Raw genomic sequence first — 56883 nt, forward strand, 5'->3', positions numbered from 1 at the left:
TGGTCATCATCGGCCGGCTGCGCCGCGACCCCGACACCCAGGCCTACTTCCACCGACGCACCAGCGAACACAAGACCCGCGCCGAAACCATCCGATGCCTCAAACGCCACCTCGCCCGCACCATCTATCGAAACCTCAAAACCGACCTCATGACCCCTTGACGATCTATAGGACCGTCGCAGCCCCGGCTCCGCTTCGCTGCGCCGGGACTGCTACTCGATGAGCGTCACTGGCCGGCGCGGAGCTGATCGATCGCCACGGCGGCGGCCTGGGCGCCGTCCGGGGCGCCGGTCGCGACGGTGACCAGCAGGCCCAGCGATTCCGGCTGCCCGGCATCGACGACGATGATGCTGACCCGCCCGGGCGTACTGCCGGTGAGCTCGTAGTCGCGACGCTGGGCCGCCCGCGCTCCCGCCACCTGGGTCGGATAGGCCTTGCCGGCCGGGGTGAGCATCCCGCTGGTCAGCGGATTCCGGGCCCGCAGGCAGGTCTCCACCGCCGGTACCGCCTCCTCGGGCGATTCGAAGACGTCGTCGAGGCGCAGTGCGGCCACCACGATGGTGGCCTCGGTGGTCTCGCCGACCACGACATCGCTGGCGAACGGCACCCGCGACACCTCGCCGGGGCGCCACGCACCGGGGGTCCGGGTCGTCAGCCCGCCGCCGTGCAGCCAGCCGTTCTCCGGGTAGGTGGCCCGATGGGTGGGTTCGCCATCGGTGCAGTACGCCGGCGCTTCGATCAACCCGACCGGCTGCGCCTTCGGCGCGCCACCCCCGGCAGCCTCGGTGAACGGGGCCTCGCGGCTCAGCACGATGCCGGACACCCCGGCCACCGTGAACACCACGACCGCTGCGGCGCCGACCAGCAACCGCCCGCGACGCGGCCGCGGCGTACCCACCGGGCGGACCTGGGTGGTCCAGCCCTCACCGTCCCAGAGCCGCTGCAGGCCGGAATTGCCCGCCGGGTCCGGGTACCAGCCGGGTGCCGCCATGGCACGCTCCTCTCCGGGGCTTCGACTCGCTCGTTCCTCGCTCGCTCAGCCGCCGTGGGCCTCGCTCGCTCAGCCGCCGTCATCTGAGATCGTAGGCCGCAGACCCGCGCGGGGGCAGCAATTCGGCCCGGTCGGCATCAGGTCGTGACCTGTAACGCGGTTGAAACACATCAGCAGGCAGACTTGGTCCCATGGACAAGCAGACCGAGTATGTGTTGCGGGCCATCGAGGAGCGGGACATCCGCTTCATCCGGCTCTGGTTCACTGACGTCCTCGGTTTTCTGAAATCGGTGGCGATCGCGCCGGCCGAGCTGGAGGGTGCCTTCGAGGAGGGCATCGGCTTCGACGGATCGGCGATCGAGGGGTTCGCCCGGATCTACGAGTCCGACATGGTCGCCCACCCCGATCCGGCCACCTTCCAGGTGCTGCCCTGGCGCAGCCACGATGCGGGCGGCGGCACGGCCCGGATGTTCTGCGACATCACCCTGCCCGACGGCTCGCCCTCCTACGCCGACCCGCGCTATGTGCTCAAGCGGTCGCTGCAGAAGGCCGCCGACCTCGGGTTCACCGTCTACACCCATCCCGAGATCGAGTTCTTCCTGCTGGAGAAGGGAACCACGCCGAACGGCGAGCCGATCCCGGTGGACAGCTCCGGCTACTTCGACCACGTGGTCTCCAGCACCGGCAGCGATTTCCGCCGGCAGGCGATCACCACGCTGGAGCAGATGGGCATCTCGGTGGAGTTCTCCCACCACGAGACCGCGCCCGGGCAGCAGGAGATCGACCTGCGCTACGCCGACGCGCTGTCGATGGCCGACAACATCATGACCTTCCGGGTGGTGGTCAAGGAGGTCGCCGAGCAGGCCGGCATCCGGGCCTCCTTCATGCCCAAGCCGTTCAGCGACTACGCCGGTTCGGGGATGCACACCCACATGTCGCTGTTCACCGGGGACACCAACGCCTTCTACGACGCCGGTGAGGACTACCGGCTCTCCAAGACCGCCGAGCATTTCATCGCCGGCGTGCTGCGGCACTCCGAGGAGATCACCGCGGTCACCAACCAATGGGTGAACTCCTACAAGCGGCTGGCGTTCATGGGCGGTGAGGCGCCCAGCTACGTCTGCTGGGGCCGCAACAACCGTTCTGCGCTGATCCGGGTGCCGCTCTACAAGCCCAACAAGGGTTCCTCGGCACGCTTCGAGCTGCGCTCCATCGACCCGGCCTGCAATCCCTACCTGGCGTACGCGCTGATCATCAACGCCGGGCTGGCCGGGGTCGAGGGTGAGTACGAACTGCCGGAGGAGGCCGAGGACGACGTCTGGTCGCTGACCGAGCGGGAGCGCCAGGCGCTCGGTATCCGGCCGCTGCCGCGGAACCTGGACGAGGCGATCCGGGCGATGGAGAACTCCGAGCTCGCCATCGACACCCTGGGCGAGCACGTGCACGAGTTCTTCCTGCGCAACAAGCGCGCCGAGTTCAACGAGTACCGCGCCCAGGTCACCCCGATGGAGCTGTCGCGGTACCTGCCGCTGCTCTGACCCGAGGGCACCGCTCAGAACAGCGGCAGCCAATCCGACAGATCGGAGCGGCTGCCCGAGGCCCGCACCTTGCCGGCGCGGACCGCCTCGGCGAACTCGATCCGGCCGACGCAGAGCCGGACCAGGGTGAGCGGATCGCACTCGACGACATTGGGCGGGGTGCCGCGGGTGTGCTTCGGATCGTCCTCCCCGGTGCCGCACTGCACGGCGGCGAACGGCGGGATACGCAGCTCCACCGACTGGCCCGGGTGCCGGGTCGCGATCACATCGGCGAGGGTACGCACTGCCTCGGCGCGGCAGGCCCGCGACCAGCGCAGCGGCCCCCGGTCCGGCAGTGATTCGACCAGGTCGTCGCAGTGGGTGACCAGTTGCACGCAGAGCAGCCGCACCAGATCCAGGGTGCGCATCGGATGCTGGTCGGTCTGTACCGCGGCCGGTGCCAGGTCGTCACCCAGTCGAGCCGCCAGCTCGGTGGCGTCCTGCCGGAAGCGGGTGGCCAGGCTCTCCGCCGTACCGTGCTGGGCCAACTCGACCGCCAGATCCTGCTGCCGGCGCAACCACGGGCGCAACCCGGTGAAATAGTCGTTCAACCCCGCCGGTCGGGCCGTGGTGGGCCGGTCCAGGGCGCTCAGCGCCGCCGCCTGCATCACCACCGGATAGGCCACCAGGACACCGACGTCCCAGCCCGGGCGTACCGTCGGCCGGCCCAGGTCGTCGGGCCGGATCAGGGACAGGAAGTCCGCGAGATATCCGGCCTGTTCGACCATGCCGGCGACAGTCCGGCGCTGGTGCTGCGCTCGTGCGATGACTGCCACCCCCTCAACGTAGTCAGGCCATGTTGCCACTCGGTTGCCAACGGGCGAACTTCGAGCGTCACGGACGCCACCCCGCCGCCGCGTCGGCGCCCAGTAGCATGCCGTGGGTGAGAGTCAGTTCGCTGACCGGAGTGTTGGCCCGCCGCGGTTTCCACGATGCCGCCGCGGCCGCTGAGCGGTTGCCGCAGTGGGGATTGGCGACCGCCGATCAGGATCTGCTGGTCGATCTGGCGGCGGTCTCGGCCGATCCGGATCTGGCCGTGGAGGGTCTGGACAAGCTGCAGCGGGCCCGCCCCGGTGTGCTCGCCGAGCTCGCCGCGGAACGCGCCTGGGCCCAGCAGGTGACCGCGGTGCTGGCGGCCAGCGCCGCGCTGCAACAGCATCTGGTCGCCCACCCCGATCAGCTGGAGGTGCTGCGTCCCCAGGCGGTACGCCGCAGCGCCGCCGACCTGCGCGCGGCGCTGCTGCGCGCCGTCGGCGCCGACCCGGAGGCCGCTGCCCCGGTCGCCGCCGACCCGGATCCCGAGTGCGCCGACCCCGGTGACCCGCTGCGGCTGGCGTACCGGGCCGAACTGCTGCGGATCACCGCCCGCGACCTGCTCGCCGCCGACGGTTACGAGGCGATGGAGGACGTCGCCGCCGAACTCGCGGATCTGGCCGATGCCACCATCGAGGCGGCGCTGGCGCTGGCCCGCCAGCAGGTCGGCCCGGACGCGGAGCGGGTCCGGCTCGGCATCGTCGCGCTCGGCAAGACCGGTGCCCAGGAACTCAACTACGTCTCCGATGTGGACGTGCTCTACGTCGCCGAACCGGCCGCCGTCCCCCCGGCCGGGACCGAGGAGGGGACAGGGGAGGAGCTGTCCGGCGACCGGGCGATCGAGGTGGCCACCCGGCTCGCCTCGGCGCTCACCCGGATCTGCTCGGCGCACACCTCGGCCGGCACCATCTGGCAGGTGGACGCGGCGCTGCGCCCCGAGGGCAAGGCCGGGCCGCTGGTGCGTACCCTCGCCAGCCACACCCAGTACTACGCGAAATGGGCGAAGAACTGGGAGTTCCAGGCGATGCTCAAGGCGCGGCCGATGGCCGGGGATCTGGAGCTGGCCGGCGAGTTCGTGGAGATGGTGCAGCCGAAGGTGTGGCGGGTCGCCGAGGCCGACAATTTCGTCGCCGAGACCCAGGCGATGCGTCGCCGGGTGATCGCCAACATCCCCAAGAGCCAGACCGACCGCGAACTCAAACTCGGCCAGGGCGGGCTGCGCGATGTGGAGTTCACCGTGCAGCTGCTGCAACTGGTGCACGGCCGCACCGACGAACGGCTGCGCACCCGCTCCACCCTGGCCGGGCTGCGGGCGCTGGTGGATCACGGCTACGTCGGCCGCTCCGATGGTGCCGAGATGGCCGAGGCGTACCGCTTCATCCGCTATCTGGAGCACCGCAGCCAGCTCTTCCGGTTGCGCCGGACCCATCTGCTGCCGACCGCCGAGGACGACCTGCGCCGCATCGGCCGACCGATCGGGCTCGCCCCCGACCAGGTCACCGAGGGCTGGCGGCGGCGGTCCCGGCGGGTGCTGACCCTGCATCGGCGGCTGTTCTACTCCCCGCTGCTGGAGGCGGTCGCCAAGATCCCCTCCGGCGAGGTGCGGCTCACCACCGACGCGGCCCGGGACCGGCTCGCCGCGCTCGGGTATGCCGATCCGCGCTCCGCGCTGGGGCACATCCAGGCACTCAGCCGCGGGATGAGCCGGCAGGCCGAGATCCAGCGGCAGCTGCTGCCGGCGATGCTCGGTTGGTTCGCCGAGGGCCCCAACCCCGATCACGGGCTGCTCGCCTTCCGGCAGGTGTCCGAGGCCCTCGGCGCCACCCCCTGGTACCTGCGCGGGCTGCGCGACGAGGGTGCGATGGCCGAACGGCTGGCGCGGATCCTGTCCTCCAGCCGCTACCTGGTCGATCTGCTGACCCGCAACCCGGAGATCCTGCAGATGCTGGCCGACGAGGCCGAGCTGACCCCGCGGCCGCTGCCGGTGCTGGAGCGGGAGATGCGGCTGGTCGCCGGCCGGCGCACCGACCCGAAGGAGGCCATCGACGCCGTCCGGGGCGTACGCCGCCGCGAACTGTTCCGGATCGGGGTCGGCGATGTGCTCGGGGTGACCGAGCTGGCCGAGGTCGGGCAGGGGCTCAGCGATCTGGCCTCGGCCACCATCTCCGCGGCGCTGCGGATCGCCGGCCGGAACCGGCCGGAGCTGACCATGTCGGTGATCGCGATGGGCCGCTGGGGTGGCCACGAGCTGTCCTACTCCTCCGATGCGGATGCGATGTTCGTGGTGTCCGACGATTCGGAGGAGGCCCGGAAGACCGCCGCCGAGATCGTCACCGACCTCCGCGCGCTGCTCGCCCGCCCGGGCCCCGAACCCAAGCTGGAACTGGATGTCGACCTGCGCCCCGAGGGCAAGGGCGGGCCGATGGTGCGTTCGTTGAAGTCGTACGCCGGCTACTACGGGCGCTGGTCCTCGACCTGGGAATCGCAGGCCCTGGTGCGGGCCGACCGGGGTGCCGGCAGCGACGACCTGGCCGACGAGTTGCTCACCCTGGTGGACCCGCTGCGCTGGCCCGAGGGCGGGCTGAGCCGGGAGCAGCTGTCCGAGATCCGCCGGCTGAAGGCCCGGATGGAGGGGGAGCGGCTGCCGCGCGGCGCCGATCCGAAGCGGCACCTGAAGCTCGGCCCCGGCGGCCTGTCCGATGTCGAGTGGACCGTGCAGGTGCTGCAGCTCCAGCACGCCGCCGCCCATCCGGAGCTGCGCACCACCCGGACCCTGACCGCGTTGGGTGCGGCCCGCGAGCTCGGGCTGCTGGCGGCCGAGGACGCCGACACCCTGGCCGAGGCCTGGACGATGGCCAGCCGGATCCGGGACCGGATCATGCTGGTCCGCGCCAAGGCCTCCGACTCGCTGCCCAATGACTCCCGGGAGCTGGCCGCGGTGGCCGAGCTGATGGGTTACGAGGCGGGGGAGGCCTCGCACCTGGTGGCCGACTGGATGCGCGTCGCCCGGCATGCCCGCTCGGTGGTCGACCGGGTGTTCTGGGGCGAGTAGGGCTCCCACTAGGCTCGCGAGCCATGAAGAAGACCCCCGGACCCGGCGCCGCCACCGAGGACAGCGGGGTGGTGATCCCCGCCGACGCCGAGGGGCGACGCTCCTCCAGCCGGCTCGGCCGCGAGGTGACGGCGGCGGCCCTGGACCCGGTCGATCCGGTGGGTGCCGCGGCGGCGCTGCGGGAGGTCGACTGGCGCAACGGCTATCCGGTGCACGCCCGCCGGCTGGTGGAGGCCGGGCTGGGGCGTACCCGGGATGAACTGGCGATCGCCGAGGCGGGCCTGACCGCCGTCCGGGACCGGCTGCGGATCACCACCGACTCCGGCGAGGCGCCGCTGGCCGAGGCGCTGGAGCGGCCCGCGGCCCGGCCGCTGCACACCCGCACCGTGCACGGCACCCAGGCGCCGGCCGAGGAGTTCAGCCTGCCGCACGCCGGCCGCCGGCTGACCGGGGACAAGCTGCTGGAGCGGCTGGCCGCCTGGGAGCGGTCCGGGATCCTCGAACCGTCGGCGGCCGACGCGGTCCGCGAGGTCGCCGCCCACCCGGAGTGGCTGGCGCTGCGCGGCCGGCGGGTGGTGGTCCTGGGTGCCTCGGCCGAGATGGGGCCGCTGCGCGCGCTGCTGTCCTGGGGTGCCGAGGTGGTGGCGGTGGACCTGCCGCGCCCGGAGTTGTGGCAGCGGCTGGAGAAGCTGGCGCGCTCCTCGGCCGGGGTGCTGATGCTGCCCGAGCAGCAGGACGGCCCCGGCGCCGACCTGCTGCAGGATCTGCCCGCGGTCGCCGACTGGCTGGGCGAGCTGGACGGGCCGCTGGTGCTCGGCAATTACGTGTACGCCGACGGGGCGGTGAACCTGCGGCTGTCCGCGGCCACCGACCTGCTCGCCACCCAGTTGACCGGGGCCCGCGACGATGTGGCACTGGCCTGGCTGGCGACCCCGACCGACGTCTTCGCGGTGCCGCCCGAGGTGGTCGAGGCGTCCGCCGAGGCGTACGACCATCGCGGCCTGCGCGCGTTCCGCCCGCTGATCAAGGGGGTCAGTGGTGGCCGATTGCTGAAGCGGAACCATCGCCCGGGTACCAGCCCGGGCATCGCGGACGCGATGATCCCGCAGCAGGGCCCCAACTACATCCTGGCGAAACGGCTGCACCGCTGGCGGGCCGCGGTGGCCCGCCGCGACGGGGTGGAGGTGTCGCTGCGGGTCGCGCCGCCGACCAAGACCCGCTCGGTGACCCGCAACCGGGCGCTCGCCGCGGCGTACGCCGGTGCGCACCATTTCGGAATCGAGGTCTTCGACCCGGCCACCTCGAACACGCTGATGGCCGCGCTCCTGGTGCACGATCTGAACACCGGCGGCTCCGCGCTGCCGGCCACCGCGGCGCCCTGGCAGCACGAGGCCGAAAAGGCGGTGCACGGGGGACTGTGGCGCGGGGCCTACGACCCGCGCAGCGCGCTGGGACTGGCGCTGGTGCTGGGCTGGGGCGCGGTACGCGGCTGAACCCGATGCCCCTGTGACTGGTGAGCTTGTTGGGACATAAGGGGTTCTGGAGGTTCAAGTTCCGGTTGAGGTTCAGGTTACTTAGGGGATGGTCGGGGATTCCCCTGATGGCCCGCAGAGCGCCGCCCGGTGCGGAACGACACCGGTGTAACTCCTAGTCAGGGCCGATTTCTTGGACTTCTTTCAGGTGCATCAGGACTCGCCGCGCGCCTAGCCTCGCAGCGTCCGCTTCCCCCAGCAGAGAGTTCGAGATGAAGTTTCTAGCCGGCCTGAGCAAGAGCGCCGTCGTCACGATGAGCGCCGTTGTGATCGGTTCGACCGCTGCCGTCACCGGAGCGGTGCTGTCCGGGCCCGCCGGGGCCGTGGACAACTCCAGCCGATCCGCCTACATCAAATCCGTCGCCCCCCTGGCCCAGGCGAACCAGAGCAAGTACCGCGTGCCCGCCTCGGTGGCGATCGCCCAGTCGATCCTGGAGAGTGACTGGGGCAAGTCCGGTCTGACCACCAAGGGCAATGCCTACTTCGGCATCAAGTGCTCCTCCAACATGGGGCCGTATGCCACCGGGTGCCTCTACATGAAGACCACCGAGTACGACAACGGCAAGTACACGACCACCTCGGGCTTCCGCACCTACAAGAACGCGCAGGACTCGTTCTACGACCACGGCTGGTTCCTGAGCAACAACAGCCGTTACGGCAACGCGTTCCGCTATCCGACCGATGCGAAGCGGTTCATCGCCGAGGTGGCCAGGGCCGGGTACGCGACCGACCCGAAGTACACCTCGCTGGTCGTCGGGCTGATGGACGACTACAACCTCTACCAGTACGACAACAAGGGTTCGAACCCGACGACGAAGCCGACCACCACGAAGCCGGCGCCGACCACGGCGAAGCCGACCACCACGAAGCCGGTGACGACCCGGCCGGTGGCGACACCGACCCGGTCCGCGACCCCGACGAAGACGGCGACCCCGACCAAGTCGGCGACCCCGACCAAGTCGGCCACCCCGACCCGGACCGCGACGCCGACGAAGACGGCCACGCCGACCGCGACCCCGAGCCGGACGGCGACCCCGACCCCGTCGGTGACCGCGACCCCGGTGAAGTCCGCCTCGCCGCGGGTGACGGCCACTCCGTCGAAGACCGCGACCGCGACCCCGTCGCCGTCCCTCGACCCGGCCAAGGTCCGGGCCCAGGAGCCGCAGGATCCGGCCAAGGCCGGTGCGCTGTCCCAGATGCCGAAGGTGAAGCCGGCCGCGGTGGTTGCCGCCAAGGTCTCACCGACCACGCCGGCCGCCCAGCCGTCGAAGGCGAGCGTCGGCGGTCTCGCCAGCACGGGCGTCTGAGTCCGCGAGTCAACCCCTGATGCCGATGCCGGCCCGGATCACCGGGCCGGCATCGCGCTGTCTCCGGTTGGGCGGGAATCCTTGCTCAGGCAGGGAATTCCTGGTGCAGTTCGTCGAGCAACCGCCGGTTCAGTTCGAAGCCGCGCGCCGCGGCGGCCAAGGTTTCGGCGCGCTGCGCGGCGGTCAGCGGCAGGGTGTCCAGGGTGGTGCGATAGCGGTCCTTGTATGCCTTCGGCTTCTCGATGTCGAAGGCATAGAAGGTGAGGACGGCCGGGTCGGTGCCGTAGTGCCGCTGGGTCAACCGCGCGATGATCTGGCCACCGGACAGGTCACCGAGATAGCGCACGTAGTGATGCGCGAGCAGGCCGGCCGGTCCGAGCGTCGCGAGCTCTGCGGCGTACGCCTCGGCCGCCGGCAGCACCGTGTCGAAGCGGCACCCGGCGGCCGCCTGGGCGGCCAGATCGGCGCGCAGGGCCGGCGTACGCTCCAGTCGCGGATCGAGCAGCGGGGCCAGCACCGGATCGTCGGCGTGGACGCGACAGGCATCCTCCAGTGCGGCATAGATCGGCAGTGACTGGGCGAGCAGGGCGACCAGCGCCTCGGTGCCGAGCTGGCCCGCGAGCAGGTCGGCCATGAATGGCGACTCCTCGGCGCGGGCATGGGCGTCGGCGGTGTGCTCGCGCAGGGCGGTGGACAGCGGCACGGTCTCGAGATCGGTCGGGGACTGGGACATCGGGCTCCTTCGGGCTTACTGTCTTCGAGGCTATGCCGACCGGGGTGCGCGCGGATCAACCTTCTGATTGATCTGTGCCGCCGGAGCGGTAGCGTGCATCTGGGATGCGGGTGGTCCCGTCAGTTCTGAGCGATCGCTAAGGAGCGAGGATGATCGAGGAGGAAGGCTGGGCGTCGGTCCCGCTGGCGCTGGCGACCGACCTGGATCACGGCGGCCGCTGGTGGGCGCTCACCGCCGGTCAGCGCGAGTGGTTGTGGACCAATCCGGATGGGGCGATCGCGGCGGAACGACTCGAGGTGCGGCCCGGTGACGCATTCGTCGACGCGGGTGGTGCGGAGGAGTGTTTTCCCTGTATCCGTGGCAATCCCGACCATGGCGACGCCTGGACCCGGGTCTGGGACGGTGCCCGGGTGACGGCCCGTGCCGAGACCGATTTCGGGGTGCTCAGCCGGACCATCTCCGACCGCGACGGCACCGTGCGACTGGACTACCTGATCGAGCCGAACGAGGCCGCCTGGACCCGCGACGACGGCAGCCCGACGGCGCCGGTGACCGGGGCGGTGCACCTGTTGCTGCAGTTGTCCGAGGCCGCCGAACTGGTGCTGCCCGGTGCCGGGTCGATGCTGGTGCTCGATCAGCCCCGCCCGGGCCAGGCGACCGAAGCGGCCTGGCCGATGCTCGGCGAGACCGATCTGTCCCAGTTCGGCCCCGATGACGGCACCGCGCGCTGTGCCATCCTGCGCGGCCTGGCCGGGCCGGGTACGCCGGCCGAGGCGTACGTCCTCGACGGGGAGGCGATGCTGCACCTGCGCTGGCAGGCCGAGGATCCGGCCGCGGTCGGGCTGATGCTGTGGCGCAACCTCGGCGGCTGGCCGGCGGGGCACCCCTATCGCTCGATCGGGGTCGAGCCGCTGGTCGAGGCACCGGGCGCGTGGTGGCTGGAGATCACCGCGTACACCAGGTCCTGAGTCTCAGCCCGCCGGGGACGGCGCCCATTTCGTCCGCAGGCAGGTGAGCAGTTCCTCGACCAGCCGACTGGGTGGCCGGCCGGCCGGCCAGACGGCGACCAGCGGATTGCTCGGCTCCTCGTGGGCGAGGGGCAGCCACAGCAACGGCGCGTCCGCGGGCCGCGGCAGACCCGGTTCGAGCAGCAGGGAATAGGCGATGCCGCGCTCGACCAGCTCATAGATGCTCGCCACATCGGTCAGCTTCCAGCGCACATCGGGGACCTCACCGTTGCGGGCGAACTCGGCCAGGGCCCGTTCCAGGGCGGGTTCCAGATCGAGCAGCGCGCCGGCATGCTGGGCGAGATCGCGATAGCTGACCCGGGGCAGCGCGGCCAGCGGATGCTCGGTGCTGACCACCACCCGGCGGTAGCGATCGACCAGTGGCTCGAAGTCCAGCCCGGGCATCCGCTGCACATGGGAGACCAGGCAGACGTGCACGTGTCCGGCCAGTGCCGACTGCTGGAGCTGGGTGGCGGTTCCTTCGACGATTTCCAACCGCACTTGGGGATGCCGGCGATGGAACCACTCGATCAGGTCCGGTGCGATGTAGGTGATGTTGGCCCGGAAGATGCCCACCACCAGGCGCCCGGTGAGCTCCTCGCTGGTCCGGCCCAGCGTCGGCAGCTCGGCCACGTCGTCGCAGATCCGGCGGGCCTGCTGCCCGATCGCCCGCCCCTCCTCGGTGAGCGCGATGCCGTGGCCGGGGCGGCGGACCACCAGGGCGGTGTCGAGGGCGCGCTCCAACTGCGCGACGGCCAGGCTGACCGCGGCCTGGCTGACCCCGCACTCCCGGGCCGCCGCGCTCACCGACTCGCTGGCGGCGACCGCCGCGAAGTACTCCAGCTGGCGCAGCGTGGGCTCACCCATAAGTTTCTCCTAAGTGCCGCCTCAGAGGATTTAGTTTGTCAAATGAGTGGGTGGGTCACAACCTGTTGGGACACGACTTTCCCGGCTGGCAAAGGAGCCAACCATGACGTCCCAGCAATCGTCTGTCCTGTCCGACTCGGCCTCCTCGGGTGCGGACGAAACCGTCGCGGTGCCCCGGGTGATCACCCTCGGGACCGCCGGCGGCCCCCGCTGGTGGCGGGATCAGATCGGCCGGCCGCGGTTCGGTATCGCCACCGCGATCGTGCTCGGTGAGGACTGGTACCTGGTCGACTGCGGTACCGGAGCCTTCTTCCAGGCGGCCGCCGCCGGGCTCGATCTGGCACGCCTGCGTGGGGTGTTCCTCACCCACCTGCACTCCGATCATGTGGTCGACCTGGCCTCGCTGCTGCTCTTCGCGCCGATCCATTTCCGCGGCCGGGAGGTGCCGCCGGTGCCGATCATCGGACCGGGGGACCGGGGCAAGCTGCCGCCGGTCGCGAGCAGCGCCGCCAGCACGCCCCAGCCGGTCGCTCCGGACAATCCGACACCGGGCACCCGGGGCCTGGTCGACGGTCTGGTGCGGGCGTACGCGACCGACCTGAACGACCGGATCTTCGACTCCCTGGTGCCGACCCCCGATGCGCTGCTCCAGGTGGCGGAGATCGCCATCCCCGCCGAGGTGGGCTTCGACCCCAACGATGCCGTCGCACCGCCGATGGAGCCGTTGGTGGTCTTCTCCGATGAGCAGGTCGTGGTCAGCGCGACCTTGGTCTCGCACCACCCGACCGCCCCGGCGTACGCCTTCCGCTTCGATCTCGCCGGGGTGTCGGTGACGATCTCCGGTGACACCGCGCCGTGTGACAACCTCGTCCGGCTCGCCCGGGGCACCGATCTGCTGCTGCACGAGGCGATCGCGATCGAGCAGATGGAGCGGACCCACGATTCCTCACCGGCGCAGCGGGCCGCGATGGCGCACCACCGGCGGGCGCACACCACCCCCGCGGAAGCGGGCGAGATCGCCGAGCGGGCCGGCGCCCGTCGGCTCGCGCTGCACCACCTGGTACCCGCCTGGGCACCCGAGGAGGCCTGGCAGCAGGCCCGGTCGACCTACTCCGGGGAGCTGCTGGTGCCCGACGACGGCGAGACCGTCGAGCTCGCCGTCCGTGGCGCCGGGGAGGTCCGGCGATGACTCAGAGCGCTGCGACCACGCCCACCTCGGATCGGCAGATGCGCCGGATCCTGTTCTCCAGCTTCATGGGCACCACGATCGAGTACTACGACTTCATCCTGTACGCCACCGCGGCGGGCCTGGTCTTCAACCACGTCTTCTTCGCCGGGCTCGGGCCGACGGTCGCCCTGCTGGTCTCCTTCGGCACCCTGGCGGTCGGCTATCTCGCCCGCCCCCTGGGCGGGGTGATCTTCGGCCACATCGGGGACCGGGTCGGGCGCAAGAAGGTGCTCATCATCACCGTGTTGATGATGGGCATCTCCTCCACCCTGATCGGACTGCTGCCGACGACGGCGATGATCGGAGTGGCGGCACCGCTGCTGCTGGTCACCCTGCGGATACTGCAGGGGATCGCGGTCGGTGGCGAGTGGGGTGGGGCGACCCTGCTGGCCTTCGAGAGCGCGAAGAAGCAGAGCCGCGGTTTCGCGGCCGCGTTCGCCTACATCGGGGCACCGGCCGGCACCCTGGCGGGCACGTTGATCCTCAGCTGGATGTCGATGATGCCGCGCCAGGACTTCCTGGCCTGGGGCTGGCGGGTGCCGTTCGTGTTCTCGCTGGTGCTGATGGGGATCGGCCTGTTCATCCGCGCCAAGGTCAGCGATGCGCCGGTTTTCCAAGCCCTGTTGGAAAAGGCGGAGGAGCAACCACGCGTCCCGGTCGCCGAACTGTTCACCCGGCACCCGCGGGCCCTGCTCACCGGCATCGCCGCCGCGCTGTCCGGCCAGATGACCCAGGGGATCATGGGGATATGGGCGCTCACCTACGCGATCCAGCAGGCCGCGATCTCGCAGAGCGGGGTGCTGAACGCCAAGGCGCTGGGGACGATCGGCACGCTGACGATGGTGCTGATCGGCGCGCGGCTCTCGGACCGGTTCGGCCGGCGCCGGGTGCTGATCCTGGGCAACCTGCTCGCGATCGCGCTGGTCGTCCCGGTCCTGCTGCTGCTCCAGGCGGGCACGATGCTCGCGTTCATGGCCGCGATCCTGCTCGGCCTGAGCACCATCCAGGGATTCGTCTCCGGGCCGTACGGGGCGTACGCGAGCGAGCTTTTCCCGACCCGGGTCCGCTACACCGGCGCCTCGATCAGCTATCAGACCGCCTCAACGCTGGCCGGCTTCGCACCGCTGATCGCGACCGCACTGGTCGCCGGTGCGGGCGGGTCGCTGTGGTCCCTCGGTGTCGTCTGGGGTGGGGTGATCCTGATCAGCCTGATCGCGCTGGTGCTCGCCCCGGATCGCTCCCGGATCGAGCTGACCGAGTTGGACGCCCGGGCGGAGAGTACGGGGTCGGCGGCGGTGGCCGCGGCGGATTCACGTCCGGATACGCAACGGGCCTGAGCCGGCGATCGTCGTCTGCCGCCTTGCACCACTTTGGTCAACAAAGTGGTGCAAGGTTCGTTCATGCACCATGCTGCGCAGGAGTTCGCCATTGGCGTCGAGCCGCGCGAGTGGGACCGTGACCCGGACCGGACCGGGCCGGTCGCGTCGGCAGCGGCTGGCGGCCCGCGGGCGCTACCAGGCCGCGATACCCGCGACGATCACCCGACTGACCCCTGTGCTCGACGGCCCGGTGCAGGCTGAAGCCGAGGATGCCGTCCGGGAGGTGGCCCGTTTCGACGCCGAGGTGACTGTGCGGGCGGCCGAGCGGGCCCACGGCCAGGGGTCACCAGCGCGGTCGAGGTGGCACCACTGGCCTCGGTCCTGCTGCGGACCGAATCGGCGTCCTCCTCCGAGATCGAAGGAATCACCGCGGGCGCCCGCGCCCTCGCACTCGCCGCGGTCCAGGCGAAGGTCGGCCCGAATGCGCGGCTGGTCACGGCCAACGTGGTCGCCACGCAGCGCGCGATCGAACTCGCCGATGACATCAGCATCGGTTCGATCCTGGCCGCCCACGACGCGTTGTTGGCTGGACACGAGTACGCCGCTCCCGGGCAGTTCCGCGAGGTGCAGGTCTGGGGGGGCATGGCAGACCTGATGGCCTTCGTCCAACGGGCCGACCTTCCGGTCCTGATCCAGGCGGCGATCGCGCATGCACAGTTCGAGACGATCCATCCCTTCAACGATGGAAACGGCCGCGTCGGCCGGATGCTCGTGCAGGCGATGTTGCGCCGCGCCGATGTCACGCGCCGGGTGACGCTCCCGGTATCCGCCGGATTGCTCGCCGATACGGGGGCCTATTTCGCCGCGCTGACCGATTACCGTGCCGGCGAGATCGAGCCGATCGTTCGCCAGTTCACCGAGGTCTCGTTCCGTGCGGTGAACAATGGCCGCCTGCTGGTTGACGAGTTGGAGGGGATTCATGATGCCTGGCTGGATCGGCTGCCGTCGCGTCGCGGCTCGGCGGCACGGCGGTTGCTGCCGCACCTGCTCAACCAACCGGCGGTGACCGTCGGTCACGTGGAAGCCGTGACCGGTGTCGCACTGTCCGCCGCACAGCGGGCCGTGCAGCAACTGGAGGATGCCGGAATCATCGCTGGATCGAACGTGTCCCGCGGCCGGTGAGGTCATCGACGCCCTGGACGCCTTCGCGGAGCGAGCCGGGCGTCGAGGCTGAGTGCTCCTGCAACCTCAAGGGCAACACATCATCGCTCCGGTGTGCTGAACGAACGAGCCGGCCCCCACCAGATGGTGGGAGCCGGCTCCATGCTTCAGGTTCTTGCGGACCTGTCTGCGGACCAGGCGAAGTGCAGGTGACTCCGACCAGCCAGGTCACTCACATGTCGTAGTACATCTCGAACTCGTGCGGGTGCGGGCGCAGCCGGATCGCGTCGATGTCGGCGCGCTTCAGGTCGATCCAGCTCTCGATCAGGTCGCTGGTGAAGACGTCGCCGGCGAGCAGGAACTCGTGGTCGGTCTCCAGCTTGTCCAGCACCGCGTCGAGCGAGGCGGGCACGGTGTTGATGTCGGCGTGCTCGTCCGGGGGCAGCTCGTAGAGGTCCTTGTCGACCGGCTCGGCCGGTTCGATCCGGTTCTCGATGCCGTCCAGGCCGGCGAGCAGCATCGCCGAGAACGCCAGGTAGGGGTTGGACGACGGGTCCGGGCAGCGGAACTCGACGCGCTTGGCCTTCGCGTTGGAACCGGTGATCGGGATCCGGATGCAGGCCGAGCGGTTGCGCTGGCTGTAGACCAGGTTGACCGGCGCCTCGAAACCCGGCACCAGGCGGTGGTAGGAGTTCACGGTCGGGTTGGTGAACGCCAGCAGGCTCGGGGCGTGCTTGAGCAGGCCGCCGATGTACCAGCGCGCCAGATCGGACAGCCCGGCGTACCCGCCCTCGTCATAGAACAGCGGCTCGCCACCGTTCCAGATCGAGGAGTGCACGTGCATGCCGGAGCCGTTGTCGCCGAAGATCGGCTTCGGCATGAAGGTGGCGGTCTTGCCGTTGGCCCAGGCGGTGTTCTTGACGATGTACTTGAACTTCATCACATCGTCGGCGGCCTTGAGCAGGGTGTCGAAGCGCCAGTTGATCTCGGCCTGGCCGGCGGTACCCACCTCGTGGTGCGCCCGCTCCACCTCGAGACCCAGGTTTTCCATGTGCAGAACGATTTCGTCGCGCAGGTCACCGAAGTGGTCGGTCGGCGCGACGGGGAAGTAGCCGCCCTTGTACTTGACCTTGTAACCGCGGTTGCCGCCGTCCTCCTCGCGGCCGGTGTTCCAGGCACCCGCCTCGGAGTCGATGTAGTAGAAACCGGCGTTCTGCTTGGTCTCGAAACGCACGTCGTCGAAGACGTAGAACTCGGCCTCCGGGGCGAAGTAGGCGGTGTCACCGATACCGGTCGACTGCAGGTACGCCTGCGCCTTGCGCGCGATGTTGCGCGGGTCGCGGCTGTAGGGCTCCTTGGTCAGCGGATCGTGCACGAAGAAGTTCACGCACAACGTCTTCGCCTGCCGGAACGGATCGACGTACGCCGTCGTGGGGTCGGGGAGCAGCGACATGTCCGACTCGTGGATCTTCTGGAAACCACGCACCGAGGAACCGTCGAAGTTCAGCCCCTCGGAGAACACGGAGTCGTCGAAGGCCTTGGCTGGGACAGTGAAGTGCTGCATGACGCCGGGCAGGTCGCAGAAGCGGATGTCGACCATCTCGACATCTTCGTCCTTCAGATACTTCTGAAGGTCTTCGGCACCTTGGAACATGGTTTCCTCCATCGGAACGATTGCTGACTGCCCTCAACCTAGGGCGGTGGCGTTTCCGGTGCTTTGCGCAAATGTTTCAGCCGTGTAACAACCAACGGGGGCTCCGCCCGCGCGCTGCAGCGGGGGGGGGGGGGCTCCACCACCGGGGGCGTGCGCCAGGACATGCAGTAGTCGCAGGTTTCCATGATCAAACCCAGTGGGACTGGGTTTGTCGGGGCCTCGAGATCGACTACTGCATGTCCCAGCGTTCGCGGTTGCGGTCAGCCCTCGCGGATCGTCATCTTCTTCAGCTTGTCACCGGCGACCTGGAAGGTGAACCGGCTGCGGCCGTTGGCGTAGTTGCTGCGCCAGTCGCCGATCACCACGAGGTCCTCGCCGTCGGTGGAGACCTCCTCGGGGGAGAGGGTGCCCTCGGAGCCGATGAACTCCTTGTCGCTCCAGCCCTTGATCTGCTGGCGGCCGGTGAAGGTCCGGCCCCAGTCGTCGACGGCGCCGTCGTCGGTGAAGGCGTCCAGGAACGCGCTCTCGTCGTGCCGGTTCACCGCCTCGATGAACGAGGCCACGGGCTCGGGAATGGTCGGTTCGGTCATATCTGTCTCCTGTCGTTCGGATCTGGTGATCAGCGGGTGGTGTAACCGCCGTTGGCGAAGACCGTCTGGCCGGTGATCCACCAGCCCGGACCGGCCAGGAAGAGCACCAGCGGGGCGATGTCCTCGATCTTGGTGAGCTGGCCGCCGAGCGCCTGCGACTTGTGGAACTCGACCCGCTCCGGGGTCTCCTGGCCGTAGAAGAACGGGGTGTCCATCGGGCCCGGGGCGACCGAGTTCACCGAGATGCCGCGCTCGGCGAATTCCTTGGAGGCGGCCCGGGTGAAGTGCTCGACCGGGCTCTTCCCGCCGGCATAGGTGGAGTAGCCGTCGGTGAAGGCGGCCAGCAGGGCGGTGACGATCGTGATGACCTTGCCGTTGTCGGCCAGCTGCTTGCCGGCCTCCTTGATGAAGAAGTACGCCGCCTTGGAGTTGATGTCGAACATCGAGTCGTATTCCTCCTCGGTGGTCTCGACGATCGGCTTGCGCAGCACCTTGCCGACGGTGTTCACCGCGACATCGAGCTGCCCCAGTGCCTCGGTCGCATCGGTGAACAGCTTCTCGACGTTCGCCGGCCTGGTCAGATCGCCGGAGAGCACCACGCCGCGGACGCCGGCCTGCTCGATCTCGGCCAGGGTCTTCTCGGCCTCCGGCCTGCTGGAATCGGAGTTGTAGTGGATCGCGACGTTCGCACCGGCCCGGGCGGCCTCCCGGGCGATCAGTCCGCCGAGGTTCTTCGCGCCACCGGCGATCAGCACGTTCTTGCCCTTGAGAGTGTGTTCGGCCATCTTGGTCTCCCTCGTATAGCTGTGTGATGCAACGCTATATCAGCGCTACAGACGCTAATGTAGCACCATGACAGAGGATGTCCGAAGCGATACACGAAGCCGGTTGTTGAATGCCGCGGCCGACCTGATCGCCGCGTCCCCCGGCGAAGAGGTGTCGCTGCGGGCGGTCTGCGACGCGGCCGGGGTCAAGATGCCGACGCTCTACCACTTCTTCGGCAGCAAACAGGGCCTGATCGACGCCGTCATCGAGCGCGGTTTCGACATGTATCTGGGGGCCAAGGCCGCCGCCGAATCCTCCGGTGACCCGATCCAGGATCTCCGCGCTGGCTGGGACTCCCATGTCGCCTTCGGGCTCGCGAACCCCGGCTTCTACACCCTGATGTACGGCAAGGTGCGGCCCGGATACTCTCCCGCGGCCCAGGCCCGGGCCAGCGACATGCTGCGGGCGATCACCCGGCAGGCGGCGGACCAGGGCCGGCTGGTTGTCTCCGCCGAGCAGGCGGCCGCCCACGTGCTGGTCACCAACATCGGGGTGACGCTGCGCCAGATCGTGCTGGCCCGCGCCGATCGGAAGCTGTCGGTCGGCGTACGCGAGGGAGCGATCGCCGCCATCACCGGCAGCGCCCGGTCCGAGGATCCGCAGGTCGCCACCCGCTCGCTGATCGAACGGGCGGCCGCGAACCCCGAGGTGCTGGGCCCGGTGGAGACCCGCCTGTTCATCGAATGGGCGCAGCGCCTGGACCGCGCCTGATCCGCGCACCGGGGGCGAGTGCGGGCGCCCCGGTAGACTCGCCCCGTGAGCGCACCGACCGAATCCGTGGAAGCCTGGCCCGGAGAAGAACTCGGGCTGCCCGAGGCCGGTCGCGGCTCGTTGGCCAGCTGGCGCGCCCGGATCACCGCGATCGTCCTCGACTGGGCGATCTGCTCGGTGGCCGCCTGGGCGATCTTCGGGCCCTTGGCGATGCGGGGCGGCAGCTGGCGCTCCTTCACCACTCTCGGCCTGTTCTTCGTGATGTCGACCCTGCTCACCACCTTCATCGGTGGCACCGTCGGCCAGCTGATCACCCGGATCGCGGTCGTCCGGCTGGACCACCAGCCGCTGGGCTTCCTGCGGGCGCTCGCGCGGGCGGTGCTGGTCTGCCTGGCGCTGCCGGCGATGGTGATCGGTGCGCACCGCCGCGGGCTGCACGATCTCGCCGTCGGCACCGTCGTGGTCAACCGCCGCTGAGCGAACTCTCACCCACCGATCCGGCGGAACCGCGCCACACCGGGCGTACCGACCCCTCCTTTGACAGACTGGTCAGGTGACCGGACTCCGACTGCCGCTGGCCCTGGCTGGGGTGGCGTTGCTGCTCACCGGCTGCGCCGGTCAACCCGGTCAGGTCTCCCGCTCGGCCTCCGATGCCGGCGGCCGCAGCGTCGTCGGGATGGCCCGGCGCAGCGACGGTTCGCTGGTGATGGTCACCGCCTGGTGCCTGGGGGAGCGCACCGAGGAACCGCGGATCGCCACCTGGGACGGGCGCGTCGGCGAGGAGTTGTACGCCGCCAGCGGACCCAGCAGCGATCCGGTGACCGTGCACGAGGTGGGGCGGCCGGCGCCGGGTTTCACGCTGCGCAGCAACCGGCCGCTGCCGACCGGGCGGACCCTGGTCGCGCACAACGCGGGGGAGCGGCAGGAGCTGTTCCGGCAACGCGCCTATCCCTCGACGGTGGCGGTGTTCGATCTCGGTGACCTGCCCACCAGCGACGACCCGGTACCCGAACGGCTGATCACCGGGGAGCGGCAGCGGACCACCGCGGAGTTGCTGATCGCCGGCAAGTGCGCGAACGGCTGAGCGCCCCGGTCAGTCCCGGCTGGCCAGCTGCAGATGCTGGGCCATCACATAGTGGTGGTGCAGCACCGCGATCCGGCCGGCCTCCTCGTCGCGATTGCGGACCGCGTCCAGGATCGGGGTGTGCAGCGCCACGATGCCGTTGATCGCGGCGGGTTGCAGCCACTTCGGCACCGTCCCGTCGCTGATCCAGGACCGGTATTCGTAGTTGATCAGCGTCTCGTGGATGCTCTCGTAGATCGAGGACAGATAGGGATTGTGCCCGGCTCGCACCAGGGTGGCGTGGAAATGGGTGTCCGCGCTCATCCAGGCGGCGGTGTCCCCGGCATTCGCGATCATCTCCTGCAGCGCGCGCTCACCGGCCGCCACCTCGTCCTCGCTGCCGACCTCGATGGCCCGGGTGATGCCGACCGTCTCCAGCCAGAGCCGCAGATCGGCCAACTGCCCGACCGACTGTTGGTTGAGATTGAGCATCAGGTCCACCGAGGCGGCCAGGCTGAACTCGGGCTTGCGGCGCACGTACGCCCCGGAGCCGCGGCGGGACTCCACCAGCCCCTTGACCACCAGGATCCGGATCGCCTGACTCACCGTGGGTCGGCTGGTCCCGGTCAACTGCACCAGGTCCCGCTCCGAGGGGAGCCTGGTGCCCTCGGTCAGGCAGGCGGTGACGATCAACTGCTCGATGTGAGCGGCGATCTCGTCGGCGGAGACCGGTTCGCCCTCGGGTCGCTCGGTGAGGCGACGCAACGGCTCCCAGATCTCCGCCCCGTCGACGTTCTTCACCCGGACCATCGGCTCAGCCTATCGCCACCAGGGCAACGATTGCGGGCATCGTCACCCGACCAGCTCGATGAACGCGGGGGCGGCATGGGTGATCCGGCCGCCGACCATGGTCAGCTCGCTGCGCAGCTCCCGCAGCTCCTCGATCGAACAGCTGAACGGGTCCATGGTCGGTACGCAGAGGTCGGCGTCGAAACCCGGTGCGAGCCGGCCCCGGGTGTCCTCCTCGCCGCTGAACCAGGCGCTGTCGCGGGTGTACGCCGCGATCGCGTCGAAGCGGGAGAGCCGGTCGTGCTCCGCGCGCCGGGTCCGCCCGTCGATCGACTCACCGGACACCAGCCAGGCGATCGAGGTCCACGGATACCAGGAGTTGGCGCGGGTGCCGTCGGTGCCCGCGCCGATCTGGATCCCGAGCCGCTTCATCGCCCCGATCGGCGGGGCGGCGTCGGCCCCGTCCTGACCCCACAGATCCACATAGTCGGCGCCCTGCAGCACCATCCGGTTCTGCACCTGGATCCCGGCCCCGAGCGCGGCGATCCGGCGCAGGTTCGCCTCCGAGGCCTCGTCGGCGTGCACGATCGACCAGCGCAGGTCGCTGACCCGGCCGCCGCTCTCCCGGTCGACGAGCTCCCAGGCATCGAGAATCCGGCTCAGGGAGTTGTTCAGCACCGCATGCACCGACAACCGCCAACCGTGCTCGACCGCCATCCGGCAGATCTCGACCAGTTCGGAGTGGGCGTCGTCGGCGATCGTGAAGTCGGGGTCGAAACCCTCGAAGTCGTGGCAGGCCATGTGAGGCATCTCGCCGAGCCCGGCGAGCTTGAGCATGCCGTCGCCGAAGTCCGGTTGGGAGAGCAGGGTGAGCTGCTCATAGTCGTGCACCTCGTCCCCGCGGCTCCAGGCGCAGATGTAGAGCCGGAAGCGGACCCCCAGCCCGCCGCGGCGCCACAGTTCATAGAGCGCGTCATAGTCGTGCGGGGTGACCTGGAAGCCGCCGGCGTCGACGACCCCGGTCAGGCCGTGCGCGGCGAACTCGCTGATCATCGCCGCCGTCGCCTGCACCGCCGTCTCCAGCGGGAGGTCCAGGGTGAGCGCATTCGGCCGGGCGTACGCCGCCGGGCCGCGTACCTCACCGGTGAGCCGGCCGTCGTCGTCGCGCAGGAACTCGGCCCCCGGTGGGGGCTGGGTTTCATCGTCCCAGCCGACCGCGGCGAGTGCGGCCGAGTTCAGCACCGCCCGGCCATAGAGCTCCTGCAGATAGACCGGATGCACCGGTGCGATCTCGTCAAGTTGTTCCCTGGTTGGCATTCCGGCGTCGCTGAACTGCCGTTCGTGCCAACCGCCGATCACGCTGATCCACTCCCCGGGGGCGCGCGCGGCGACCGCATCCCGCACACTGGCCAGGGCTTCCGCCTGGCTGCGGATGCCCTCCCACTGCAGGCAGGTGCCCCACCCGACCCCGCCGCGCACGGCGTGGATGTGGGAATCGTTCAGCCCCGGCAGGACCGAGCGGCCGCCGAGATCGATCGTCCGGGCCGCGGTCTCGGCGAGCGCCGCGAGCTCCTCGTCGGAACCGATCGCCAGGACCCTGCCGTCCCGGATCGCGATCGACTCGGCTGTGGGCACCTCGCTGTCGAAGGTGGTGATCCGGGCGTTGCGGAGAACCAGGTCCGCGCTGACTTCTTGGTTCATGGTTGGCCCCTTGAACTGCCTTGCCGGGTGTGCCGACTAGTTGTCGAAGTTGTTCTTCCGGCCTTCGCGCACGTAGTCGTTGGAGTTGCTGATGTGGTCGCGGCCGTGGTGGCTGCCGGCGCCGGCGACGTGGCCGAACATCTGGATGCCGAAACCGCCGTCCAGGTCGTTGACGATGCGCTGCTTCCAGGGCCGGCGGACGATCTGGGTGGTCAGCCGGCGCAGGGTGCGCGGCTGGGTCATGATGTGGTCCGCGATCGTGTACCCGCGGGCGATCAGGTCCTCCCGCGGCACCACCTCGTTGACCATCCCGTAGTCGAGTGCCCTGTCGGCGTCGATCGCCTCACCGGTGAGCAGGGCGTACGCCCCGCGCTTGGTGCCGAGCACCTCCAGGAAGGCGCTGTGGATGCCGTCACCGGGAACCGAACCGATGTTGTAGTGCAGGTCGAAGAAGACCGCACCCTCGGCGGCCAGGGTGATGTCGCACATCAGCACGATCTCGCTGTGGAAGCCGGATCCGTTGAACAGGCCGATGGTCGGGATCTCCAGATCGTTGACCAGCGAGCTGACGTTGATCCGACCGTCCTTGTAGGCGTATTCGTAGGCCCAGTAGGGCAGGTCGTCCTGCTCCAGCTGGAAACCCTCCGGATCGGAGTCCATCATGAACTCCTCGCCCGAGCCGGTGAGGATCAGCACCTCGTTCTTCGGATCGGCGCCGACGACCTTGAGCATCTGGCCGAGTGCCCGGTGGTTCTGCACGCTGAGCTGGACCGGGCCGCCCTGGGTGTGCATCTCCACCAGCAGGACGCCGTCGTCCCGGCGGGTCATCTTGAAGAAGTCCTTGAAGAACTCGCTGTACTCCTCGAACTCCGGGGTCGGGAGAAACTCCTGCAGAGACATGAGATTTTCCTTTCAGGACTGGGATTCGTCGGACTCGGCGGTCTGCGGTTCGAGCGTCAGTCCCGAGGAGGCGGCCTCGACCGCGAAGAGGGACAGGAAGTCGTCATCGCGGTAGCCGCGGCCGATCGCGGCCTGCAGCAGCTGGAAGACGCTGCCGGCCAGCGGCATCGTCACCTCGTGCTCGCGCGCGGCGGCCAGGCCGAGATCGAAGTCCTTGCGCAACAGCTCGGTGGTGAAGGTCGGGGTGAGATCCAGCGACAGCATGTCGGGGGTGCGCCGGCGCACCCATTCGGTGCCCAGCACGGTGTTGTTCAGGAACTCCAGGAACGCCGCGCGCGGCACCCCGGCCTTCTCCGCCAGCGTGGTGACCTCGGAGACCGACTGCACGATCAGGCCGAGGTAGAGGTTGTGGCAGAGCTTGACCAACCGGGACTGCTCGTCCTCACCGGCGTGCACCGACGCCTTGCCGATCGCCTCGAGGTAGGGGCGTACCTTCTCGTAGGTCTCCTCGGGTCCGGAGGCGACCATCACCGAGGTGCCCTCGTCGACCATGTGCGGGTTGCCGCTGATCGGGGCGGCGAGGAACTCCGAACCGGCCGCGACCACGGCGTCGCGGATCTTCTTGGAGGTCTCGGTGTTCACCGTGGAGCAGTCCACGATCACCTGGGGCTTGTTGGATCCGCTCAGCAGGCCGTTCTCACCGAGCACGACCTCCTCCAGGTCCTTCGGGGTGGACACCATCACGAAGACGACATCCTGATCGGCCAGTTCGCCGATCGTGTCGGCCACGGTGGCGCCGTCGGCCTGCAGGGCCTCGGCCTTGGACCTGGTGCGGTTCCAGACGGCCACCTTGTGCTCGGCGGCGAGCAACCGCCGCGCCATCGCCGATCCCATCCGGCCGGTGCCGAGCCAGCCAAGCGTGTGTGCAGTCACGGTGTGCCTCTTCCTCAAACATCGTTGTAGTGGACTAGCCACAATGGTAGAGGCCGCACACGGCTAGTCAAGAGCAGCGTAGAACTGACCGTCTGGGAATTGGCTTGTCCCGCAGGATTTTGTGCCCGCGATACCAATGCGGGCGCGGGGTATGTGCTCGGTCTCGGCGTCGAGGGACGTCTAAAATGGATAAGCCACTCAGGACTCGACCAGCTCGGCCACGGCCAGCCAGTCCTCCTCGAGCTGGTCATGCTCGGCCTGCAACCGGTCCGCCTCGGCCTGCAGTTCGGCGAGCCGCTGGTAGTCGCTCGCCGCCTCCGCCATCTGGCCGTGCAGGGCGTCGATCCGCCCCGACAGCCTGGCCAGCTGCTGTTCCAACCGGGCCAGGTCCTTCTTCGCCTGGCGCAGTGCGGCCGCCGACGGCCCGGCCGGCGCCGACGGTTGCGCGGCCGCCGACCGCTCGGTGCGCTGGGGACCCGATTGCGGACGACTGCGGCGATGATCCAGATACTGCTCGACCCCACCGGGCAGCAGCACGCAGCTGCCGTCACCCATCAGCGCATAGGTCACATCGGTGACCCGCTCCAGGAAGTAGCGGTCGTGGGAGACCACGATCAGCGTGCCCGGCCAGGAATCGAGATAGTCCTCGACGACGGTCAGGGTGTCGATGTCCAGGTCGTTGGTCGGCTCGTCGAGCAGCAGCACATTGGGTTCGCTCATCAGCAGCCGGAGCAGCTGCAACCGACGCCGCTCACCGCCGGAGAGGTCACCGATCCTGGTGGTCAGCCGGTTCCCGGTGAAGCCGAACTCCTCCAGCAGTTGGGAGGCGCTGGCCTCCCGCCCGGTGGCCAGCCTGGTCTCGGCCTTCAACCGGTTGACGTTGTCCAGCACCCGGTCGCCGTCGTCCAGTTCGCGGACCGCCTGGGTGAGGTGGCCCAGCCGCAGCGTCTTGCCCTGTTTGACCCGGCCGGAGCCGGGGGAGAGCTCACCGGACAGCAGTTTGAGCAGGGTGGTCTTGCCGGCGCCGTTCACCCCGACCAGCCCGATCCGATCCCCGGGGCCGATCGACCAGTTCAGGTGGTCGAAAAGCACCCGGCCGTCGGACCCGGGCGCATCGGGCAGGGCATAGCTCATCTCGGTCAGGTCGAAGACATCCTTGCCGAGCCGGGTGACCGCGAACCGTTCCAGGGCGAGCTTGTCCCGCGGCGGCGGGACGTCTTCGATCAGCCGGTTCGCCTCCTCGATCCGGAACTTCGGCTTGGAGGTGCGCGCGGGGGCACCGCGCCGCAGCCAGGCCAGTTCCTTGCGGACCAGATTCTGTCGGCGGGCCTCGTTGGCGGCGGCCTGCCGGGAGCGTTCCGCGCGGGCCAGGGTGTACGCCGCATAGCCGCCCTCGTAGGCGTCCACGACGCCGTCGTGCACCTCCCAGATCCGGGTGCAGATCGCGTCCAGGAACCAGCGGTCGTGGCTGACCACCAGCATCGCCACATCGCGCTGCTGCAGGGTACGCAGGTGTTCGGCCAGCCAGGCGACGGCTTCCACGTCCAGGTGGTTGGTCGGCTCGTCGAGGACCAGCAGGTCGTGCTGGCCGAGCATCACCGCGACCAGCGCGGTACGCCGGCGTTCACCGCCGGAGAGCCGGCCGAGCTCGGCGTCCAGGTCGATGTCGGCGAGCAGGTGCTGGACCACACCGCGGCGGTAGCTGTCGGCGGCCCAGACGTGGTCGGGCTGACCGTCCACGATCACCTCGCGGACGGTGGCGCTGGGGGCGTACGAATCGACCTGGTCGAGGCTGCCGATCGACACGCTGCCGGTGCGGGTGACCCGCCCGGAGTCCGGCTCGATCCGGCCGGTCAGCGCACCCAGCAGGGTGGACTTGCCGTCGCCGTTGCGGCCGACGACACCGATCACATCACCGCGGCCCAGCCCGACCGAGACCTCATCGAGGATGGTCCGGGTGCCATAGACCTTGCTGATCTTCTCGGCGTTGACGAGGTTGGCTGCTGGCACGAGGAACCAGTCTAGCCGGGGTCAGCGGCCCCGCATGCCCTTGCGGGCGCCCTTCATGTTGGTCGGCATCGGGCCGCGGGGGACCGGCACCTTCGGGCGGACCGCGTCGATCGCGCGGAGCCGGTTGCGGACGTCGGTGACCTGATGCGCCTGCAGCGTCTTGGGCAGCTTCTTCACCGCGTTGGCCAGCTTGTCGTTCGACACCTGGCCGGGCTTGTCACCCATCTGGAAGGTGGAGATGACCACCCCGGAGATGAACTTCTCGTGCTTGCGCTCCTCGCTGGCCAGCAGCTGCTTGGCCCGGTTCGGGTCGCCCTCGGAGACCAGAACGATCCCGCCCGGGCCGATCGCCCGGTGCACCACATCCTGGTGCTTGGTGGCCGCGATCACCGGATCGTGCACCCACTTGTTGCCGAGCATCTGCAGCGCCACCTCGGCCGAGCCGACCTGGCCGGCGTACCGCTTGAAGGTCGCCTTCTTGGTGCGGTTGGTGAGCAGCAGCAGCGCCAGCAGGATGCCGAGCATGATGCCGGTGAGCACGAACATGATCCAGGAGAAGACCGAGCCTCCGGCGAACAGCAGCGCGATCACCACGGCCAGCACGATCGGCACAGCGAAGGCCCCGAGCAGCAGCCAGGGCAGCGGTTTGTCGTACTCGTGGGTCAGCTGGTACGCCCGGTAGATCTGCCGGAACCGGCCCATCTCGTTGGGGTCGGTGGTCGTGCGGCGGCGTTCCTTCGCCGCCCGGCGCGCGGCCCTGGCGTCGGCCTTCGCCTGTGCCTGGGCCTGCTTCGCGCTCTGCTTGTCGGCCATGGTCTCTCTCTGGTCGTGGTTCCTAGGCGGTACGCCGGGTGTCCCGAGCGGCGTACTCGTCGTCGGATCGGCTCCGCCGATCCAGGGCCTCACGATAGAGCCGACCGGCCCGGTAGGACGAACGCACCAGCGGCCCGCTCATCACGCCCGCATAGCCGATCGCCCGCGCCTCGTCGGCCAGCTCGGTGAACTCGTCGGGGGTGACCCAGCGCTCGATCGGGTGGTGCAGCTGGCTCGGGCGCAGGTACTGGGTGATGGTGATGATCTCGCAGCCGGCGTCGTAGAGGTCCTGCAGCGCCTGGCTGACCTCCTCGCGGGTCTCACCCATGCCGAGGATCAGGTTGGACTTGGTGACCAGCCCGGCGTCGCGGGACTGGGTGAGCACGTCGAGGGAGCGTTCGTAGCGGAAACCGGGACGGATCCGCTTGAAGATGCGCGGCACGGTCTCCACATTGTGCGCGAACACCTCCGGCTGCTGCTCGAACAGCTGCTGCAGCAGCTCGGGGCGGCCGTTGAAGTCCGGCGCCAGCATCTCCACACCGACGCCCGGGTTGAGCTCGTGCACCCGACGGATCGTCTCGGCGTACAACCAGGCCCCCAGATCGGGCTGGTCGTCGCGGCAGACGCCGGTGATGGTGGCGTACTTCAGGCCCATCGTCTGCACGTTCTCGGCCACCCGCAGCGGCTCACCGGTGTCGTAGGCCTCGGGCTTCTTCGACTCGATCTGGCAGAAGTCGCAACGCCGGGTGCAGGAGTCGCCACCGATCAGGAAGGTGGCCTCGCGGTCCTCCCAGCACTCGAAGATGTTCGGGCAACCGGCCTCCTGGCAGACCGTGTGCAGGCTCTCGTCCTTGACGAGTTTCTGCAGTTCGCGGTACTGCGGCCCCATCTTCGCGGTGGTCTTGATCCACTTCGGCTTCTTCTCGATCGGGGTCTGCGCATTGCGCACCTCGAGCCGGAGCAGCTTGCGTCCTTCGGGCGTTACAGTCACCCCGCCATGGTACGCCGAGAGTTCCGGTGGTACGCCGGGCGTTCAGTTGACATCGCGACGGGCGAACACGAGGCCGCCGACCGCGACGACGGCGGCCATGATCAGCAGCCAGCCGAAACCGGCCAGTGCGATCGGGGAATAGTCGAAGTAGAGATCGGCTCGCGGTGCGCTGCCCGGCATGTGCGGCAGACCGTTGACCGGGGCACGGGTGAGAAGGAACTGCCCGAGCACCCGCTCCGGGCCGAACCAGTCATCATGATCGGTGTTCATGGAGTTGATCAACCAGGCCTGCGTCATCATCAGCACGAGGTAACCCAGCAGGATGCCGAGCGCGCTGAGGGTGCTCCGCCCGATGATGGCGGCCACCAGGCCGAGGATCGCGAAGCTCGCCGCCGTGACCGCGATCCGCACCGCGAGTCCGACCAGTTCCTGCAGCGTGCTGCCGGATCCTGGTGTCCGCAGGTGCTGCAGGCCGAGCAGAACCAGGGCGAACAGCAGTGCGAAGCCGAAGGACGGCAGGGCCACCGTCACCACCTTCGCCAGATAGACCGGGACCCGCCGTGGCGTGAACGTCAGCCAGGTGCCGAGCACCCCGCTGGAGAGTTCGGAACCGGCGTAGGAGGCCGCGGTCCAGTAGGCCAGCGCCGAGGCGAACAGGGCGACCACCATGAGCGTGTTCACCCCATCATTCATGTTCATCGCCGGGCGCGGGACCTGGTCGTAGAACCGATTCGGGGTGCCGGTGGCCCACCCGATCAGGACGATCAGGACCGACGCGGTGAGCGCACCGATCCAGGTGACCGGGCGGGTCAGGAAGCGTTCCAACTCCGGGCGCAACAGGGTGCTCATACAGACCTCCAGGGACCGGTGACGAAGGGTTCGGGGGTGCTGGTCAGCTCGAGGAAGCGTTCCTCCAGCGAGGTGCGGATCGGGTGCAGCTCCTCCACCCACAGGTCGTGTTCGGCCAGTTGCCGGCTGATCGCCGCCGGCGGCTGGTCCCCGGTCGCCTCGACGCCCCTGGGGCGTACCGCGACCGCCCAGCCGTGCGTACGCAGCACCGCCGCGGCCCGCTCCGGCTCGGCGACCCGCACCCAGATGCCGCTCAGCCGGTCCCCGAGCACGTCGGCCAGGGTGCCCTCTGCCAGCGCCCGGCCGGCGCGGATCACGGTGACCGAGTCGACGACCTGCTCCAGTTCGCCGATCAGGTGGCTGGAGACCAGGACCGCCCGGCCCTGATCGGCGAGCGCGCGCATCGTCTGCCGCATCTCTCGGATGCCGGAGGGGTCGAGGCCGTTGGTCGGCTCGTCGAAGATCAGCACCTGCGGATCCTTGAGCAGGGTGGCCGCGACCGCGAGTCGCTGCTTCATGCCGAGCGAGTAGTGGGCGTACCGGTCCCGGGCGCGTTCGGTGAGCCCGACGTGCTCGAGCACCGCATCGACGCGATGAGCGGGCTGACCGATCGAGGCGGCCAGCAGTCGCAGGTTCTTGCGGCCGTCGAACTCGTTGAAGAACCGGGGCCGCTCGACGATCGCGCCGACCTGACCGATGATCTGCGGCAGCTGCTGCGGCACCGGGCGACCCAGGATCCGCATCGTGCCGGCGTTCGCGCGGACCAGACCGACCAGGGCGCGGATGGTGGTCGATTTGCCGGCCCCGTTCGGCCCGAGGAACCCGTGCACGCCACGGCGCGGGACGCGCATGGTCAGCCCGTCGAGGGCCAGCCGGTCGCCCTGCCGCCCACCGAAGCTCTTGACCAGCCCATCCACCTCGATGGCCCACTGGCCGGTGCCGCTCTCGCTCATGGTCACACCACGCATTGTGCGCGCCGAAAGGTTCTGTCCGTCGGTCGATTGGTTCCACCCACCGGGTGGCCCGCTAGGCTGGTGCCCCATGTGCGGCCTGGCTGGAGAGATCGCGTTCCACCGAGCAGCCGACGTGTCCGCGGTTGCCGCGATGACACGACGGTTGGCCCCTCGCGGCCCCGATGGACAAGGGGTCTGGTCGCAGAACCAGGTGGCCCTCGGTCATCGCCGGCTGTCGATCATCGACCTCAGTCCCTCCGGCACCCAGCCGATCCACGACGCCCAGCTCGGGTTGACGATCGCGTTCAACGGCTGCATCTACAACTACCGGGAACTGCGTGCCGACCTGGCCGGGCGCGGCCATCGGTTCGCCTCGCACTCCGACACCGAGGTGGTGCTCAAGGGGTACGCCGAGTGGGGCCCGGCGGTGGTCGACCGGTTGCAGGGGATGTTCGCGTTCGCGATCGCCGAACGCGATTCCGGGCGGGTGCTGCTGGTCCGTGACCGGCTCGGCATCAAGCCGCTCTACTGGGCCGAGGTCGATGGCGCGATCCGCTTCGCCTCCACCCTGCCCGCGCTGCTCGAGGGCGGCGGGATCGATGACACGGTGGACCCGGTGGCGCTGCAGCACTATCTGAGTTTCCACTCGGTGGTGCCCTCGCCGCGGACGATCCTGGCCGGGGTGCACCGGTTGCCGCCGGCGACCATCATGACCATCGAACCCGACGGTCGGCGGCAGGAACAGACCTACTGGGAGGCCGATTTCAGCCGCGACGATGCCCGCAGCGACTGGAGCGAACGCGACTGGGAGGACGCGGTGCTCGCATCGCTGCGCACCGCGGTCGAGCGCCGGCTGGTCGCCGATGTCCCGGTCGGCTGCCTGCTCTCCGGCGGGCTGGACTCCTCGCTGATCGTCGGGCTGCTGGCCGAGGCCGGTCAGCACGGCCTGAAGACCTTCTCGATCGGCTTCGAATCCGCGGGTGGCCAGGAGGGCGACGAGTTCCGCTACAGCGACATCATCGCCCGCGAGTACGACACCGATCACCACCAGATAAGGATTTCCGCCGATCGGATGCTGCCGGCGCTGGACGGTGCGATCGAGTCGATGAGCGAGCCGATGGTGAGCCATGACGTGGTCGCCTTCTATCTGCTCAGCCAGGAGGTCAGCAAGCACGTCAAGGTGGTGCAGTCCGGGCAGGGCGCCGATGAGATCTTCGCCGGTTACCACTGGTATCCGCCGATGGCGGCGGCCGCTGACGGGGATGTCGACGACGCCCTGCGCCGCTACCAGAAAGCCTTCTTCGACAGGGATCGCGCCGGTCTGGATGCACTGATCGCACCGGACTGGCAGATCGGGGCGTACGCCGCCGAGGATTTCGTCCGGGACCACTTCGCCGCACCGGGGGCCGCGACCGCGACCGACCGGGCGCTGCGGCTGGACACCCGGGTGATGCTCGTCGACGATCCGGTGAAGCGGGTCGACAACATGACGATGGCCTGGGGCTTGGAGGGCCGGGTGCCGTTCCTGGACCACGAGCTGGTCGAGCTCGCCGCCACCTGCCCGCCGGAGCTGAAGACCGCCCACGACGGCAAGGGGGTGCTCAAGCAGGCGGCCCGCCGGGTGATCCCGGCCGGGGTGATCGACCGGCCGAAGGGCTATTTCCCGGTACCGGCGCTGACCCATCTGTCGGGGCGGCCGCTGGAGCTGGTCCGCGATGCGCTGCACGCGCCGGCGGCCAAGGAGCGTGGGTTGTTCCGACCGGAGGCGATCGACGCGCTGCTCGCCGCACCCAACGAGCGGCTGACACCGCTGCGCGGGAATCCGCTGTGGCAGATCGGTCTGCTGGAGCTGTGGCTGCAGCGGCACGTGGACCGCGCCGGTGAGGGTGCGGCCAATCCGGACGGAATCGGCGCGTGAGCAGCGCTCCCGTGGAGACCGGACGCGATGTGGTGCTGGATCTCGGCTGGGGGCGGCTGGTCTTCGGCAACACCTTCGCCAGTCACGACCAGCTCGGCGATCTGCTCCGCGACGAGGCCACCGGACGCCGCGACTGCTGTGTCTATCTGCCCGATGCGCACGTGTTCATCGCGCAGCATCCGCAGGAGTTCTTCATCGACCCGAGCCTGACCTATCGGCTCAGCTTCGGTGCCGAACAGCAGGACCCGGGGTACGCGGAATTGCCTGCCCTGCTGGAGATCCGGCCGGCCCGGGACCGCGACGACCTGGCCGCGATGAACGCCATCTACGGCCGTTGCCAGATGGTGACCGCCGATATCGACGGGATGGCGCGACAGCTGGACACCGAGCAGGTGCTCTATCTGAACGCGGTGGACAGCACCAGCGGCCAGATCATCGGCACGGTCACCGGGGTCGACCACGCGGCGCTGTGGGGGGACCCGGAGCGCGGTTCCAGCCTGTGGTGCCTGGCGGTCGATCCGCAGGCCACCGTCCCCGGGGTCGGGGCGGCGTTGACCCGGGCCCTGGTCGCGGCCTTCGCCGAGCGGGGGCTGCGGCGGATGGACCTGTCGGTGCTGCACGACAACACCGCCGCGATCGGCCTCTACGAGCGGATGGGCTTCGCCAAGGTGCCCGAGCTGGTGGTGAAACGCAAGAACGCGATCAACGAGCGGCTGTTCGCCGGCGGGCCACCGGAGGATCTGGACGCACTCAACCCCTATGCCCGGATCATCGCCGACGAGGCGCTGCGGCGCGGCATCCGGGTGATCGTGCTGGACGCCGGGACCGGCTATCTGCAACTCGAATACGGCGGGCGGACGGTGATCACCCGCGAGTCGCTGTCGCAGTACACCACCGCAGTGGCGATGAGCCGCTGCGACGACAAACGGGTCTCCCGCCGGGTCGTCGAGGAGGCCGGAATCCGCGTACCGCAAGGAAAAGTGGCGACCTTCGACGAGGCGGACCACGAGTTCCTCGCCGAGGTCGGCACGGTCGTGATCAAGCCGGTACGCGGTGAGCAGGGGGTCGGGATCACCGTCCGGGTGACCACCGACGAGCAGTTGGACACCGCGCTCGGTCGCGCCGGTGGTCCCGGCACCGAGGTGCTGATCGAGGAGCACGTCGAGGGTGAGGATCTGCGTCTGGTGGTCATCGACGGGCAGGTCGCGGCGGCCGCGGTCCGCCGGCCCGCCGAGGTCGTCGGGACGGGGGAGCGGACCGTCCGCGAGCTGATCGAGGTGCACTCGCGCCGCCGCTCCCGTGCCTCCGGTGGAGAATCCCGGATTCCCCTTGATGAGTTGACGATCGCCACCGTCCGCGAGGAGGGCTGGGAACTCGACGACGTGCCCCCGGCCGGGGAGCGGATCCTGGTCCGCCGGACCGCGAACCTGCACACCGGCGGCACCATCCACGATGTCACCGACCAGGTGGCGCCGGAGCTCAAGGAGGCCGCGGTGACCGCGGCCCGGGCCATCGGCATCCCGGTGTCGGGGGTCGATCTGCTGGTCCCCGATGTGCGCGGCGGTGACTACGTCTTCATCGAGGCCAACGAACGCCCCGGCCTGGCGAACCACGAGCCGCAGCCGGTGGTGCAGCGCTTCCTGGACTATCTGTTCCCGGCCAGCGTGGCCCGCTGACATCGTCGTTCGCCCTGCCGGAGTGCCCCGTGAACCCTTGACAGCGTGAACCGGGTGCGCCGAGGATGGGCCCGCAGGGACCAGACGCCAAGACATCCTGCGCGGTCTTGGTGTGCCTGTCAGCAGGTGGCGCTCGGCCGCTCAGCCCGCTGACAGAGAGGTCAGAGCATGTCCTTGGCAGCCACACCGGCGCCCCCGACGACGATCCGGGGCGTGCACGACGTCATCCAGTTCACCAACTCCCGGCCACGGATCAGCGGTCGGGCCGGAGTCATCTGGTGGCTGGCGCTCGCAGGTCTGTTCCTCGACGCCTTCTCCAATTCTGCACTGAGCGCCGGTCTGGCGCCGATGACCAGGGACCTCCAGCTCTCCGCCGCGCAGGTCGCGCTGCTCACCTCGATGGCCTCCTGGATCTCGATCTTCTTCAATCCGATCGGTGGCTGGCTGGCCGACAGGTTCGGCCGGGTGATCCCGATCGTGGCCGCCAAGGTGCTCTACGTGATCGGTGCGGCGCTGGCCACCTTCGCACCCAGCTTCGAACTGGTCGTCGCCGGACGGTTCTTCGTCGGTGCCGCCTACGGCATGGACTTCGCGATCGCGATGGCGCTGCTCGGTGAACTGACACCGAAGAAGTTCAGCTCCCGGATCAACACCTGGCAGGGAATCTGGTACACCGCGGTGACCAGCAACCTGCTGCTCGCGTTGGCCTTCTACAACCTGGACGTCGGTGACGCGATCTGGCGCTATGCGATCGGTGCCACCGGGGTCGTCGCGATCCTCCTCTTCGTGCTGCAGTTGACCTTCCTGGTGGAGAGCCCGGCCTGGCTGGCCCGGCACGGGAACCTGGAGCGAGCCGCCGAGTCGATGACCAAGATGTATGGTCAGCCGTTCGTCGCCGCACCCGAGGGCGAACGACTGCCGATCATCAATCTGGCCAACAAGGGCATCCGCAACGTGCTGCTGATCTTCCGCGGCATCTATCTGCCCCGGACCGTGTTGGCCACCACGGTGCAGCTCGGCCAGTCCATCCAGTACTTCGCGGTCGGCTGGTACCTGCCGGTGATCAGCCTGGCGATGTTCGGCAACGACTTCGTCTCCGCCACCACCGGCACGATCGTGTTCAACCTCTTCGGCATCATCGGCGGTTTCGCATCCCCATGGATCGGGAAGAAGCTCGGGCTGCGGCGGGCCTCGGCGATCGGTTTCACCGTGGTGTTCGTGCTGCTGGTGATCCTCGGCCTCGGATTCCAGAAGATGCCGCTGTGGTTGGCCTTCCTGGTCCCGTCGCTGTTCATCCTGTTCCACTCCGGCGGCCCCGGTGCCAACGGCAAGTCGATCTCGACCCTGTCCTTCCGCAGCGAACTCCGCGCCGGTGCCAACGGGCTGATCGGAGCGATGGGCGGCCTCGGCGCAGCCCTCGGTCTCACCGTCTTCCCGATCTTCCGGGAGAACTACGGACTCGGCAACACATTCCTGATCCTCGCCGTCGTGCCACTGATCGCCGCCATCATCTGCTGGGTGGTGCGCTGGGAACCGACCCGCGCCGAGGTCGACGTCGATGAAGAGGCGGACGCGCCCGGCTTCAGCGACGAGCCGACCAGGACGAAGGTGATGTGAATGCCGGAGGTGATGCTCTCCATCGACGAAGGAACCAGCGGCACCCGAGCGGCGATCGTGGACGCCGACGGCCGGACCCACAACGAGCACTACCAGCGGCTGACCACCGACAGCCCGGCACCCGGTCTCGTCGAACAGGACGCGGCCCGGATCCTGAGCGCCACCCGCGACGTGCTCACCGCCACCTGGTCAGAGCACGACCCGACCCGGCACCAGGTGGTCGGGGTGGCGGTCAGCACGCAGCGGGCCACCGCCGTGCTCTGGGACACCGTCACCGGTGAACCGCTCACCCCCGCGGTGGTCTGGCAGGACACCCGTTACGCCACCGAGCTGGCCGAGGCGTACGCCGACAGCTGGGACGAACGGCTGCGCGCCCGCACCGGTCGACCCACCGGGGTGCGCTCGCCCTACCTGTGGGCCGCGCACCAGCTGCGGGAGAACCCGCGCGTCTGTCAGGCGTACGCCGACGGCCGGCTCGGATTCGGGACCATCGACACCTGGCTGATCTGGAACCTCTCGGCCGAACGGGCGCTGGTCACCTCGGCCACCAACGCGACCGCCGGGGGAGCGCTCGACCTGCGCGAGTTCTGCTATCTCGAGGATTGGCTCACCACACTGGGATTTCCGCCCGAACTCGCCCCCCGCCTGATCGACGACGCCGCGCCCGTCGGCACACTCGATGCCGAGCTCGTCGGCCGGCCGCTGCCGATCCTGGCGGCCGTCGGCGACCAGCACGCGGCGCTGGTCGGGCTGGGTTGCACCCACAGCGGCGATGCGATGGTGGTGCACGGCACCGGCAGCTTCGTCGACCTGTGCACCGGTGATGACTGGCCGGCAGCGGAGTCGGCGCCCGACGGCACGCTGGTGCTGACCGGGTGGCGGGCGGCCGGCCGATCCAGCTACACCCTGGAGACATTCGCGGCCGCCACCGGGTCGGCCCTCAGCTGGGCCTGCGACCGGCTCGGCTGGTTCGACTCGCCCGAACAGATGACCGAGATCGCTGCCAGCGTTGCCGATTCCGGCGGGGTCACCTTCCTGCCCAGCATCACCGGGATGCGCAGCCCGGTGATGGCGCCGCACGCCCGTGGCGCGTTGCGCGGGCTGAGCACCGCCACCACCGCGGCGCACGTCGCCCGGGCGATGGTGGAGGGGGTGGCGCACTTCGTCACCCAGGCCAATGAGGACAACGTCTCCACCGCCGCGGTGCGCCCGACGCGGATCAACGTCGGCGGCGGGCTCGCGGCCAGCGACCTGCTGCTGCAGGTGCAGGCCGACCTGATGGGGATCCCGGTGCATCGAGTGCGCGGCGCGGCCAGCGCCAGCCTCCGCGGGGCGGCGTACCTGGCGGGCAGCCAGCTGCCCGGTTGGCCGGCCCTGGGCGATCTGCCCGACAACACGCTGCGGGTCTTCGAACCCAGCATCTCGACGGCCGCCCGGCAGCGGGCCCGGTCCGCCTGGCGGGCCGTCGTCGACCAGGAAGTCCAACTCGGACGAGAGGAATCATGAAAAGGATCAGTCTTCCCGGGCGCCGGGAGAGCCGGCAGGCGAGAGAACTCGTGCTGGATCGCCCGGTGCCGTTCGACCGCAGCACCAACCTGGACCGGTTGGCCGCCGAGAGCTTCGACGTGGTCGTCGTCGGCGGTGGGATCACCGGTGCCTACACCGCACTGGACTGTGCACTGCGTGGCCTGCGGGTGGCGCTGGTGGAGAAGGACGACTTCGCCAGCGGCACCTCCTCCAAGTCCTCCAAGATGGTGCACGGCGGGCTGCGCTACATCGAACAGGGCAACCTTCCGCTGGTCCGGCATTCGCTGCTGGAGCGGCAGCGGTTGCGCGACAACGCCCCGCATCTGGTGCAGCGGCTGCCGTTCATGTTCCCGGTGCTGGCCCGCGGTGGTGCCCTGGATCCCCGGCTGGCCAGCGGGTTCGAGGCGTTGCTGTGGTCCTATGACGCGGCCGGTGGCTGGCGCGAGGGCCGCCTGCACCAGCGGTTGTCCCGCAATGAGGTGCTGGTCCGCTGCCCGACGCTGCGGGCCGAGGAACTGCGCTACGGATTGCTCTATTTCGACGCCCGCACCGACGACGCCCGGCTCACGCTCACCGTCGCCCGGACCGCCGCCCTGCACGGTGCCTGTGTGGTCAACCATGCCCGCCTCAGCGAGGTCTGCCGCAGCGGGGGACGGATCAGCGGGGTCGAGGTGCAGGCCGAGGATCGCACGATCACCGTGCCCACCCGGTGCGTGGTGATGGCGACCGGGGTGTGGTTGCGGGACTTCTCCGCGGCCGGGCCCGAGGCCGAGGTGCCACCGATCCGGCCCGCCAAGGGCGTCCATGTGGTGCTCCCGTGGCGGTTGATCCGCAATGACTGCACGGTCACCGTGCCGGTACCGGGACGGACCCGGCGGGCCACGATCACCCGCTGGGGGGACTACAGCGTGCTCGGCACCACCGATGAGGACTACCGGGGCGACCTGGACTCGGTGCACTGCACCAGCGAGGAGCGGGATTTCCTTCTGGAGGGGGCGAATTCTGCCCTCCGGGTCGATCTGAAACCCGAGGACATCACCGGTTCGATCGCCGGCTGCCGGCCACTGATCGCCCCACCCGGCGGCAAGACCCTGGAGGTCAGCCGGAACCACGAGATCCGGACCGATCCCGATGGTCTGGTCACCGTCGTCGGTGGCAAGCTGACCACCTCTCGGCACATGGCCGAACAGACCGTCGACGCGGTCAGCGCGGTCCTGGATCGCCGGACCCGCTGCCGCACGCAGAAGGCGCCGCTGGTCGGCGGCGTCGGTTTCGACCCGCAGGCGTCCCAGGCCACCGGTGGGCTCGCCGCCCATCTGGGGGAACGCTATGGCACCGAGAGCCACTTCGTCAGCGAGCTGCTCACCGAACCGGGCGCCGATGACCCGCTGGTGGCCGGATTGCCCTACATCCGGGCCGAGGCGGTCCATGCGGTGCGCCACGAGATGGCTCGCACGATCGATGACGTGCTGTCGCGCCGGACCCGGGCGCGGCTCTACCGCCGGGACGCCTCGGCCGAAGCCGCCGGTGCGGTGGCCGCGATCCTGGGTAGCGAACTCGGGTTGGACCAGGCCGCGCTGGAAGCGCAACTCGCGGCGTACCGGAACTCGACCGAACTCGAACGCAACATCCTGATGGGAGTCCACGAATGATCAGCGCAGAAGCGATTCGCCGCGGATACAACCACGGTCGATACACCGTCGGCGGACCGACCACGCCCGGTTGGGCGGTGCCGGACAGCACGGCGGGAGAGCACTCGCTGCAGACCGATCCGGTGGTCGTCCCCGACGAGGTGCTGGACGAGCTGCGGGCCACCGGGGCCACCGTCGCGACCACCGAGCGTGAACTGATCGACGGCACCCGGGACTGGTGGGCCCGTTCGATGATCGCCGAGACCTCGGGGAATCCAGCGACACCGGTCGGTGCGATCGTGCGGGTCGAGACCGAGCAGCAGGTGGTCGAGGTGCTCCGGATCGCCAGCAGCACGGGGATTCCGGTCACCGCCTCGGCCGGCCGATCCAATGTCACCGGTGCCGCGCTGCCGCTGCGGGGCGGGATCGTGCTGGACCTCTGCGCGCTCAACGAGATCACCGACCTGGACCGCACCAGCCAGATCGTCGAAGTCCAGGCCGGGATGTTCGGGGACGTCTTCGAGGAGCAATTGCAGCACCAGGGATTCACCACCGGCCACTGGCCGTCGTCGTTCGGGTTGAGCACCGTCGGCGGGTGGGTCGCCTGCCGCGGGGCCGGACAGTTGTCGACCCGCTACGGCAAGATCGAGGACATGGTGGTCGGGCTCGACGTCGTGCTGCCCGACGGCACCGAGCTGTCCCTGGGGCACAGCGCCCGCGCGGCCGTGGGGCCGGATCTGCGGGCCCTGTTCATCGGGTCCGAGGGCACCCTGGGGGTGATCACCCGGGTACGCCTCCAGGTGCACCGGCTGCCCAGCTATGCGCGGGCCTTCGCGTACGGCTTCGCCAGCTTCGCCGACGGGCTGGAGGCCTGCCGGGAGATCATGCAGCGCGGTGCGACCCCGGCGGCGCTGCGGCTCTATGACGAGTTGGAGAGTGGCCTGCAGTTCGATCTGCCGGACACCAACGTGCTGCTGGTCGCCGACGAGGGGCCACAACCCCTGGTGGATGCCGGCCTGCAGATCGCCGAGGAGGTCTGTGCCGAGACCGGCACCCGGCTGGACGGGGACGCGATCTTCGAACGCTGGTTGGAAACCCGGATGGTGACCGGCAAGAGTGCCGAGGGGTTCAAGGCCGACCCGGGCTTCGTGTCGGACACCCTGGAGATGACCGGCCGCTGGCGGGATCTGCCGGCGATCTATGACGAGGTGATCGAGGCGCTGACGTCGGTGCCGGGTACGCTCGCCGGCTCGGCGCACCAGTCCCACGCCTACGTCACCGACGGCTGTCTCTATTTCTCGCTGCGCGGCAAGGTCGAACCCGAGCGGCGGGCCGACTGGTACCGGGCGGCGTGGGATGCGGCCAATGAGGTGGTGCTGCGGCACGGGGCCACGCTGAGCCACCACCACGGGGTGGGCCTGCTGCGCGCGCCCTACATGCGGGAGTCGCTGGGTGAATCCTTCGCGCTGCTGGAGACCATCAAGCGGGTCGTCGACCTGGACAACCTGCTCAACCCGGGCAAACTGGGTCTGTGAGCGGACTCGCGCAACTGCAGCAAGCGGTCCGGCAGCATCCGGTGATCGGTGTGCTCTACGGGGTGGACAGCCTGCCCGCACTGCTCGGCTCGGACTGCCGGGCGGCCGTGGTGGCGAACATCGATCTGCTGCTGTTGCCCAAGGCGCTGGAAGTGCTGACCCAGCAGGGAATCCTCAGCATCGTCAACATCGACTCGATCCCGGGGCTGGCCCAGGATCGTGGCGGGGTGGACTATCTGCAGGCGCTCGGTGCCGTCGGTGTGGTGTCGACGCGGGGCTCGCTGATGCAGCGCATCCAGCACGCCAAGCTGTTGGCGATGCAGAAGGTGTTCGTGACCGACCGTTCGAACCTGCCGCGTGCCCTGGACTCGGTCCGCACCTCCCACCCCGATCTGGTCCAGGTGATGCCGGGGCCGGTGGTGCCGCGGATCGATCCGGAGGACCTGCGGGTGTTCGAACCGTTCATCGTCTCCGGTTTCGTCACCGACGAGAACGACGTGCGGGCCGCCCTGACCGCCGGTGCGATCGGAGTGACCAGTCACAGCACGGAATTGTGGGCGGCTACCCGATCGCCGTAGCGGTCTGTGGTGTCCGTTCAGAACGATCCCTTCTGCCTACCGTGTGTATGCAGAAAGGCATCGTTCTGCAGGCCTAACTGGAAGCGGTGGCGAGCCGATCGACGGACAACACCTGCCCGGGATGGACAACACCGAATGCTGGCGCGGGCCGGGCCGGAGGGCGGCACGGGCGGCGTGGTACGCGCAGCGACGAGTCGAAGGGTCAGACGGTGAGACCGTACTGCACCTGGTCGGTGGGGGTGGCGCGGGCGATGTCGGGGGTGCGCTCGAAATCCTGCCAGGACAGCAGTTCGGCGAGGAACGGGGTGATCCCGTCGGCGGCGCGGCGGACGCCTTCGATACCGGACCAGCCGTCGCCGAGTTCGCGGGCCATCGAGGTGACACCGGCATCGGTGATCCCGCAGGGCACGATCCGGTCGAACCAGGTCATGTCCGGGTCCACGTTCAGCGCGAAACCGTGCATCGAGGTCTTGTGCGCCACGCGTACCCCGATCTGACCGATCTTGCGTTCCTCACCGCGCTCGTCGGCGGCCAACCAGACACCGGCCCGCCCGGCGACCCGGCCGGTCTCGATGCCGACCGAGGCCAGGTAGCGGATCAGCGCCTCCTCGACCCGGCGGATGTAGTCGACCACACCGATGTCCTCCGGCAGTTTCACGATCGGGTACCCCACCAGCTGACCGGGCCCGTGCCAGGTGATCAACCCACCGCGGTCCACGTCGACGACCGGGGTGCCGTCGACCGGCCGGTGCTCGGGTTGGGTGCGCCGCCCGGCGGTGTAGACCGGCGGATGTTCCAGCAGCAGCGCCACATCGCCGCGCTCACCCGCGGAGACCTGGGCGTGCAGCGTGCGCTGCAGGTCCCACGCCTCGGTGTAGTCGATGTGTCCCAACCACTGGAAATCGAGCATGTCTGCGAGTGTACGCCCGCAGCGGATGGGGGTTGTGCTGTGCCGGATGGACCGGAATAGTTGCACGTGCATCGACTTGTCGAGAGGAGCCCAGCGATGGCCAAGACCGAGATGGAGCCGGTACGCGATCAGGCCAGCGATCACCTGCTGACGCCCGAGAACTGCGTGCTCACGCTGATCGACTACCAGCCCGAGCAGTACCACACGATCACCTCGACCTCCCGGGAGCGGATCGATCTCAATGTGGTGGCCCTCTGCCGACTGGCGACCTCCTACGGCGTACCGGTGGTGCTCTCCACCGTCGGCGTCGACCTCGGAGTCAACGAGGGCACCGCGCAACTGATCCGCGACGAGCTGCCCGGCGTACCCGAGATCGACCGCACCGGGGTGAACTCCTGGGAGGACGCCGACTTCCGCGCCGCCATCGAGCAGACCGGCCGCAAGAAGGTGGTGATCGCCGGCTTGTGGACCGAGGTCTGCATGACCTTCCCGACCCTCGACATGCTCGCCGAGGGTTACGAGGTCTACCCGGTCATCGACGCGATCGGCGGGATCAGCACCGTCTCCCACAACCGGGCCATCGAGCGCGTGGTCGCCGCCGGCGCCCAGCCGGTGACCGCGATCTCCTTCGGCTCGGAGCTGATGCGCAACTGGGCCCGCGAGGAGTCGGACAACCTGCGCAAGGTGATGAACTGGTACTTCCCGCGCAAACAGCAGCTCGACAAGGCCGAGGGCGTCCAGTTCGACAACAGCTGATGCAGGCCGAACTGACCCGCCGCAGCGCCGCCGTCCCGGTCTGGCGGGCGCTGCTCGAGGTGTACGCCGACCTGCTCGGTGAGCTGGGTCGCCGATTGCAGGCCCGGCACGGGCTCTCGGTCACCGAGTTCGATGTGCTGATCAACCTGGGCCCGAACGAGACCTGCCGGCATCGCGAACTGGCCGGCCGGGTGCTGCTCAGCGGCAGTGCGCTGACCCGGCTCGTGGATCGGCTGAGCGCGCGTGGGTATCTGACCCGCACCCGTGCCCACGACGACGATCGCGGGGTGCTGATCGCGCTCACCGATACCGGCCGGGTGCTGCGTCGCGAGGCGGCCCGCACCAACAATGCAACCATCCGCCGGGCCTTCGCCGGGCTGACCGACGACGACCTGGTCACGCTGACCGCCCTGCTCGGACGGATCGGCGTACCCACCGAGGAGGAGGAACTCCGATGACCGAATCGACGAGCCAGACCACCGTCCAGGTGCTCCGCGGGCGCGAAGTGCCGCTCGGCGGCGTCCGGGCACTGGAGGTCCGGCGTACCCTGCCGCACCGGGACCGCTCGTTCATCGGCGCCTGGTGCTTCGTCGACCACTACGGCCCGACCCGGGTGGTCGATGCCAGCCGCGACGGGATGGACGTGCCACCGCATCCGCACACCGGGCTGCAGACGGTGTCCTGGCTGTTCGCCGGGGAGATCGAGCACCGCGACTCCAACGGAGTGCATGCGATGGTTCGCCCCGGCGAGGTCAACCTGATGACCAGCGGCCGCGGGATCGCGCACTCGGAGGTGTCCACCCCGGCGACCAGCACCCTGCACGGGCTGCAGCTGTGGGTCGCGCTGCCGGAGGTGGACCGCGAGATGGCCCGGGACTTCCAGCACCACGTGCCGACCGAGACCGAACTGGCCGACGGGGCCGGGACCGCGCTGGTGTTCATCGGCGAGCTGCCCGGGGTGGCGGCCTCCCCGGTCCGCACCCAGACCCCGCTGCTCGGCGCGGAACTGCGGCTGGCGCCGGGTGCGGAGTTCGAGCTGACCCTGGACCCGGGTTTCGAGCACGCCTTCCTGGTCGACAGCGGCACGCTCACCGTCGCCGGGCAGCAGCTCGGTCCGGCCGATCTGGGCTGCATCGACCCCGGGCCGGATTCGGTACGCCTGCAGGTCGGCTCCGAGCCGGCGCGGGTCGCGCTGTTGGGCGGTACCCCCTTCACCGAGGAGATCGTGATGTGGTGGAACCTGATCGGCCGCACCCACGAGGAGGTCGTCGCGGCCCGCGAGGAATACGAACTGCACTCGGAACGCTTCGGCGAGGTGCCCGGATACGAGGGCCCGGAATCACGGATCCCCGCACCCCCGCTGCCCACCGTCCGGCTCCGCCCCCGCAACCGCCGCGGCCGCGTCGGTGGCTAGTCCACGTTGGTTGAGCGAGCGAGGCACGAGCGAGACGAAGCCACCCCAGTTCCCCCATATTTTCAACCCACACAGCAGAAGGAGCCCCAGATGGCCGATGTCGAAGTCCGCAACAACCCCGAGAAGAAGCGCTACGAAGCAACCCTGGACGGTGAGCTCGCCGGCTTCGCCGAATACCAGCTGACCGACGAACTGGTGGTGTTCACCCACACCGAGGTGGAGCCGAAGTTCGAGGGCCGGGGTATCGGTTCGGCGCTGGCCCGGTTCGCCCTCGACGACGTGCGCGCCGAGGGCACCCGCAAGGTGCTGCCGATCTGCCCGTTCATCAAGGGCTGGATCGCCCGGCACGAGGCCTACGTCGACCTGATCTACGGCATCAAGAAGAGCACCGCCACCGACTGAGTCCACGGACGCCGGTTGAGCGAGCGCCAGCGAGTCGAAGCCAAGTCCTCAGCGGGTCAGCTCGGCCAGCGACTCCCGCGCCAGGATCGCGAAGATCTCGTTGACCCGCTCGGTGTCGGGGCGCGGTGAGCTGGTCAGCACCGCGAGCTGGTAGGCGTTGCCGGCCGGGTCGAACGCGATGCCGACGTCGTTGGCGGTGGCATCGATCCCGGAACCGGTCTTGTCGGCGAGTGTCCAGCCCGCCGGCAGGCCGGCCCGGAACCGCTGGTCGCTGGTCTGGTTCCCGAGCATCCAGTCGGTGAGGCGACGCCGGGCCGAGGTGCGCAGCGCACGGCCGACGATCATCGCGGCGAACAGCGCACCGATCGCGCGCGGGCTGGTGGTGTTGCGGTCGCCATTGGGTGTGTTCAGTTCCGGTTCCCATTCGGTGAGCTGGGTGATGGTGTCGCCGTTGTCGCGGGCGAACCGGGTGATCGAGGCGGGCCCGCCGGTGAGCGACATCAGCGCGTTCGCGGCGGTCGAATCGCTGAGCTGGATCGCCGCCCGGCAGACCTCGGCCACCGAGGGTGCGCGGCGGGCCGCGATCTGCTCGGCGAACCAGGTCGGGCCCTCGCAGATGGCCTCCGGCGGCAGGAACACCGGCCGGTCGAGGACCTTCGGATCGGGGGTGATCAACCGGCCGTCCAGCACCGCTGCGGCGGCGATCGCCTTGAACACCGACAGCATCAGGAAGCGCTCGTCGGCGCGGTGGTCCAGGCGACGGCCGCGGTACGGGCCGGTCAACGCGGCCGCGGACAGGCCGATCCGGACGTCATGGCGTCGTTCCAGGTCAGCGATCAGCGCGCCGATCCGGCCGGCGTCCCTTGCGGTGCCCGGCGCAGCTGCTGCGGGCCGGATGCCGGCGATACCGGAGGTGGCCGCAGCAGCGCCGAGACCGATGCCGGCGAGGACCCGGCGACGGGTCACCGCAGTCGTGCTGGGGTGCGAATCAGAGCCTGTGTTCTCAACTGAGGAATCCATGGCGCCAGCGTGCGACATCCGCAACGGGCAGCACCAAGACCTTGCCCGGCCCGACCGATAACCGCTGCGCTATCGGAACGGACGAAGGGCCGGTACGCCTCGGCGTACCGGCCCTTCTCTGTCTGGGTTTTTCTTGTCCGGGTTGAAACTCAGAGACCGAACTCGGCCCCGAAGTCACCCTCCTCCAGCCGCTCCTTGACCGTCGACAGGTAACGGGCGGCGTCCGCGCCGTCGACCAGTCGGTGGTCGTAGGTGAGCGAGAGGTACATCATGTCGCGCACCGCGATCGTCTCACCCAGGTTCTTGTCGGTCATCACCATCGGCCGCTTCACCAGCGCACCGGTGCCCAGGATCGCGACCTGCGGCTGGTTGATGATCGGGGTGTCGAACAGGGTGCCCGCCGACCCGTAGTTGGTGATCGTGAAGGTGCCACCGGTCAGGTCGTCGGGGGTCACCTTGCCGGTCCGGGTGCGGTTGGCCAGATCGGCGATCTTCTTGGCCAGCCCGCCGATGTTGAGATCACCCGCATCGGCGATCACCGGCACCATCAGCCCGCGCTCGGTGTCCACCGCGATGCCGATGTTCTCGACATCGGAGTAGGTGACCGTGCCGGCCTCGGTGTCGATGGTCGCGTTCACCTTCGGGTGCTGGCGGAGCGCCTCCACCGCGGCCTTGGTGATGAACGGCAGGTAGGACAGCGAGGCGCCGTTGCGCTTCTTGAAGTCGTCCTTGACCTGGGCCCGGATCCGGGAGATCAGGGTCAGGTCGACCTCCACGGTCGCGGTCAGCTGGGCCGAGACCTGCAGCGACTCCACCATCCGCTTGGCGATGGTCTGCCGCATCCGGGACAGCTTCTCGGTGGTACCGCGCTTGGCGTCGGCCTCGGCGGAGGTCTGCCCGCTCGGTGCGGCGGCGGCCGCGGGAGCCTCGGCCTCGGCCGGAGCGGCGGCGGCCTTCTTGGCCTCCTCGGCGGCGGCCAGCACGTCCTGCTTGCGGATCCGGCCACCGACCCCGGTGCCCTTCAGGCTGGACAGGTCCACATCGTGCTCGGCGGCCAGCTTGCGGACCAGCGGCGTCACGTACGCCGAGTCGTCCCCCTGGCTGCGCGGGGCGGCCTTCGGTGCGGCGGTCTCCTGCTGCTTCGGCTCCGGCTTGGATTCCTGCTTCGGCTCGGGCTTGGACTCCTGCTTGGGCTCGGGCTTCTGCTCCTGCTTGGGCTCGGGCTTGGACTCCTGCTTCGGCTCGTCGTCGGTCTCCGGTGCCGGGATCGGCTCCTGACCACCCTCGTCACCGGCCTCGGTCTGGTCCTCGATGCCGGAGACGCTCTGCGCGTCGTGATCGTCCGCCTGGGTGTCGGTGGCGTCCTCGGCGGCACCCTCGCCGGCCGGCGCGCTGGCCGACGAGGCGGGCTTGCCCGCATCCGACTCGCCCGCATCGGACCCGCCGTCGGCGCCTTCGTCGCCGATGATCGCGAGCACGGCACCGACCTCGACGGTCTCGTCCTCACCGGCCTTGATCGACAGCAGGGTGCCGGCGACCGGGGAGGGGATCTCGGTGTCGACCTTGTCGGTGGAGATCTCCACCAGTGCCTCGTCGACCTCGACCTGGTCACCCTCCTGCTTGAGCCAGCGGGAGATGGTGCCCTCGGTGACCGACTCGCCCAGCGCGGGCAGCGTCACCTCGGTGCCGGAGTCGGACTTGTTGGTACCACCGGTCGGCTTCGGCTGCTCGGCCGCGGTCGCCTGGTCGTCGGACTCGGCCTCCTTGCGGGCCTGCTCTCCGGTCTCCGCGGCCTCGTCGGCGGTCGGGTCATTGTCCTCATCGGCGGCGCGCTGCGGCTCGGACTCCGGCTCCTCATCGGCGGAGTCGTCGTCGGCGGACTGGTCGTCGGAACCGGAATCGGAGCCGGCCGACTCGCCCTCCTCACCGATCACCGCGAGCACGGCACCGACCTCGACGGTCTCGTCCTCGTCCACCTTGATCTCGAGCAGCACACCGCTGGTCGGGCTGGGGATCTCGGTGTCCACCTTGTCGGTGGAGATCTCGAGCAGGGCCTCGTCGGTCTCCACCTGATCGCCGACCTGCTTGAGCCAGCGGGAGACGGTGCCTTCGGTGACGCTTTCGCCCAGTGCGGGAAGGGTTACATCGGTCGACATGATGAGTACGAGGCTCCTTGGTCAAAGTTCAGTTGCAGTGGTCAGCCTAGCCCCGACCCCACGCCGGCGTCAGGCGAGCCCACCCGCCAGAAGTCAGGCGTGGGCATGGAGGGGTTTGCCGGCGAGCGCCAGGTGCGCCTCGCCGATGGCTTCGTTCTGGGTCGGGTGGGCGTGGATCAGTTCGGCGACCTCCTCGGGGTACGCCCCCCAGGCGGTGATCAGCTGGGCCTCGCCGACGAGCTCGCCGACCCGGGCGCCGATCATGGTGATTCCCACCACTTCCGCACCGGGACGCCGGATCACCTTCACGAAACCGGCCGTCTTGAGGATCTGCGAGCGGCCGTTGCCGCCCAGGTTGTAGCTGTAGCTCTGCACCTCGCCGAAGGCCTCCCGAGCCGATTCCTCGGTGTGCCCGACCGAGGCGATCTCCGGATCGCAGTAGGTGACCTTCGGGATCTGCAGATCCTGCACCGGGACCGGGGCACGATCCAGCTTGCCCTCGGCGTACCCGATGTCCTCGGCGACGAAGATGCCGTGTGCGAACCCACGGTGCGCCAGCTGGAGACCCGCGACCAGATCACCGACGGCATAGGTGTTCTCCCGGCTGGTCCGCAGCCGCTCGTCGGTGGTCACGAAGTCCCGCTCCAGGCGTACCCCGGACTCCGCATAGCCCAGTCCGGCCGAGTTCGGCCCGCGGCCGACGGCGACCAGCAGCACCTCGGCCTGGTGGGTCTCCCCGTTCTCCAGGGTCAGTCGTACGCCACCGTCGACGACCTCGGCGGAGGCCATCGGGGTTCCGGTGACAGCGGTGATGCCGCGTTTGCGGAACGCCCGGGCCAGGGTCTTGGAGACCTCCGGGTCCTCGGCCGGTACCAGCCGGTCCAGCGCCTCGACGACGGTCACCTCGACCCCGAGGGAGCGCCAGGCGGAGGCGAACTCGACACCGATCACGCCGCCGCCGAGCACGATCGCCGACTTCGGCAGCTCGTCGAGGCGCAGCGCGTGCTCGCTGGTCAGGATCCGTTCCCCGTCCACCGGCAGGCCCAGGGTGCGGGAATAGGAGCCGCTGGCGAGGACGGTGTAGCGGCCGCTCAGCAGCTGCTCACCGACCTGCACGCCGTCCGGGGTGAGCACCCCGTCGCCGACGACGACATCGATCGCGGGCTGGTCGAGCAGGCCGGTGAGGCCCTTGAACAAGCGGTCGACCACACCGTCGGAGTAACGTCGGACACCGGCGGCATCGACCCCGTCCAGGCTGGCCCGGATCCCGAACTGTTCGCTCTCCCGGGTCTGGTCGGCGAGTTCGGCGGCGTGCAGCCAGGCTTTCGTCGGGATGCAACCCCGGTGCAGGCAGGTGCCACCCAGTTTGTCCTTCTCGACCAGGGCGACCGAGAGGCCGAGTTGGGCGGCGCGCAGCGCGGTGGCGTACCCGCCGCTGCCGGCACCCAGCACCACGACGTCATAGTTGGAAGTCATGGGCCGCATCATCGCAGGCCCCGCCGAATGACCGCCGGGTGGTCGCGAACTGAAGCTCGGTAGGACTTCCGGCACAATGGCCCCGGGGTGAATGGAGGTTCAGGTGTCACCAGGCTCGCATGCGCGCGCCGTTCTGCGGTTCCAGAGGGTCTCCCGGCGTTGGCCGGCGGCCCTGAAGACAGCACTCGCGGTGGCCGGCCCGGTTTTCGTGGCCGCCCTGCTGGGGCGTACCGAAATCGGACTGGTGATGAGCCTGGGGGCCTTCGCGGTGCTCTACGGGCCGCAGACACCCGGCCGGTTCCGGTTCCGGCTGATGTCCTTCGCGGCGATCGGGCTGATGCTCTCCGCGCTGCTGGGGGGTGTGACCGCCGGCCATCCGGTGGCCCTGCTGGTGGTGATGGTGCCGTTGGCCGCGTTGGCCGCGGTGGCCTGTGCGCTGCTCAAGGTGCCGCCGCCGGGCTCGTACTTCTTCGTGCTGGTGTGCGGGGTGTCGGGTTATCTGGCCTCCAGTGGGGTTCCGCTCGGTCAGCTCGTCGGGCTGACCGCGGCCGGCGGTGCGGCCGCGGTGCTGATCGGGATGATCGACCTGATCTGGTATCCGCATCGCCCCGAGCGGCAGGCGGTGGCGGCCGCCGAGGAGGCGGTGGCCCGGTTCGAGCAGGCTGAGCCCGAGGAGATCCGCCAGGTCCGCCCGGCCGCCTCCCGGGCGCTGCACCACGCCTGGACCACCTTCCGGGACAGCGTGGGGGAGCGGCCGCTGTCGCCGGCCGCCGAGGAGGTGTTCGAACGGATCGGCATCCTGCAGACCCGCTACACCCGGCGCAGCGCGGCATTGGTCGACCCTGCCCTGGGCGGGAGCGAGGCCCAGCCCTGGGGCAGCGTGGAGGGCGAGGAGTCCTCGGCCGAGGCCGCGGTCTTCGAGCCCGACTTCGAATCCGAGCAGCTGCGCGATTCCTCGCTGGGGCGCCCGGACCCGACCTACCTGGTGCGGACCGGTGGCCGTGGACCCTCCGAGGTCTGGCTGATGGGCGCGCGGGTCGGGTTGGCGACCCTGCTCGCCGGGGTGTTGGCGATGCTCGTCGGTGCTTCCCATCCCTATTGGGCCGTGGCGTTCGCGACCCTGGTGCTGCACCAGGGCGGTACCCGGCATGCCCAGACGGTCCGCGGGCTGCAGCGGCTGCTCGGCACCGTGCTCGGACTGGGCCTGTTCGGGCTGGTGCTGTGGTGGCAGCCGGGCGGGGTGTGGCTGGCACTGCTGCTGTTCTGCCTGCAGGTCGTGGTGGAGCTGCTGATCCTGCGCAACTATGCGGCGGCGGTGGTGTTCATCACCCCGTTGGCGCTGACCATCGCGGCCGCCGGTGGTGGCTGGGCCGGTGGGGTCTCGGCGATGAGCGAACGGGGGCTGGACACCGTGCTCGCGGTGGCGGTCGCGCTGCTGGTGCTCTGGCTGGTCGGCCGCGGGACGGCGCTGCTGTTCGCCCGGGCGCATGCCCGGCGCTGCATCCTGGCCACCGAGTCGGTGATGCGGGATCTGGCGGAGAGCCGGTACGCGAGCGCAGCGGCCCGGATGAACCGGCGGCACCTCTACTACGAGCTGCTCGAGCTGGAGCAGCAGGTGAACCAGTCGCTCGCCGACGAACCGAAGCGGGTGCGGCCCTATCTGGAGATGTTCCAGGCCGTCGCCACCCTCGGTTATCTGGTGCTCGGCGCCTGCTGGCATCCGCAGGTACGCCGGGCGCGCGAGGCCTTCGGCCGGGCCACCGAACCGTTGCAGGCGATCAAGGCCCACCCGGTCACCCAGCCCCGCTCACCCGAGGACATCCACGCCGACGTGCTCGCCGTGCAGAACGTCATCACCGACTGGCGCTAGTCACATCACGTACCTCGAGTAGGCCGCCTGCGGCCGTGTCGAGAGGTGGAGTCGGGTTAGTGGCAGTGACCCCAAGAATCGGTCAGAGCAGCACGATGAGCCCGGCCGCGACGTTGGCCACGGTGTGCACGATCGCACCGGGAACGAAGCTGCCGGTCCTGTTGCGCAGCCAGCCGAGCAGCCAGCCGGTGGCGAACTGGACCGGCAGGATCGGCCAGGTCCGTACGTCGATCAGCAGCAACGGCAGGTGCGGTAGGAGGAAGACGATCGCCTGCACCGTGTTGCCCAGTGTGAAACCGAGCCGCCGGATGAGTACGCCGCCGAGCAGTCCGCGGAAGAAGACCTCCTCGCCGACGGCGCGGAGAATGACCCCGATCACCGCGGTGACCGAGGTCAGTCGGGCGATCGTCACCCCCGGTGTCTGCAGCACCTCGGCGGGGATCAGCACGATCGCCAGCCAGGCGGTGAGCAGGAGCGGCGGCAGTATCGCCAACGCCCATCCGTAACCCGATGCCGGGCCCCAGGTCCCACCGGCACGGTCGAATGCCGAGCGGGCCGTCTCATCCGGTTTCCGCGACACCACCAGCACGTAGATCAGGGCCGGGATGCAGAACAGGACGAACTCGAGCACGGTTCAACCTATCGAGGACTGGTTCAGCTCGACGGTTCTCGGTCGTCGCCACCGGACGGTCTGGTGCGGAGGCGGTGCCGCAGATGGCGGCGGGGCCGGCGGTTTCGGTCCAATGCCCGTGGTGGCAGGAACTCCGGGAGCCGATCACCCGGATCGAGGCGGACCTCCCACCGGTTCTCGTTGTGCAGTCGTTGCCGCGATGGTTCGACCAGAGCGTGATGGTGTGGGCAGAGCAGCACGCCGTTGTCCAGACTCGTCGGCCCGTGCAGCCACCAGGGTCGAATGTGGTGCGCCTCGCAGCGGCGGGCAGGCTGGTCGCAGCCCGGGAAGATGCAGCCACCGTCGCGGGCGATCAGCGCGGCGCGGAGTTCGCCTTCGAAGAACCGGTGCAGTTGGCCGACATCCAAGGGGATGCCGAAGCCGTTGAGGACGATGGGGATGATCTCGGCGTCGCAGGCCAGCAGACGGAGCTGCTGTGCGGACATCGGACCTGCCGTGGTGTCGGTGCAGCCGATGCCCCGGACCAGAGCGTCGAGGTCGACGGTCACATTCACCCGCGCGCGGTCGTTGCCGCGCGACGGTGCGTGCCGAGAATCGGCATACGCCTGCGCGAGTTCGATCAGTGCGTCGGCGCGCCGCATCGCACGCGAGGGTCGACCGCCGCAGAGCCCGCAGGAGGGGCCGGTGCACGATGAGCCACACAATGGTGGCTCGTCATCGCGATGTCGGTCGGCCAGCGAATCCAGCAGGGCGGTGAGGTTCTCGCCGTCAGCGCACGGCAACTGGCCCTTGATCCGGGTGGTGCCGTGGCCGTCGTGATGCAGGTGGAGGCCCCGGTTGCGACGGGCGGCCTGTTCTTCTTGCTCGAGGCGGCGTTCCAGCAGGGCGTCGGCGTGATCGGGGTCGACGACCTCAACGGGACGATTGCCCAGTTCCCGCAGTTCGGTCGGATCCCACCGTTGGGCCTGGTCGATCATCGTCTGCTGCGCTGCGATCTCCTGCTGCGGTGCGAGGTCCGGTGGCAGGTGTTGCAGCGACTCCAGGATCGCCGTGGCCTGCCGGGACGAGATGGTCGCCCTGGCCAGTGCCTGCCACACGATCGGTGCGTTGCTGGTGCGGATGGCTTCTCGCAGCGCCCCGGCGGCCTGATTTGCCGCGTATCCATGGCGTTCCCGCATCCAGGTGGTGGTCCGGACCCCATGCACGTGCCGGGTCGCCTCATGGGCGTCGATGCTGGCCAGGGTACGGGTGGAGTGCGCATGGAGGCGGGCGGCGATCCGCTCGTTGACCTCGGCGACGTGCAGTCGTTGTTCGTCCGTGAGCAGCCGGTCATCACTTTCGTCGAGGAGTCGGCGCAGCAGTTCGTCGACCGTCTCCACGGTCTCGACGAAGGTAGCCGCACTGCCATCCATACCCGCCATTCAACAGATCGGGTCTGACAGTTCTGGGTCGGATTCGCGGTTCAGGAAGGGAATTCCGAAATCTGTGGATAACTTCTTTGCCGGGTGGCTTCGTTCGCTCGCTCAGCCGACGTTCCCGAGCGACGCGAGCTCGGCGCTGAGGTTCCAGCGGGCCGCCGCGCTCCAGAGCTGGGCGCCGGCCTCGGTGCGGTAGAGCGGGTCGAGGGCGAGCAGATGCTCCAGCACCTGTGCCCGGCCCTTCCGGAAGTCGGGGAGCGGGAGGTCGGCGTACTCCCGGCGGACGTCGCGGCGATAGGTCTCGTACCGCCCGGGGTCGGCTCCCAGGATCGCCAGATCCGCATCACACAACAGTTCCCCGCGCTGATCACCGGCCGCGGGGGAGTGGCCGGCGGTGAGGCGTACCAACCGCGCCACCTCCGCCACCTCGGCATCGGGCAGCAGGCCGGCCAGCCGGGTCTCGGCGAGCCGGGCCGAGTCCTCCTCGTCGGCACCGGCGCGGCCGGCGTACACCGCGTCATGGAACCAGATCGCCGACTCGACCACCGGCCCGGCGCCACCCGGACTGGCGACCAGGGCCAGCGAATCCAAGCAGTGTTCGAGATGCCCCAGATCGTGGTAGTACCGTCCACGCGCCGACCAGCGATCCAGCAGCTCGGCCGCCACCTCCGAAGAACCCGCCAGCGGCCACCGGGCCAGCAACTTTTCCTTGCGGGCCTGGGTTTCCGCCTTCACCACCGCCTTGGTACGCCGCAGCCCGCTCGCCCGCAGCGCGGTCACCAGCTCCCGCGCAGACACCGCCACCGCACCCGCCGCGACACAGTCGGCGTACTTCGGTTCGGGCACGTCGTAGTGATCCCGATCGAAGGCCCGCGGCGGCAACCCCGCGGCCTCGGCCACCTCGTGCAACTCCGCCAGCGAGGTGTCCGAGACCAGATGCGAGAACACCGTCTGGTGCGCCGGCCACAGCGGCGGGTCGATCAGGACGGTCATCGACGTTGGGTCAGGACTGCATCGAGCGGGCCAGCTCGACCAGGGTGCGCACGCCCACCCCGGTACCGCCGGCGGGCACCTCGCCGCTCGGCGCGCCCTCGTTGAAGCCGACGCCGGCGATGTCCAGGTGGCCCCAGTCGGTGCCCTCGTCGACGAAGCGGCGCAGGAAGGAGGCCGCCACCGAGGCGCCGCCCATGCGCTGCCCACCCGAGCGCAGATCGGCGACCTTGGACTCCAGCGGTTCGGCCGACCATTCGCCCATCGGCAGCCGCCAGGCGTCCTCACCGGCGGTCTCGGCGGCGCCGAGCAAGCGGTCGGCGACCTCGTCGGAGTCGGAGAAGACGCCGTAGATCTTGCCGCCCAGGGCGACCATCGCGGCCCCGGTCAGGGTGGCCACGTCGACCACCAGATCCGGGTCGTCCTCGTTGCTGCGGGCCAGCCCGTCGGCCATCACCAGCCGGCCTTCGGCGTCGGTGTTGTAGTTCTCGACCGTGGTACCGCCGTAGATGGTGAGCACGTCCGAGGGCCGGTAGGCGGTGTCCGAGGGCAGGTTCTCGGCCAGGCAACCGTACGCGGTGACCTTCACCTTCAGCCCGAGATCGGCGATCGCGCGGACCGCGGCGAACACCGCGGCGGCGCCGCCCATGTCGCACTTCATCGTGTACATCGAGTCGCCGGGCTTCAGGTTCAGGCCGCCGGAGTCGAATGTGATGCCCTTGCCGACCAGCACCAGATGCGCCTTCGCGCCGCGCGGGGCATAGCTCAGCCGGACCAGCCGCGGGGTGTGCGAGGACCCGCCGCCGACCGCGGTCAGCCCGCCGTAACCCTTGGCGGCCAACTGCTGGTCATCGAGCACCTCGACCGAGACCTTGCTGCCGGCGAACAGCTCCTTGGCCTCGGCGGCGAAGGTCTCCGGGTAGAGCAGATTCGCCGGCAGGTTCACCCAGTCCCGGGCGACGAGCTGCGCCCAGGTGATCGCGCCGACCGCGGTCAGCGCGTCCTTGGTGGCCTTGTCGGCGCGCGGGGTGAGCAGGGTGATCCGCGGCGCGGTGCGCTCCTCGGCCTTCGCCGAGATCGGCGCCCAGGCGTACTGGCCGAGCACACTGCCCTCGGCGACCGCCTTCAGCTGCTCCGGCTCCTCGGTGGGCAGCGCCACCGCCAGGCGTACGCCCTCGCCCAGGCCGACCGCCGCGCGGGCCGCCGCACCGGCGGCGCGGCGCAACACGCCCGGGGTGGCCTCGCCGTCCTTGCCCAGGCCGACCGCGACCACGCGCAGCCCGGCGCCCAGCGGTACCACGGTGGTGCTGCCCACCTTCGTGCTTGCCTTCAGCTCGACCAGGGTGGTCGCCAGCTCCGCACCGAACCGCTTCGCATACGCCTTGCCGACCTCGACCGGCAGCCCGACCAGCCGCGGGGCGTCCCCGTCACCGGTCAGCCCGATCACCAGCACCTGGGTGTCGGCGGGCATCGCCTTCGCGGCATTGAGCTGGGGCAGGACAGGGTTGACCACGGTTACTCCTCGAACGAACTCGATCATCGGTTGCCGGGTCACGGTATCGCGGGCACTAGGGTCAGGGTCATGAACGACGCCCTGAAGCACTCCCCGCTGCACCAGCAGCACGTCGACGCCGGTGCCAAGTTCGCCGAGTTCGGCGGCTGGTCGATGCCGTTGCAGTACGCCGGTGGTGGCGTGGTCGCCGAGCACAACGCGGTCCGGCAGGCGGTCGGCGTCTTCGATGTGTCCCACCTGGGCAAGGCGACCGTTCGCGGACCGGGCGCGGCGGCGTACCTGAACACCCAGCTGAGCAACGACCTGGACCGGATCGGCGCCGGCAAGGCCCAGTACACCCTGCTCTGCACCCCCACCGGTGGGGTCGTCGACGACCTGATCGCCTACCGCTTCGGCGACGATCATGTCTTCCTGATCCCGAACGCCGCGAACACCGCCGAGGTGGTCCGGGTGCTCGCCGAGGGCGCGCCCGACGGTGTCGAGATCACCGATCAGCACGACGACCACGCCGTGCTCGCGGTCCAGGGCCCGAAGTCCGACGAGCTGCTCGAACTGCTCGGCCTGCCCACCGGGCACGACTACATGTCCTTCGCCACCGCCGAACTGGATGGTGCGGCACTGACCGTCTGCCGCACCGGTTACACCGGCGAACGCGGTTACGAACTGGTCTGTGCGGCCGCCGACGCGCCCGCGCTCTGGCAGCGGCTGATGCAGGCCGGTGCCGATCTCGGGGTACGCCCCTGCGGGCTCGGCGCGCGGGACACGCTGCGTACCGAGATGGGTTACCCGCTGCACGGTCAGGACATCTCGCCCGAGATCTCGCCGGTGCAGGCCCGGTTGGGTTGGGCGATCGGTTGGCAGAAGCCGTCCTTCCGCGGGCACGAGGTGCTGCGGGCGGAGAAGGAGGCCGGGCCGACACGCCGGCTGTGGGGGATCAGGGCCGTGGGCCGGGCGATCCCGCGGCCGCACATGTCGGTGCTGGACGCCGAGGGCGCCGAGGTCGGTGAGGTCACCTCCGGCACCCACTCGCCGACCCTGGGTACCGGTATCGGACTGGCCCTGATCGATGCGAAACTTTCCGCGGGCGATCCGGTCCGGGTGCAGGTGCGCAATCGCACCGAGGACTTCGAGATCGTGAAGCCGCCGTTCGTCACCCCCGGCGTACGCGGCGACTGACCGAGAGGGCGGATGGGTGGGGGACGCGGTGCAGGAGCCGGGCGATGAGGCCGTCGGATGGGTGCTGGCGGCGCTGCAGCGGCACGGCCGCCGCTATCGGATCGAGCGGGACCAGTATCTGGTGCTCGATTCGGGACTGGCGCAGCGACTGGCCGATCTGGCCTACGCCGCCCGGCAGGCGCTGAGCATCTCCGGTCCGCCGGAGGCCGCGGCCGATCGGGTGCTGGCGGATCTGTTCGCCCGCGAGCAGCGGCTGCTCGCCGGGGAGGTGCCGCCGATCGGGCAGGTGCGGTTGCGGAT

The 56883-nt window shown here is 69.6% G+C and carries 49 protein-coding genes (1 of these 49 only partly in view); 25 read left to right on the top strand and 24 right to left on the bottom strand.

Annotated features, from left to right (window positions below):
• Nucleotides 1-226: 226 nt before the first annotated feature.
• The gene (locus BI335_RS08020; RefSeq protein WP_094405794.1) at nt 227-991 is read right to left on the bottom strand and encodes a DUF2510 domain-containing protein; all 765 of its coding nucleotides are present in this window, start codon (nt 989-991) and stop codon (nt 227-229) included.
• A 191-nt stretch (nt 992-1182) separates the two neighbouring features.
• Between BI335_RS08020 and glnA (BI335_RS08025) the strand changes: the two genes are divergently transcribed.
• A complete protein-coding gene (glnA, locus tag BI335_RS08025; protein ID WP_094356425.1) occupies nt 1183-2529 on the top strand; it encodes a type I glutamate--ammonia ligase in 1347 nt (448 codons plus the stop codon).
• A 14-nt stretch (nt 2530-2543) separates the two neighbouring features.
• On the opposite strand, the gene BI335_RS08030 is transcribed toward glnA (BI335_RS08025), so the two are convergent.
• A complete protein-coding gene (locus tag BI335_RS08030) occupies nt 2544-3344 on the bottom strand; it encodes a sterol carrier family protein (RefSeq protein WP_144009088.1) in 801 nt (266 codons plus the stop codon).
• 98 nt (nt 3345-3442) lie between these two features.
• Here BI335_RS08030 and BI335_RS08035 point away from each other — a divergent pair, with 98 nt between their 5' ends.
• From BI335_RS08035 to BI335_RS08045, 3 genes are all read left to right on the top strand, one after another.
• The gene (locus BI335_RS08035; RefSeq protein ID WP_094430154.1) at nt 3443-6433 is read left to right on the top strand and encodes a bifunctional [glutamine synthetase] adenylyltransferase/[glutamine synthetase]-adenylyl-L-tyrosine phosphorylase; all 2991 of its coding nucleotides are present in this window, start codon (nt 3443-3445) and stop codon (nt 6431-6433) included.
• A 23-nt stretch (nt 6434-6456) separates the two neighbouring features.
• Nucleotides 6457-7926, top strand: a complete 1470-nt coding sequence (locus tag BI335_RS08040; RefSeq protein WP_094430156.1) for a hypothetical protein — start codon at nt 6457-6459, stop codon at nt 7924-7926.
• Nucleotides 7927-8177: 251 nt separating this feature from the next.
• Nucleotides 8178-9272, top strand: coding sequence for a glucosaminidase domain-containing protein (locus BI335_RS08045; protein WP_094356429.1), 1095 nt, complete (start codon nt 8178-8180; stop codon nt 9270-9272).
• Nucleotides 9273-9357: 85 nt separating this feature from the next.
• On the opposite strand, the gene BI335_RS08050 is transcribed toward BI335_RS08045, so the two are convergent.
• Nucleotides 9358-10005, bottom strand: coding sequence for a biliverdin-producing heme oxygenase (locus tag BI335_RS08050; RefSeq protein ID WP_094430158.1), 648 nt, complete (start codon nt 10003-10005; stop codon nt 9358-9360).
• 149 nt (nt 10006-10154) lie between these two features.
• Between BI335_RS08050 and BI335_RS08055 the strand changes: the two genes are divergently transcribed.
• Nucleotides 10155-10973 carry a hypothetical protein gene (locus BI335_RS08055; RefSeq protein WP_094356432.1) on the top strand — a complete coding sequence of 273 codons (819 nt, stop codon included), beginning with the start codon at nt 10155-10157 and terminating at the stop codon, nt 10971-10973.
• A gap of 3 nt (nt 10974-10976) precedes the next feature.
• On the opposite strand, the gene BI335_RS08060 is transcribed toward BI335_RS08055, so the two are convergent.
• Nucleotides 10977-11879: a LysR family transcriptional regulator gene (locus tag BI335_RS08060; RefSeq protein ID WP_094403376.1), complete on the bottom strand. Its 903-nt coding sequence runs from the start codon at nt 11877-11879 to the stop codon at nt 10977-10979.
• 103 nt (nt 11880-11982) lie between these two features.
• Between BI335_RS08060 and BI335_RS08065 the strand changes: the two genes are divergently transcribed.
• From BI335_RS08065 to BI335_RS21855, 3 genes are all read left to right on the top strand, one after another.
• On the top strand, nt 11983-13068 hold the full coding sequence (locus BI335_RS08065) for an MBL fold metallo-hydrolase (protein ID WP_094430160.1): 1086 nt from the start codon (nt 11983-11985) through the stop codon (nt 13066-13068).
• A complete protein-coding gene (locus BI335_RS08070) occupies nt 13065-14444 on the top strand; it encodes an MFS transporter (protein ID WP_094430162.1) in 1380 nt (459 codons plus the stop codon). The genes BI335_RS08065 and BI335_RS08070 overlap by 4 nt, the downstream gene beginning before the upstream one ends.
• Nucleotides 14445-14930: 486 nt before the next feature.
• Nucleotides 14931-15608, top strand: a complete 678-nt coding sequence (locus BI335_RS21855) for a Fic family protein (protein WP_229119497.1) — start codon at nt 14931-14933, stop codon at nt 15606-15608.
• A gap of 211 nt (nt 15609-15819) precedes the next feature.
• Here BI335_RS21855 and glnA (BI335_RS08080) read toward each other — a convergent pair whose 3' ends face one another.
• The 3 genes from glnA (BI335_RS08080) to BI335_RS08090 all read right to left on the bottom strand — a co-directional run bounded on the left by glnA (BI335_RS08080) (nt 15820) and on the right by BI335_RS08090 (nt 18616).
• Complete coding sequence (glnA, locus tag BI335_RS08080) at nt 15820-17241, bottom strand: type I glutamate--ammonia ligase (RefSeq protein WP_094430164.1); 1422 nt, start codon at nt 17239-17241, stop codon at nt 15820-15822.
• 260 nt (nt 17242-17501) lie between these two features.
• Complete coding sequence (locus tag BI335_RS08085) at nt 17502-17831, bottom strand: nuclear transport factor 2 family protein (protein ID WP_094356438.1); 330 nt, start codon at nt 17829-17831, stop codon at nt 17502-17504.
• Between the two features lie 29 nt (nt 17832-17860).
• Nucleotides 17861-18616, bottom strand: a complete 756-nt coding sequence (locus BI335_RS08090) for an SDR family oxidoreductase (protein WP_094430166.1) — start codon at nt 18614-18616, stop codon at nt 17861-17863.
• A gap of 67 nt (nt 18617-18683) precedes the next feature.
• On the opposite strand from BI335_RS08090, the gene BI335_RS08095 reads away from it, so the two are divergent.
• From BI335_RS08095 to BI335_RS08105, 3 genes are all read left to right on the top strand, one after another.
• Nucleotides 18684-19367 (top strand): TetR/AcrR family transcriptional regulator, encoded by a 684-nt coding sequence (locus BI335_RS08095; protein WP_094430168.1) that lies wholly within the window; start codon nt 18684-18686, stop codon nt 19365-19367.
• Nucleotides 19368-19412: 45 nt separating this feature from the next.
• Entirely contained in the window at nt 19413-19844 is a 432-nt protein-coding gene (locus BI335_RS08100) for an RDD family protein (RefSeq protein WP_229117924.1), read from the top strand.
• A 76-nt stretch (nt 19845-19920) separates the two neighbouring features.
• Nucleotides 19921-20451, top strand: coding sequence for a hypothetical protein (locus BI335_RS08105; RefSeq protein WP_094430170.1), 531 nt, complete (start codon nt 19921-19923; stop codon nt 20449-20451).
• A 9-nt stretch (nt 20452-20460) separates the two neighbouring features.
• Here BI335_RS08105 and BI335_RS08110 read toward each other — a convergent pair whose 3' ends face one another.
• From BI335_RS08110 to BI335_RS08150, 9 genes are all read right to left on the bottom strand, one after another.
• Nucleotides 20461-21240: a FadR/GntR family transcriptional regulator gene (locus BI335_RS08110; RefSeq protein ID WP_094430172.1), complete on the bottom strand. Its 780-nt coding sequence runs from the start codon at nt 21238-21240 to the stop codon at nt 20461-20463.
• A gap of 42 nt (nt 21241-21282) precedes the next feature.
• Nucleotides 21283-22920, bottom strand: coding sequence for an amidohydrolase (locus tag BI335_RS08115; RefSeq protein WP_094430174.1), 1638 nt, complete (start codon nt 22918-22920; stop codon nt 21283-21285).
• Between the two features lie 36 nt (nt 22921-22956).
• Complete coding sequence (locus tag BI335_RS08120; RefSeq protein ID WP_094430176.1) at nt 22957-23820, bottom strand: enoyl-CoA hydratase/isomerase family protein; 864 nt, start codon at nt 23818-23820, stop codon at nt 22957-22959.
• Nucleotides 23821-23832: 12 nt separating this feature from the next.
• Nucleotides 23833-24753 (bottom strand): NAD(P)-dependent oxidoreductase, encoded by a 921-nt coding sequence (locus BI335_RS08125; protein WP_094356445.1) that lies wholly within the window; start codon nt 24751-24753, stop codon nt 23833-23835.
• A gap of 198 nt (nt 24754-24951) precedes the next feature.
• Nucleotides 24952-26763 carry an ABC-F family ATP-binding cassette domain-containing protein gene (locus BI335_RS08130; RefSeq protein ID WP_094430178.1) on the bottom strand — a complete coding sequence of 604 codons (1812 nt, stop codon included), beginning with the start codon at nt 26761-26763 and terminating at the stop codon, nt 24952-24954.
• A 21-nt stretch (nt 26764-26784) separates the two neighbouring features.
• Entirely contained in the window at nt 26785-27576 is a 792-nt protein-coding gene (locus BI335_RS08135) for a DUF4191 domain-containing protein (RefSeq protein WP_094356447.1), read from the bottom strand.
• A 22-nt stretch (nt 27577-27598) separates the two neighbouring features.
• Nucleotides 27599-28567: a lipoyl synthase gene (gene lipA, locus BI335_RS08140; RefSeq protein WP_094430180.1), complete on the bottom strand. Its 969-nt coding sequence runs from the start codon at nt 28565-28567 to the stop codon at nt 27599-27601.
• 42 nt (nt 28568-28609) lie between these two features.
• A complete protein-coding gene (locus BI335_RS08145) occupies nt 28610-29416 on the bottom strand; it encodes a hypothetical protein (protein WP_094430182.1) in 807 nt (268 codons plus the stop codon).
• Nucleotides 29413-30369, bottom strand: a complete 957-nt coding sequence (locus tag BI335_RS08150) for an ABC transporter ATP-binding protein (protein ID WP_229119501.1) — start codon at nt 30367-30369, stop codon at nt 29413-29415. The genes BI335_RS08145 and BI335_RS08150 overlap by 4 nt, the downstream gene beginning before the upstream one ends.
• Before the next feature lie 88 nt (nt 30370-30457).
• Here BI335_RS08150 and BI335_RS08155 point away from each other — a divergent pair, with 88 nt between their 5' ends.
• The 7 genes from BI335_RS08155 (at nt 30458) to BI335_RS08185 (ending at nt 40851) form a co-directional block, all read left to right on the top strand.
• Nucleotides 30458-32287, top strand: coding sequence for an N-acetylglutaminylglutamine amidotransferase (locus tag BI335_RS08155; protein ID WP_094356451.1), 1830 nt, complete (start codon nt 30458-30460; stop codon nt 32285-32287).
• Entirely contained in the window at nt 32284-33963 is a 1680-nt protein-coding gene (gene ngg / locus BI335_RS08160) for an N-acetylglutaminylglutamine synthetase (RefSeq protein WP_094430187.1), read from the top strand. Before BI335_RS08155 ends, ngg begins: the two co-directional genes overlap by 4 nt.
• A gap of 168 nt (nt 33964-34131) precedes the next feature.
• Nucleotides 34132-35580: an MFS transporter gene (locus BI335_RS08165; RefSeq protein ID WP_094430189.1), complete on the top strand. Its 1449-nt coding sequence runs from the start codon at nt 34132-34134 to the stop codon at nt 35578-35580.
• Nucleotides 35581-37086 carry an FGGY family carbohydrate kinase gene (locus BI335_RS08170; RefSeq protein ID WP_094430191.1) on the top strand — a complete coding sequence of 502 codons (1506 nt, stop codon included), beginning with the start codon at nt 35581-35583 and terminating at the stop codon, nt 37084-37086. It begins immediately after the preceding gene.
• The gene (locus BI335_RS08175) at nt 37083-38759 is read left to right on the top strand and encodes a glycerol-3-phosphate dehydrogenase/oxidase (protein ID WP_094430194.1); all 1677 of its coding nucleotides are present in this window, start codon (nt 37083-37085) and stop codon (nt 38757-38759) included. Before BI335_RS08170 ends, BI335_RS08175 begins: the two co-directional genes overlap by 4 nt.
• Complete coding sequence (locus tag BI335_RS08180) at nt 38756-40273, top strand: FAD-binding oxidoreductase (protein WP_094430196.1); 1518 nt, start codon at nt 38756-38758, stop codon at nt 40271-40273. Before BI335_RS08175 ends, BI335_RS08180 begins: the two co-directional genes overlap by 4 nt.
• Nucleotides 40270-40851 (top strand): glycerol-3-phosphate responsive antiterminator, encoded by a 582-nt coding sequence (locus BI335_RS08185; RefSeq protein ID WP_172421785.1) that lies wholly within the window; start codon nt 40270-40272, stop codon nt 40849-40851. Before BI335_RS08180 ends, BI335_RS08185 begins: the two co-directional genes overlap by 4 nt.
• Before the next feature lie 202 nt (nt 40852-41053).
• Here the strand turns inward: BI335_RS08185 and lipB are convergent, their stop codons facing one another.
• Complete coding sequence (gene lipB / locus BI335_RS08190; protein WP_208109378.1) at nt 41054-41761, bottom strand: lipoyl(octanoyl) transferase LipB; 708 nt, start codon at nt 41759-41761, stop codon at nt 41054-41056.
• A gap of 96 nt (nt 41762-41857) precedes the next feature.
• Between lipB and BI335_RS08195 the strand changes: the two genes are divergently transcribed.
• The 4 genes from BI335_RS08195 to BI335_RS08210 all read left to right on the top strand — a co-directional run bounded on the left by BI335_RS08195 (nt 41858) and on the right by BI335_RS08210 (nt 44333).
• Nucleotides 41858-42517: an isochorismatase family protein gene (locus tag BI335_RS08195; protein ID WP_094403394.1), complete on the top strand. Its 660-nt coding sequence runs from the start codon at nt 41858-41860 to the stop codon at nt 42515-42517.
• Complete coding sequence (locus BI335_RS08200) at nt 42517-42975, top strand: MarR family winged helix-turn-helix transcriptional regulator (protein ID WP_094356460.1); 459 nt, start codon at nt 42517-42519, stop codon at nt 42973-42975. Before BI335_RS08195 ends, BI335_RS08200 begins: the two co-directional genes overlap by 1 nt.
• Nucleotides 42972-43931, top strand: a complete 960-nt coding sequence (locus BI335_RS08205) for a pirin family protein (RefSeq protein WP_094430200.1) — start codon at nt 42972-42974, stop codon at nt 43929-43931. The genes BI335_RS08200 and BI335_RS08205 overlap by 4 nt, the downstream gene beginning before the upstream one ends.
• Before the next feature lie 90 nt (nt 43932-44021).
• The gene (locus tag BI335_RS08210; RefSeq protein ID WP_094356462.1) at nt 44022-44333 is read left to right on the top strand and encodes a GNAT family N-acetyltransferase; all 312 of its coding nucleotides are present in this window, start codon (nt 44022-44024) and stop codon (nt 44331-44333) included.
• 48 nt (nt 44334-44381) lie between these two features.
• Here BI335_RS08210 and bla read toward each other — a convergent pair whose 3' ends face one another.
• From bla to lpdA, 3 genes are all read right to left on the bottom strand, one after another.
• Nucleotides 44382-45299, bottom strand: a complete 918-nt coding sequence (gene bla, locus BI335_RS08215) for a class A beta-lactamase (RefSeq protein ID WP_172421787.1) — start codon at nt 45297-45299, stop codon at nt 44382-44384.
• 203 nt (nt 45300-45502) lie between these two features.
• Nucleotides 45503-47509 (bottom strand): 2-oxoglutarate dehydrogenase, E2 component, dihydrolipoamide succinyltransferase, encoded by a 2007-nt coding sequence (gene sucB / locus BI335_RS08220; protein ID WP_094430204.1) that lies wholly within the window; start codon nt 47507-47509, stop codon nt 45503-45505.
• 93 nt (nt 47510-47602) lie between these two features.
• Nucleotides 47603-48985 (bottom strand): dihydrolipoyl dehydrogenase, encoded by a 1383-nt coding sequence (gene lpdA / locus BI335_RS08225; RefSeq protein ID WP_094356465.1) that lies wholly within the window; start codon nt 48983-48985, stop codon nt 47603-47605.
• 190 nt (nt 48986-49175) lie between these two features.
• Here lpdA and BI335_RS08230 point away from each other — a divergent pair, with 190 nt between their 5' ends.
• A complete protein-coding gene (locus tag BI335_RS08230; RefSeq protein ID WP_094430205.1) occupies nt 49176-50855 on the top strand; it encodes an FUSC family protein in 1680 nt (559 codons plus the stop codon).
• Nucleotides 50856-50937: 82 nt separating this feature from the next.
• Here BI335_RS08230 and BI335_RS08235 read toward each other — a convergent pair whose 3' ends face one another.
• The 4 genes from BI335_RS08235 to BI335_RS08250 form a co-directional block, all read right to left on the bottom strand.
• Nucleotides 50938-51486, bottom strand: a complete 549-nt coding sequence (locus tag BI335_RS08235) for a CPBP family intramembrane glutamic endopeptidase (RefSeq protein ID WP_094430207.1) — start codon at nt 51484-51486, stop codon at nt 50938-50940.
• Nucleotides 51487-51509: 23 nt separating this feature from the next.
• Nucleotides 51510-52898, bottom strand: a complete 1389-nt coding sequence (locus BI335_RS08240) for an HNH endonuclease signature motif containing protein (protein WP_172421788.1) — start codon at nt 52896-52898, stop codon at nt 51510-51512.
• A 111-nt stretch (nt 52899-53009) separates the two neighbouring features.
• Nucleotides 53010-53897, bottom strand: a complete 888-nt coding sequence (locus tag BI335_RS08245) for a DUF4031 domain-containing protein (protein ID WP_094430211.1) — start codon at nt 53895-53897, stop codon at nt 53010-53012.
• Between the two features lie 10 nt (nt 53898-53907).
• On the bottom strand, nt 53908-55434 hold the full coding sequence (locus BI335_RS08250; RefSeq protein WP_094430237.1) for a leucyl aminopeptidase: 1527 nt from the start codon (nt 55432-55434) through the stop codon (nt 53908-53910).
• Between the two features lie 42 nt (nt 55435-55476).
• On the opposite strand from BI335_RS08250, the gene gcvT reads away from it, so the two are divergent.
• Complete coding sequence (gene gcvT, locus BI335_RS08255; protein ID WP_094430214.1) at nt 55477-56583, top strand: glycine cleavage system aminomethyltransferase GcvT; 1107 nt, start codon at nt 55477-55479, stop codon at nt 56581-56583.
• 16 nt (nt 56584-56599) lie between these two features.
• Nucleotides 56600-56883: the start of a hypothetical protein gene (locus tag BI335_RS08260; protein ID WP_094430216.1), read on the top strand. 520 nt of this gene lie beyond the right edge of the window; only the first 284 of its 804 coding nucleotides appear in the window; it begins with the start codon at nt 56600-56602; the stop codon falls past the right edge of the window.

It is taken from the genome of Enemella evansiae, from assembly GCF_002250705.1.
GTDB classification, from domain to species: Bacteria; Actinomycetota; Actinomycetes; order Propionibacteriales; family Propionibacteriaceae; genus Enemella; species Enemella evansiae.

Coding starts and splice junctions, on each gene's coding strand:
- BI335_RS08020 (WP_094405794.1), bottom strand. CDS start 991: ATGGCGGCACCCGGCTGGTACCCGGACCCGGCGGGCAATTCCGGCCTG.
- glnA (WP_094356425.1), top strand. CDS start 1,183: ATGGACAAGCAGACCGAGTATGTGTTGCGGGCCATCGAGGAGCGGGAC.
- BI335_RS08035 (WP_094430154.1), top strand. CDS start 3,443: ATGCCGTGGGTGAGAGTCAGTTCGCTGACCGGAGTGTTGGCCCGCCGC.
- BI335_RS08040 (WP_094430156.1), top strand. CDS start 6,457: ATGAAGAAGACCCCCGGACCCGGCGCCGCCACCGAGGACAGCGGGGTG.
- BI335_RS08045 (WP_094356429.1), top strand. CDS start 8,178: ATGAAGTTTCTAGCCGGCCTGAGCAAGAGCGCCGTCGTCACGATGAGC.
- BI335_RS08050 (WP_094430158.1), bottom strand. CDS start 10,005: ATGTCCCAGTCCCCGACCGATCTCGAGACCGTGCCGCTGTCCACCGCC.
- BI335_RS08055 (WP_094356432.1), top strand. CDS start 10,155: ATGATCGAGGAGGAAGGCTGGGCGTCGGTCCCGCTGGCGCTGGCGACC.
- BI335_RS08060 (WP_094403376.1), bottom strand. CDS start 11,879: ATGGGTGAGCCCACGCTGCGCCAGCTGGAGTACTTCGCGGCGGTCGCC.
- BI335_RS08065 (WP_094430160.1), top strand. CDS start 11,983: ATGACGTCCCAGCAATCGTCTGTCCTGTCCGACTCGGCCTCCTCGGGT.
- BI335_RS08070 (WP_094430162.1), top strand. CDS start 13,065: ATGACTCAGAGCGCTGCGACCACGCCCACCTCGGATCGGCAGATGCGC.
- glnA (WP_094430164.1), bottom strand. CDS start 17,241: ATGTTCCAAGGTGCCGAAGACCTTCAGAAGTATCTGAAGGACGAAGAT.
- BI335_RS08085 (WP_094356438.1), bottom strand. CDS start 17,831: ATGACCGAACCGACCATTCCCGAGCCCGTGGCCTCGTTCATCGAGGCG.
- BI335_RS08090 (WP_094430166.1), bottom strand. CDS start 18,616: ATGGCCGAACACACTCTCAAGGGCAAGAACGTGCTGATCGCCGGTGGC.
- BI335_RS08095 (WP_094430168.1), top strand. CDS start 18,684: ATGACAGAGGATGTCCGAAGCGATACACGAAGCCGGTTGTTGAATGCC.
- BI335_RS08110 (WP_094430172.1), bottom strand. CDS start 21,240: ATGGTCCGGGTGAAGAACGTCGACGGGGCGGAGATCTGGGAGCCGTTG.
- BI335_RS08115 (WP_094430174.1), bottom strand. CDS start 22,920: ATGAACCAAGAAGTCAGCGCGGACCTGGTTCTCCGCAACGCCCGGATC.
- BI335_RS08120 (WP_094430176.1), bottom strand. CDS start 23,820: ATGTCTCTGCAGGAGTTTCTCCCGACCCCGGAGTTCGAGGAGTACAGC.
- BI335_RS08135 (WP_094356447.1), bottom strand. CDS start 27,576: ATGGCCGACAAGCAGAGCGCGAAGCAGGCCCAGGCACAGGCGAAGGCC.
- BI335_RS08145 (WP_094430182.1), bottom strand. CDS start 29,416: ATGAGCACCCTGTTGCGCCCGGAGTTGGAACGCTTCCTGACCCGCCCG.
- BI335_RS08150 (WP_229119501.1), bottom strand. CDS start 30,369: ATGAGCGAGAGCGGCACCGGCCAGTGGGCCATCGAGGTGGATGGGCTG.
- BI335_RS08155 (WP_094356451.1), top strand. CDS start 30,458: ATGTGCGGCCTGGCTGGAGAGATCGCGTTCCACCGAGCAGCCGACGTG.
- BI335_RS08165 (WP_094430189.1), top strand. CDS start 34,132: ATGTCCTTGGCAGCCACACCGGCGCCCCCGACGACGATCCGGGGCGTG.
- BI335_RS08170 (WP_094430191.1), top strand. CDS start 35,581: ATGCCGGAGGTGATGCTCTCCATCGACGAAGGAACCAGCGGCACCCGA.
- BI335_RS08175 (WP_094430194.1), top strand. CDS start 37,083: ATGAAAAGGATCAGTCTTCCCGGGCGCCGGGAGAGCCGGCAGGCGAGA.
- BI335_RS08180 (WP_094430196.1), top strand. CDS start 38,756: ATGATCAGCGCAGAAGCGATTCGCCGCGGATACAACCACGGTCGATAC.
- lipB (WP_208109378.1), bottom strand. CDS start 41,761: ATGCTCGATTTCCAGTGGTTGGGACACATCGACTACACCGAGGCGTGG.
- BI335_RS08195 (WP_094403394.1), top strand. CDS start 41,858: ATGGCCAAGACCGAGATGGAGCCGGTACGCGATCAGGCCAGCGATCAC.
- BI335_RS08200 (WP_094356460.1), top strand. CDS start 42,517: ATGCAGGCCGAACTGACCCGCCGCAGCGCCGCCGTCCCGGTCTGGCGG.
- BI335_RS08205 (WP_094430200.1), top strand. CDS start 42,972: ATGACCGAATCGACGAGCCAGACCACCGTCCAGGTGCTCCGCGGGCGC.
- BI335_RS08210 (WP_094356462.1), top strand. CDS start 44,022: ATGGCCGATGTCGAAGTCCGCAACAACCCCGAGAAGAAGCGCTACGAA.
- sucB (WP_094430204.1), bottom strand. CDS start 47,509: ATGTCGACCGATGTAACCCTTCCCGCACTGGGCGAAAGCGTCACCGAA.
- lpdA (WP_094356465.1), bottom strand. CDS start 48,985: ATGACTTCCAACTATGACGTCGTGGTGCTGGGTGCCGGCAGCGGCGGG.
- BI335_RS08240 (WP_172421788.1), bottom strand. CDS start 52,898: ATGGATGGCAGTGCGGCTACCTTCGTCGAGACCGTGGAGACGGTCGAC.
- BI335_RS08245 (WP_094430211.1), bottom strand. CDS start 53,897: ATGACCGTCCTGATCGACCCGCCGCTGTGGCCGGCGCACCAGACGGTG.
- BI335_RS08250 (WP_094430237.1), bottom strand. CDS start 55,434: ATGATCGAGTTCGTTCGAGGAGTAACCGTGGTCAACCCTGTCCTGCCC.
- gcvT (WP_094430214.1), top strand. CDS start 55,477: ATGAACGACGCCCTGAAGCACTCCCCGCTGCACCAGCAGCACGTCGAC.